Raw genomic sequence first — 56,894 nt, forward strand, 5'->3', positions numbered from 1 at the left:
GCAGCGATCTGGGTGTCAAACAACGGATCGGGCATGACACCCGCATCGTGGAAAAAGATCTCCAGATCCTGCCGCGCCGCGTGAAAGACCTTTACCGTCGGCTTGTGGCGGAACAGGTCGTAAAGCGGCTCAAGCGACAGCCCCTCGGCCAGCGGATCAATCAGCACTGCCACGCCACCCGGCGTCCTGGTGACCGAAGCCGGAGGCAGCGCAGCCTGAATCAGACACAGTTTGGAATAATAAGTCCGCTCGCGCAGGAACTCGGTGTCAAGCGTCACGTAGGGCTGGGCTTTGGCAAGTTTGCAGAACTCGGCCAGCTCGGCAGTCGTGGTGATGGTACGGATATTGTGTTTCTGATCGTTCTTGACGTTTGCGGGCATCGGGTTCTTTCAAGTGGCGGGGTGCCGCCTGCGATTCTTTCGGGATATCGCAGCATCACAAGATTTCAAGGCTCTACCCGACATATTATAACGGTTCGATATCGCCCTGTGCCCGCATTGCCTCGAATTCGGTCACGAACTCGGCCAATGTTCCCGCAGCAATGGCCTGACGCAGCCCCTCCATCAACTCCTGGAAGTAATGCAGGTTATGCCAGGTCAGCAACATGCCCGAGATCATCTCTCCGGCGCGGAAGACATGGTGCAGATAGGCGCGCGAATATCCGGTGCAGGCCGGGCAGGTACAGGCTTCGTCGAGCGGCCGGGGGTCGTCGGCATGGCGCGCGTTCTTGATATTGACCTGACCACGGCGGGTCCATGCCTGCCCCGTCCGCCCCGAGCGCGAGGGCAGAACGCAGTCCATCATATCGACGCCGCGCACGACAGCGCCGACGATATCGTCAGGCTTGCCCACGCCCATCAGATAGCGGGGTTTGTCGTCGGGCAGGCAGCCGGGGGCATAGTCGAGCACGCCGAACATCGCCTCCTGCCCTTCGCCTACGGCAAGACCGCCGATGGCATAGCCGTCAAAGCCGATGGATTTCAGCGCCTCGGCGCTTTCCTCGCGCAATTCACGGGTAACGCCGCCCTGCATGATCCCGAACAGCGCATGGCCCGGCCGATCGCCGAAAGCGTCGCGCGAGCGCTGCGCCCAACGCATCGACATGCGCATGGATTTCGCGACCTCTTCCTCGGAAGCAGGCAGGGCCGGGCATTCGTCAAAGGCCATGACGATATCCGAGCCAAGCTGGCGCTGGATCTCCATGCTCGTTTCAGGCGACAGAAAATGCTTCGAGCCATCGACATGGCTTGAAAAGGTCACCCCATCTTCGGTCAGCTTGCGCAGGCTCGACAGCGACATGACCTGAAAGCCCCCCGAATCGGTCAGGATCGGACGAGGCCAGTTCATAAAGCGATGCAACCCGCCCAGCCGGGCAATACGCCCGGCGCCGGGACGCAGCATCAGGTGGTAGGTATTGCCCAGAAGAATGTCCGCGCCGGTGGCGCGCACCGATTCGGGCATCATGGCCTTGACCGTGGCAGCAGTGCCCACCGGCATAAAGGCAGGCGTGCGGATATCGCCGCGCGGCGTGTTGATCACACCGGTACGGGCGCGGCCATCAGTGGCCAGCACGGAAAACTGGAATCTGTCGCTCATGCCCGCGCAGATAGGAGGTTTTCCCACCAGATGCAAAGGTGCCCTATGCCCCGGCCGCGCGTAAGAGTTTCGCCCGTGCGGGAGGAATGGCGCGGATTTCAAGCCCGGTGAACACATGCAAGGTGTCCAGCTGGCGATCCACCACCGCGTGATCGCTGACCCAGCCCCCCATCGCAAGATATGAGCGCAAGAGCGGCGGCATCGCCTCCATCGCCCGCCGGGGATCGGGTTTGCGCAGCCTCAGCGCGCGGGCGAAACGGAATACCTGCGGCGCTTTGACGCGCGGCAGCCAGCGTTTCGGGGCCAGATGCCGCTCACGCAGCATGGCAAAGGCATCCTCATAGCCATGAACATCAGTGCCGACAAAGCTGGAGCAGCCAAACAGCATCTCTATTTTCTGCTCATCGACATGCCGGGCAAGTGCACCCCAGGCCAGCCGCAGGATATCAGGATCGTGCCATTCAGGATGAATGCAAAAACGGCCGATCTCGACCATCCGGCCCTGAAAGCCGCTAAGCCGCGACAGATTGTAATGCCGGGCCGAATAGCTGCGCCCGATCTCGGCCCCTCCCGCAAGGGTCAGCATCCGAAAACAGCCAACCATAGAGCCGCTGGCACGTTCGCGAATCAGTACATGATCGCAGCCTTCGTCGTAATCATCGGCGTCCAGCGCGCCCTCGGTCGCGGGGCCATCATGCCCGCGGCGCAGGAAACACAGCCAACGCAGACGCTGTGCTGCGCGGATATCCTCGGCGCTTTCGGCGAATACGACCTCGAAACGACCTTTGCGCAATGCCATGTTCACATCTTTGTCCGATCCATGGACCGGCCCCGATCCGGCTTTTCTACCGCCCATCCTGCACCTATCTTGTAACAACAGCAAAGCAGGATTGAACAGGAAGATGGCAGACCGGATTTTTAAGACTGACGCCGAGTGGCGGGCCGAGCTGGACGCCGAGACCTATCGCGTCACCCGGCAGGCCGGGACCGAGCGGCCCTTTTCCCATCCGGGCTTTCCCAACGGCCCTGGACATTACGCATGCGTATGCTGCGGGGCGCGGCTTTTTGAGGGGGATGCCAAGTTCGAAAGCCATTGCGGCTGGCCCAGTTTTTCACGACCCGGCGGCAATATCGACGAACATCTGGACCTTAGCCACGACATGATCCGCACCGAGGTACGCTGCCATCGCTGCGACGCACATCTGGGCCATGTCTTTCCCGACGGGCCTCCGCCCACCGGGCTGCGCTATTGCATCAACGGCGTTGCGCTGCGCTTTGTGCCCGAAGGCGAGACCGGCGAAGGGGCGCCCTGACGGCGCCACCCCCTCGCACATCGGACCTTGCCTTGGGTCTAGTCGCGCAGGAAGTCGCTGGCCTGCACGCGACCAACGTTGCCCAGCAGCTGACGGATCAGGCCAAGGCTGCTCACACCCGCATCGGTGACGCGACGCGACAGCACCACGACCTGCCCGCGCTCAAGCCCAAACCGCTCGACGTTGCTGACAACGCCATTCTCGGCAAAGCTGACGGCCACGACCTGACGGTCAATCTCGCGCGGTTCACGCGGACCGTAGAACTGCCAGCGCGAGCCGACGTAATACCAGGCCGAGCCGGTCAACAGCCCCTGCGCCGAGGGCCGGCCCAGCAGCCCCTCGATATCGGCTTGCGTGGTCTGGCCAACAACGACCTGGGCCAGCTGCTCCTCGGGGGGAACATAACCATGGTTGCGATAAGTGGCCTGACAGGCGGAAAGGCCAAGAGGTGCGGCCAACGCAAAACCCATGAGTTGCCGCCTGGAAATCTTCATCTTCTCTCTGTCCCCTTACGCGCCTGTTGACGCCGCTCGACCGGCTTAGCAAACTCGTGCCTCACGCTCAAGAATATCCAGACCAAGGGCAGATTTGCCCGCGAAAGGCCACCGATGACCACTTCCCCAGCCCCGCAGAGCCGCTTCCGCGTGGCGCATCTGAACCCCCGGCAGCCGACCGAGTTCGCGTTGGCCCCAGATACCACCGCCCGCGATGCGCTGGCGGATGAGTTGGGAATCAATGCCCTGCCCCGGCTGCGCTTTTCCGGCAGCATTCGCGCCATCGCGAATGACAGTTGGGAGGTGACCGGGACGCTTTCGGCGCGCGTCGTACAACCCTGTGTGGTCACACTCGCTCCGGTGGCGACGAATCTGCAGGAAGAGGTCCACCGCCTGTTCTCGCCCCATGTCGATTCGCCCGAAGGCGAAGAGGTCGAGATGCCGGACGAGGATGTCGAACCCCTTGGCCAGTTCATCGACGTCGAGGCAATCATGGTCGAGGCGCTGACACTGGCTCTGCCTCTTTATCCCCGCGCCCGGGGGGCCGCTCTCGATGCCCCTGAACCCAAAGAAGAAAAAGAAGAGCCGCGCAAGCCCTTTGCCGGGCTTGCTGATTTGATTAAAGACTCGAAGAAGCGCCCGTAACCCATTCGGTACGTTGCTTTTCCTGCCAATCCGCCGGGATTTCCGGCCCAAGATTCAGCCGCGGCAACATTCCCTGCCCTAGGATATGATCGGCAGCCTTTTCGCCGGTCATGATCGAAGGGGCGTTGAGGTTGCCGTTGGTGATGCGCGGGAAAATCGAGCTGTCGGCAACCCGCAGCCCCTCGACGCCAATCACCCGCAATTCAGGATCAACGACCGCCATCGGGTCATCCGCCCGCCCCATCCGTGCCGTACCGCAAGGATGAAAAGCCGACTCTGCATGGTCGCGAATGAATGCATCGATCTGTTCGTCCGACACCACTGCCTCGCCGGGCTGGATCTCATAGCCCTTGTATTCGGCAAAGGCAGGCTGGGTGAAAATCTCGCGCGTCAGCCGAACGCAGGCACGGAATTCAGCCCAGTCGTCCGGGTGCGACATGTAGTTAAAGCGGATCTCGGGCGCCTCCTTGGGATCGGCCGATTTCAGCCGGATCGTGCCGCGCGATTTTGAACGCATCGGCCCGACATGGACCTGGAAACCATGCCCCTCGGCCGCTGCTTTCCCGTCATAACGCACGGCAAGCGGCAGGAAATGATACTGAATATCGGGATATTCGACCCCGGCGCGCGAACGGATAAAACCGCAGCTTTCAAACTGGTTCGAGGCGCCAAGCCCGGTCCCGGTCGCCATCCATTGCGCCCCGATCGAGCCCTTCCCCCAAAGGTTCCAGTGCTTGTAAAGCGTGACCGGCTTGGTCGCAGTATATTGCATGTAGATCTCAAGGTGATCCTGCAAGTTCGCACCAACGCCTGGGCGATCGGCAAGAACCTCAATTCCATGCTCGCGCAAATGCTCGGCCGGGCCGATACCCGACAGCATCAGCAACTTGGGCGTATTGATCGAGCTTGCTGAAAGTATCACTTCATGTTTTGCGCGGAATACATTGATACCGCGCGTATTTTTAACCTCAACACCAACCGCCCGGCCATCCTCGATAATAATCCGCTGAGCAAGGCCGCGCCGCAGGCGCAAAAGGCCGGTTTCCTGCGCCGGGCGCAGATAGGCATTGGCCGCCGACCAGCGCCGGCCCTCCCAGATCGTCGCCTCCATGGCGCCAAAGCCTTCCTGACGGGCGCCGTTGTAATCTTCGGTCATCGGATAGCCGGCTTCGCGTCCGGCACGGATGAATGCGTTAAACAGCGGGTTCTTGCGTGAACCACGCGTTACATGCAGCGGCCCCTCGGTGCCGCGATAATCGCTGACCGCCCCGTGCGAGGTTTCCATCCGTTTGAAATAGGGCAACACGTCGGCATAGGCCCAACCGTTCGCACCGCTTTCAGCCCAGAAATCATAATCCTTGGCATGGCCACGCACAAAAACCATGCCGTTGATCGAAGAGGACCCCCCGATCACCTTGCCGCGCGGGGTCACCAGCCGCCGCCCGCCCAGGTGCGGCTCAGGCTCGGTCGAAAAGCCCCAGTCATAGCGGCGCATGTTCATAGGATAGGACAGCGCCGCAGGCATCTGGATAAAGGGGCCGATGTCACTGCCGCCATATTCAATGATATCAACGCGCTTGCCCGCCATCACCAGGCGATAGGCCAGCGCGCAGCCGGCAGAACCTGCACCGACGATCACATAATCCGGGATCATGCCTGTCCCTCCTTGGCCAAACCTGCTGATTTCTTCCGTGTAAAAATATCCATGCCTGCGCGAGCACAGGCGCGACGCCGGTCAGTAAGGCGCATCAACCCCTCCCGTGCCGACATAGACGGACTTCAGTTGCGAATAATGCTCGATGGCCGCCGCCGAGTTCTCGCGCCCGATCCCGGACAGCTTGACCCCGCCAAAGGGCGCCTCTACCGGGGTCAGGTTATAGGCGTTGATCCAGGTCGTCCCTGCCTCAAGCGCCGCCGCAACCCGATGTCCGCGCGCCAGATCGCGGGTAAAGACCCCCGCTGCCAACCCGTAGGGTGAGGCATTGGCGCGCGCAACCGCCTCTTCCTCGGTCTCAAAAGACAGAACCGACATGACCGGCCCAAAGATTTCCTCGCGCACGATCCACATCTCGTCACTGGCATCGGCAAAGACTGTCGGCGGGATGAATGCCCCCTCGCCCGCGCCGCCGCAGACCAGCCGGGCGCCTTCCTCACGGCCGCGCTCGATTGCCGCGCGAATCTTGGCGGCCTGTGCCGGGCTGACGATAGGACCGTGCTGGGTTTCTTCATCCAAAGGATCGCCGATCCTGATCTTGCCCGCACGCTCGGCCAGCCGATCAAGGAATGCCGGCAGAATACCGCGCTGAACAAAGACACGCGTCCCGTTCGAACAGATCTGCCCCGAAGAGTAGAAGTTCGCCAGCATCGCCGCACCCACCGCATCATCAAGAGAGGCGTCGTCAAAAACGATCAGCGGCGACTTGCCGCCAAGCTCCATGGTGACATGGCGCATGCCCTCGGCTGCGGCGGCATAGACCTTTTGGCCCGTTGCGACCGATCCGGTCAGCGAAACCTTGGCCACACGCGGGTCCGTCACCAGTGCTGCACCCACAGCGCCGCGCCCTTGCACCACATTGAAAATGCCAGGGGGCAAGCCCGCCTCGGTCAAGATCTCGGCCAGTTTCAACGCGCCAAGCGGCGTTTCCTCGCTGGGTTTGAACACCATCGCATTGCCCATCGCCAACGCCGGCGCGGCTTTCCAACAGGCGATCTGGCTGGGATAATTCCACGCACCAATCCCGGCGCAGACCCCCAAGGCCTCGCGGATTGTATAAACGAAATCACCGCCAAGCGGGATCATCTGCCCGGTGACAGTGGGAGCAAGCCCGCCGAAATATTCCAGCGCATCCGCCCCCGAAGGCCAGTCAGCGACACGGGTTTCCTGAATGGGTTTGCCGGTATCCAGCGTCTCCAGCCGGGCCAGTTCTTCGGCACGCTCACGAATGATCGCAGCAGCGCGAATCAGCACCCGGCCACGCTCAACCGGGCGCAGGGCTGCCCATGCCGGCTGGGCTGCTGCTGCGGCGGCGGTGGCGCGGGCAACCTGATCGCGGCTCGCCTCGCGCAGGGTGGCAATCGTCTCGCCGGTATAGGGATAGTGAACGGGCAGCGCCTCGCCCTCACCCTCGACATAGGCGCCGTCGATATAGAGGCTCGCCTGCGGTTGCGCGTCATGGCTCATGGCAGCACCTTTTCCAGATAGTCCAATGTCATACGTTCAGCGACGGCGGCATTCGCGTCATTCGAAAGCGCCGCGCGCAGATAAAGCCCGTCGATCAGCGCCCCAAGAGTACGGGTAATGCGCCTGGCCCCCTCGCCCGCCAGAGGCCGCAGCGCCACCATCAGGTTCGAGTTGAGCCGCCGGTGATAGACGCGCAAAAGGCGCGCCGCTTCGGGTTCGACCAGCGCCAGCGCGTAAAAATTCAGCCAGGCGGCAATGGTGTCGCGTTCAAAGTTCACACTGTCGAAACTGGCCGCCACGATGGCGTTCAGACGCTCACGCGGGACTGTCGCCCCACGCAGCGCCGCGCGGGTCGCAAGGCCATATTGCGTCAGGATATGTCGCATTGCGGCGAGAAAGATCCGCTCTTTCGAACCGAAATAGTGATGGGCCAGCGCCGAGGACATCCCAGCCTCGCGCGCAATCTGCGCCACGGTCACATCAAGCGAGCCCGCTCGCCCCACTGTGACGATAGCGGCGTTGATTAATGCGGCCTTTCGGATAGGTTCTGCACCAACTTTGGGCATGCTCAGGATACCATTTCGCCGTTCGGCTTCAAAATTCGCGTGGAAGACCCGCATCTGGCAGATCTTTGATTGACTCGTCAATCAATAAAAGCCTTAATTGACGCACCAGTCAACAAACCAGGGAGAACAAGATGACATTTCGCCGCACCACCGCCGCCCTTGCTGCCGGGCTCGTAGCTTCGCTCGCCACGGCAGGAACGGCAGCGGCAGAAGAACCCGCCGAGTGCCGCAAGATCGTCTTTTCGGATGTCGGCTGGACCGATATCAGCGCCACCACGGCGCTGGCGTCAAACGTCCTGCAAGCACTGGGATATGAGACCGAGACCAAGATCCTGTCCCTGCCCGTCACCTATACGGCCATGGCCAAGGATGACGTGGACGTCTTTCTGGGCAACTGGATGCCCAGTCAGGAAAACGATATCAAACCTTATCGCGACGCCGGCACGGTCGAGGTGCTGCGCTCAAACCTGACCGGGGCGAAATATACGCTGGCGACCAACAAGGCCGGCGCCGAACTCGGCATCGACGATTTCAGCAAGATCGCCGCTCATAAGGACGCGCTGGACGGCAAGATCTATGGGATCGAGCCCGGCAATGACGGCAACCGCCTGCTGCTGGAAATGGTAGCCGAGAACAAATTTGACCTTGGCACTTTCGAAGTGGTCGAAAGCAGCGAACAAGGGATGCTGGCCCAGGTCGCCCGTGCCGACAGTTCGGGCAAACCGGTGGTCTTTCTGGGCTGGGAGCCGCATCCGATGAACACTCAGTTCCAGATGACCTATCTGGGCGGCGGAGATGATGTCTTTGGCCCCGATTTCGGCGGTGCCCGTGTCGATACCAATATCCGCGCCGGCTATGTCGAGAAATGTCCCAATGTGGGCAAATTCCTGCAAAACCTCGAATTCACCCTGCCGATGGAAAGCGAGGTCATGGGCCTGATCCTGAACGACGGTTCCGATCCCATGAAAGCGGCCAGCACATGGCTGAAGGCGAACCCCGATGCGGCCAAACCCTGGCTTGAGGGTGTGACCACCGTTGATGGCGGCGATGCCATTGCGGCGCTGGAAGCGGCCCTGTCCAAGTAAGGGACGGCAGGGCGGGCCCCGTCTCCCTGGCCGCCCTGCCCCGCCTTTACTACTATTCTTCATCCACCCTTGCCGGGAGTTCCCGCCCGAGCCACACTGTCGCAGCCTGATTTTTCAGGGCGGCGTCCGGGCGTCTGATCATCCCCGTTGGCAGAAAGAAAGGGACGCATGGACCAACTGACCGCATATCTGACCGACACAAAGATCCCGGTGGGCAAGACCGCCAAGGCGATCTTTGACTGGCTGAACGCCCATGCCGCGGTGGTCTTCAACTTCATCTCACGAGTGCTTGACGGGCTGATCAACGGCATTCTGCATGCGCTTGAATTCCCCCATCCGCTGATCTTTACGCTGCTGGCTGTAGCCCTGACCTGGGTCCTGCAACGCAGCTGGAAGACCTGCCTGCTGGTCGCTCTGGGCTTTCTCTTTATCCTGAACCAAGGGTATTGGGATCCGACGATGCAATCGCTGACGCTGGTGCTGTCGGCCTGCGTGGTTTGCATGGCAATCGGCGTACCCATGGGTATCGCTGCCGCACATCGGCCCCGGCTTTACGCATGGATGCGCCCGGTTCTGGACCTGATGCAGACGCTGCCGACCTTTGTCTATCTGATCCCCGCCATCGTCTTTTTCGGCATCGGCATGGTGCCCGGCCTGATCGCCACGGTGATCTTTGTACTGCCTGCGCCGATCCGGCTGACCCATCTGGGCATCAGCTCGACACCACAATCACTGGTCGAGGCAGGCACCGCCTTTGGCGCAACCCCCCGCCAGCTTCTGTGGAAAGTCGAACTGCCCTCGGCCCTGCCCCAGATCATGGCCGGCCTGAACCAGACCATCATGCTGTCGCTTTCCATGGTCGTCATCGCGGCGCTTGTCGGCGCCTCGGGTCTGGGCGTGCCGGTGGTACGGGCGCTTAACAGCGTGAACACCGCGCTGGGTTTTGAAAGCGGCTCCATCATCGTGGTGGTCGCCATCATGCTGGACCGCATGTTGCGGGTAAGGGAACGCGATGACTGAGGGGATGACGAAAGACATGCAAGCCGCCCGCAATGCCGTCGAATTCGACAATGTAAATATCGTCTTTGGGGACTCGCCCCAGGCTGCTCTGCCGCTGATGGATCAGGGGCTTGATCGCGGCCCGATCAAAACCGCAACCGGTCAGGTGCTTGGCGTGCACAACTGCTCGCTTACCGTGCGCGAGGGCGAAATCCTTGTGCTCATGGGCCTGTCCGGCTCGGGCAAATCCACGCTTTTGCGGGCAGTGAACGGGCTTAACGCGGTTTGCCGCGGCGAGGTGCGGATCTGGGACGGGGACCGCATGGCCTCGGTCACGAAAGCCTCGGGGGCCGAACTGCGGCGACTGCGGCGCGAACGTATCGCCATGGTGTTTCAACAGTTCGGCCTGTTGCCCTGGCGCACGGTGCGCGAAAATGTCGGGCTGGGGCTGGAACTGGCGGGCATCCCGGTCTCCGAACGCCGCAAGCGCGTCGATGCGCAGCTTGCGACCGTCGGCCTTACTGAATGGGCCGAACGCAAGGTCGGTGATCTGTCGGGTGGGATGCAACAGCGCGTCGGCCTTGCCCGCGCCTTTGCAACCGAAGCGCCGATCCTGCTGATGGACGAGCCTTTTTCGGCGCTTGATCCGCTGATCCGCAACCGGCTGCAAGATGAGCTGCTGGAACTGCAGGAACGTTTCCGCCGCACGATCATCTTTGTCAGCCATGACCTTGATGAAGCGTTCCGTATCGGCAACCGCATTGCGCTGATGGAGGGCGGCCGCATCGTTCAGGTCGGCACCGCGCGCGAAATCATCGCCAATCCGGTCGACGCCTATGTCGAGGACTTCGTAGCCCATATGAACCCTCTGGCAGTGCTGACAGCCGAGGACGTGGCCGAAGGCGGCGACGCCCCGGGTCAGCCCCTCGACCGCGAAACCCCGGTGCGCGAAATCATCCAGCACATGACCGAGACCGAGGCAGATGCCCTGCCCCTGCAGGGCGGCGGACGGGTGACGCGGCAAGGGATCATGTCGCGGCTGGTCGCCCAGCCCGGCAAAGGCGGCGGGGCTGTCGAGCATTAAGACCGCCCTTGGCGGCGCGATTGTGGGGGCATGTTCAGCTTTCCCGCGTCGCGCCCGCCAAAGGTGTGATCGCGCGCTGACGCAACCGCGCCTCGCGCCAGGTGATATAGCTGATCGCACCGATCATGATCGCGCCACCGAGCAGCACCCAGATCTCGACCGGCTCGCCAAAGGCCAGCGCCCCAAGCAGGCTGGCCCAGATCAGCTGCAAAAAGGTTATCGGCTGGGTGACTGTCAGCGGCGCAGCGACAAAGGCGCGGGTCATCGCATAATGCCCGGCCGTCGCAAAAACCGCCGTGCAGGCCAGCACAGCATATTGCACCAGCGTCGGCTGTATCCAGACCAGGGCCGCAATCGGTGCAAGACCGACGCAGACTGTCAGCGACATCATCGCTACGACTACGGTTGCCGGCACCAGCTCTGACAACCGCTTCGCCACCAGATAAGAAGAACCAAAGGTCAGCGCCGCACCAAGCTGGGCGAAATGCCCCGATTCAAGCGCGCGAAAGCCGGGGCGCAGCACAATCATCGCCCCCGCCAGCGCCACACCGATGGCCAGCCCCCGCCGCCAGGAAATCCGCTCTCCCATCAGCAGGGCCGCGCCCAGCGTCACCATGATCGGGTTTAAGAAACCAATGGCGGTGACCTCGGCCACCGGGATCCGAGCCATGGCATAGAACCACAGGATCACCGCCACAACATGCAGCGCCCCGCGCAGGGTGAACAGCGCCCAGACACGCGGCGCAAAACCCTGTCGCAGCGCCGGCCACAGTACCGGGATCAGGAACAACAGGCCAAAGGCAAAGCGGATAAAGGCGTTTTCAGCAGCGGGCAGGTCCTGCCCCAGCCAGCGCACCGTACCATTGACACCGACAAAGCACAGGCCAGCTGTCAGCATCCACAGGATACCCGACAACTCGCTGCGAGTGACTTGAGAAAGCCTGATCATCCGGCCAGCCTTGCCCTCTAAGACGGGGCAGCGCAAGGCTCAGCCGTTAAGGATCAGCCCCAGCGCAATTGACCACATGATGACCCCCACCAGCGCGTCAAGCACCCTCCACGCGACCGGGCGCGCAAACAGCGGGGACAACCAACGCGCGCCATAGCCAAGCGCGAAAAAGAACAGCACCGAGCCCGAGGCAGCCCCGAACGCAAAGCCCGCCTTGCTATCCCATGAAGCCGAGACCGAGCCCAGCAGCACCACAGTGTCCAGCCAGACATGAGGATTCAGCCAGGTCAGCCCTGCCAGCACCAGCAGCGTGGCCCCCAGCCCGGCCGCCCTTCCCGACCCGGCTTGCAAGGCCTCGCCACCCCGCCATGCGGCACGAAAGGCACGCGCGCCATAGATGATCAGAAAAGCCGCCCCACCCCAGCGCATGGCCTGCAAAAACCACGGCGCCCGGGCAGCAAGCGCCCCTGCCCCCATCACCCCTGCAACGATCAGGATGGCGTCCGAAAGCGCGCAGAATGCGCAGGTCGCCAGCACATGCCGGCGCATCAGCCCCTGTTTCAGCACAAAGGCATTCTGCGCCCCGATGGCAACAATCAGCGACAGCCCGGTTCCCAGACCGGCAAGATAGGCACTCATGGTTTTCTCCTTTGTGCCCGTTGTCTTGCTCCAAGGCTGTTGTTCAGGCAAACTCAAAATCCTTATGTAGATTCAGGTATTCTAATGATGGACTACGCGGCCCTGTCCGCCCTTGCCGAAATCATCCGCCGCGGCAGTTTCGAAGCGGCGGCAGCGGCACTGGGCGTAACGCCCTCAGCCGTGTCGCAGCGCATCAAAGGGCTGGAAGAGCGGCTGGGACAGGTGCTCATCCATCGCGGACCACCCGCGACAGGGACCGAAACAGGTTTGCGACTGATGCAGCATCTGGATCAGGTGCGACTGTTGGAAAGCACACTCGCGGCCAGTCTGCGCCCGGCTGGCGGGCCGGCGGTGCTGCGGCTTGCGGTGAACGCCGACAGTCTTGCGACCTGGTTTCTGCCCGTGCTGACGGCGCTGCCCTTGCTTTACGATCTGGTGGTCGATGATCAGGACCATGCCCGCGACTGGTTGCGGCAGGGCCAGGTCTCGGGCGCGATTTCATCCGAGCCGGTACCGGTACCGGGTTGTGACGCAATCGCCTTGGGAAATATGCGCTATCTCGCATTGGCAACACCCGATTTCATCGCCCGCTATTTCCCCGACGGCGTGACCGAGGCCAGCCTGCGCACCGCCCCGGCCATCATCTTTAATGCCAAGGATGCGCTGCAATCGCGCTGGGTACAGCTTGCCACCGGCCGCAGGCTGCATGTCCCGGGCCACCTGATCCCGGCATCCGAGCCCTTTGCCCGCGCGGTCGAGCTTGGCCTTGGCTGGGGCATGATTCCCGAAACCATGGCTGAGTTGGCGCTACGTGCAGGCCGCATGCAGCCTTTGCGCCCTGATCTGCCGCTGGACGTGCCGCTGTACTGGCATGTGCAGCGCGCCATGGCCCCGGCACTCGCCCCTCTGACCGCCGAGATAAGAAAAAGGGCCGCAGCAGACCTGCGACCCTGATCCGTTTTGACTTTCCGACGCAGGGAAAGGATCAAAGCTGGGCGGCGACATCCTCGGGAATGTCAAAATTCCCGGTGACGTTCTGGACGTCGTCGTCGTCTTCCAGCGCCTCGATCAGCTTCATCAGCTTCTGGGCGGTTTCCAGATCGACCTCGGTCGGGGCCTGCGGTTTCCAGATCAGCTTGGAGTGTTCAGATTCGCCAAGACTGGCCTCAAGCGCCTGCGAGACTTCGGCCAGATCGGTATCCGAGGTGTAGATCCAGTGGCCATCTTCATCGCTTTCGACGTCCTCGGCCCCGGCCTCTATCGCGGCCATCATCACCGTATCGGCGTCCCCTGCTTCGGGCTTGTAAAAGATCTCGCCCTTGCGATCGAACATGAAGCTGACCGAGCCGGTCTGACCCAGATCGCCGCCATGTTTGGTGAAATAGCTGCGCACATTCGATGCGGTGCGGTTGCGGTTGTCCGTCATCGCCTCGACGATGATGGCGATGCCGTTCGGGCCGTAACCTTCGTAACGGATTTCGTCATAGTTCTCGGCGTCGCCGCCTTGCGATTTCTTGATCGCGCGCTCGATCACGTCCTTGGGGACCGAGTTCGTCTTGGCCTCTTTGACCGCAAGCCGCAGACGCGGGTTCTTTTCCGGGTCGGGATCGCCCATCTTAGCGGCGACGGTGATCTCTTTGGCCAGCTTTGAGAACAGCTTCGAGCGGATCGCATCCTGCCGCCCCTTGCGGTGCTGGATGTTCGCCCATTTGGAATGGCCTGCCATGGTTCTGTCCAAATCCTGTGGATGTATTGCAGGCGCTTTTAGTCAGCACTCCCCAGTCCTGCAAGCTTTTGCCTTAGCGCGGCCAGCACATATAACCGCAGCGCGGTGGCAAGCCCCACTTCGGGCGGGCGCGCAGCGTCGATTTCAGCAATCAGCATGGCGGTAGTGCGCTGGCTCTCACGGGCCAGATCGCGCAGCTCGCGCCAGAACCCCTCTTCCAGACTGACCGAGGTGCGATGCCCGCCAATGGTGACCGAGCGTTTGACCGGGGCCGTCAGGACCGGCAGCAACAGCGGCGGCCGATCAGTCATTGGCGTCCTCTGGCCGGTCGCGGCGATGCTGGTCAAGATGACGGGCCATACGTTCGGCCGCCTGTTCTTCGGCCAGCCGGGCCGCCTTGCTGCGACCGAATTTCGCTGCGTTCTCTTCACCCTGACGACGCGCAGCCGCACGGGCGGCGGTTTTACGCGCCGCCCGCAGGTTGATGACCTTGCCGGAATCCGGGCTGGTCAATTTCAGTCTTCCGGGCCGATCATCTGCTCGGGGCGGACGATCCGGTCAAAGGTTTCGCCATCGACAAAGCCCAGGTTGATCGCCTCTTCGCGCAGAGTGGTGCCGTTCTTATGCGCGGTCTTGGCCACCTTGGTCGCATTGTCATAGCCGATGGTCGGAGCCAGCGCCGTCACCAGCATCAGCGATTCCTTCATCAGCTTGTCGATGCGGGCGATATTCGCCTGCGTGCCGACGACCATATTATCGGTAAAGGACGAGGCTGCATCGCCCAGCAGCTGCATGCTTTGCAGGACGTTGTAGCTCATCATCGGGTTATAGACGTTCAGTTCGAAATGGCCCTGGCTGCCGGCAAAACCGACGGCAGCATCATTGCCCATCACATGCGCGCAGACCATGGTCAGGGCCTCGGCCTGTGTGGGGTTCACCTTGCCCGGCATGATCGACGAGCCGGGCTCGTTCTCGGGCAGGATCAGTTCGCCCAGACCCGAGCGCGGCCCCGAACCCAGCAGGCGCATGTCGTTGGCGATCTTGAACAGTGATGCCGCCACCGTCTTGAGCGCGCCCGAGAACATGACCATCGCGTCATGGGCCGCCAAAGCCTCGAACTTGTTCGGGGCGGTGACAAAGGGCAGGCCCGAGATCTCGGCGATCTTGGCCGCGATGGACGTGTCCCAGCCCTTTTTCGTGTTCAGCCCGGTGCCGACCGCCGTACCGCCCTGCGCCAGTTCATAGATATCGCCAAGCGCGGCTTTCACACGCTCGATCCCTTTGGCGACCTGGTGGGCGTAGCCGCCGAATTCCTGACCCAGCGTCAGCGGCGTCGCATCCTGGGTGTGGGTGCGGCCGATCTTGATGATGTCCTTGAACTCCTCGGCCTTGGCGACCAGCGCCTTGTGCAGCTTTTCCAGACCGGGCAGCAGCACGTCACGTGCCTGAAGGGCGATGGCCACATGCATGGCCGTCGGGAAGGTGTCGTTCGACGACTGCCCCATGTTCACATGGTCATTCGGGTGAACAGGCTTTTTCGAACCCATCTCGCCGCCAAGGATTTCGATGGCGCGGTTGCTGATGACCTCGTTGGCGTTCATGTTCGACTGGGTGCCCGAACCGGTCTGCCAGACGACCAGCGGGAAGTTGTCGTCAAACTTGCCTGCAACCACTTCCGAGGCAGCTTGCACCATGGCCTTGCCGATCGCCGGGTCCAGCTTGCCCATGGCCATGTTCACCTCGGCCGCGGCCTGTTTGATGATGCCCAGCGCCCGGATGATCGGCACAGGCTGTTTTTCCCAGCCGATCGGAAAGTTCAGGATCGAACGCTGCGTCTGCGCCCCCCAGTACTTGTCGGCAGGAACCTCCAGCGGGCCGAAGCTGTCGGTTTCGGTGCGGGTCTTGGTCATGTCGGATACCCCTTGCGATTTTGCCGGCCTTGTAGCCCCGAAGCGCCAGATTCGCAAATAGTATGCGAAAGTATGCAGTTAGCGCTCACGCTCCCTGACGAAAGATATAGACGCGGGCTGGGGGCAAATTCGCCCAGATTCTAGGGCTTTTCACATGGGTCAGGTTAAAGCGCGCCCGCACCACCTCGGACAGCGGGGGCCGCGGACCATAGGTGATCTGCACGAAAGGCGCGCCCCGTTTCATCCTCGACAATGCCGCACCTACGATTGCCGCTTGCAATGCATCAGGCATCAGCAACGTCGGCACGCCCGAGATCACTGCATCCAGTTCCCGGTACCCGACGTTGACCATCTCTTGCGCAGGCAGGTTGTGGACAACGGTACGGGGAAAGCGTTGGCGCAGCCGGTCGCAGAACGCGGCGTTCAGCTCATAAAGCTCCAGCCGTTCAGGGGACAGGCCCGATGCAAGAATGGCGCGGGTGATCGTGCCGGTGCCTGCGCCGATTTCGGCCACGGCCTCCATCTGCCGGGTGACGGGCCGCGCCATCTCATTCGCGGCTGCGCGCCCGGTTGGAACGATGGCACGGATTTCAGAGGGACGGCGAAGGAATTGGCCAAGAAACAGCGACAGATCGGACAAGCGGAAACCTCCTGCTAGCAAGCCGGTCTCCGCCTTTATTACCTAGCCGTTACAGTGATGTGACGTTCAGGCTGGTGCGGAATCATTTGCGCCATTTGTCGAGGCTGACCACCTCGGCACCGCCCTTTGGAGTATCGTCATCGGGCTTTTCGGGGGTGGCCTCTTCGGCCTCTTCCTCTTCATCCTCGTCTTCTTCGTGGTTTTCAAACCGCAGGCCGAATTCGACCGAGGGGTCCACAAAGGTCCGCAGGGCGTCAAAGGGGATGTAAAGCGGCTCGGGCGAGTTGCCAAAGTTCAGCGTGACGCTGAACCCATCCGGCGTTACCGAGAGGTTGTCAAACCAGTGCTGCAACACAATGGTCATTTCCTCGGGGTAACGCTCGCGCAGCCAGTCAGCCATCTGCACGTCCGAATCGCGGGTGTCGAAAGTGATAAAGAAATGATGCTCACCGGGCAGCCCCTCACGCGCCACCGAGTCCAGCACATCCGCAATCAGCCGCTGCATGGCCCGATGCATCATTCCGCCGTAATCTATTCCGCGTGCCATGGCGTCCTCCGTCGTGCTTGGGGGCCAGCATAGGGAATTGGGACGGCTTGAAAAGCCCCTAGCGACAACCTCAGCGTGGCAAACGCTGTCGCCGTTCACGCCTGCAGGCGGCGGAAAACCTGTAGCAAGGCAGTACTTGCGCGGATCGAAAAAATTCTGGGATATCAGAGAGAAGATGGCGCGGTTGACGGGGCTCGAACCCGCGACCCCCGGCGTGACAGGCCGGTACTCTAACCAACTGAGCTACAACCGCGCATCGTTTCGGCGATATATGTGGTGGTGGCGCGGTTGACGGGGCTCGAACCCGCGACCCCCGGCGTGACAGGCCGGTACTCTAACCAACTGAGCTACAACCGCGCAGACCACTTTCCCCGGATCGCCGTCCGGGGTGCGAGGGGGTTTACGCATGGGGGCGCGTGGCGTCAAGGCCGATCTTGTGCAAAAAACAAATGGGCGCCCCGAAAGGCGCCCCGCTTTGTGTCAGAAAAGGTGTGCGGCCTTACTTTCGCACGGTCTTTATGTCGAAATCGGGCAGCGCCTCGAGCTCGGCTTTGGTGTAATTGGTGGCAAAGAACGTGTCATTGCCGATGGTCACCAGATGGATCGCATCCTTGCCAAGCAGCACTTTCTTGGCACCGATTCCCAAAAAGCCCCCGATATCGGCGATATAGCCGACGACCTGGCCCGAATCATCCAGCACGATATCGTTCACCTTGGCGATGTCCTGCCATTCGGCCGGACGCTCTTCGACCGCAGGATCAACCCATTCGGTGGTCGAGGGCTGGTTGGTGGTCCAGATGCGACGGCTGGTCAGCCAGCTCGACAACACGCCGGGATCAGCCTCGGAAATCGCGGGCGGATTGACGTCGGGCGGAGCGACCACAGCCTCGGCAGCCGCTTCTCCCGCGGCAGCAGCGTCGTCCGCAGCAGTGGCGGCGGCGTCAGCGGCGCTATCAGCCGCCGCAGCAGCATCCTCGGCCGCATCAGTGGCGGCATCCGCAGCCGCATCGCCCATCCCGGTCGCGGCATCCGCAGCGTCATTCGCAGCATCGGCGGCCGCGTCACCCGCCTCGGCCGCAGCGTCGGCGGCGGCATCCGCAGCCTGACCCGCGGCATCGCCTGCCTCGGCCGCCGCTTCAGCAGCAGCCCCGGCAGCATCGTCTGCCGCATCGGCTGCGGCAGCGCCAGCGTCTTCGGCGGCCTGCATGGCCTGATCAGCAGCATTCTCGGCTGCGGTAGCGGCGTCCTGAGCCTGCTCGGCCGGGGTCACGGGCGGCGTCGCCGGTTCGGTTTGCGCAAAGGCAGGACCGGCAAGGGCCAGCGTGGTGGCAGCAATGACAAGAGGTTTCATGGACGTTGTCCTTTCCGGTTGTCGTTGTCTCGAACGGCGCACGCGCCGTCATTACGTTCGTCCAACGCCCCTGTCAGAGGCATCGTTCCCCCCAGAGTGGTGCTGGAATGATCACAAGGCGGAAATCCGCCCGTGAGCGGTGGCGTCACCCGGTCCCGTTTTAGCGACGGCGCGGATGGCTGATGCGACCACCGCAAACCGGCCCGGGTGCACCCGTGGTGCCAGGACCCGAGGTCGGCAGCCCCCGCAACACCCGCACTGCGAGCCAGCCAAAGGCCTGCGCCTCAAGCATGTCCCCGTCGAGCCCCGCGACCTCGACCGGCGCGACATGGGCAGGCAGCCTTGCAGATAGCGCCGCCATCATCGCCGCATTGTGACGCCCGCCACCGCAGACAAGCACCCGTTCCACCGGGGTCAGCGCCGCCAGCCCCGCCGCCACCGCCGCCGCCGCCGCATGGGTCAGGGTCGCCGCCGCATCGGCATCCGAAAGCCCCGCGACCTCGGCCACAAGAGCGGGAAAGGCGTCGCGATCAAGCGATTTGGGCACCGGTCGGGCAAAATAGGGATCGCACAGGAAACGGGCGATAACCTCTTCGTCGGGCGTGCCTTGCAACGCAAGCTGACCGCCCTCATCCCTTGCCAGCCCGTGACGGGCGCGCATCAGGTCATTTATTGGCGCATTGGCGGGGCCGGTATCAAAGGCAATACAGGCCCCCGGTGCCTCGGGCGATGCAGCGGCTGGATCAACCAGTGTCAGGTTGCCGACGCCGCCAAGGTTCAGAAACGCAACCGGCGCGCGCGGCAAAAGCCCCTGCCCCATTGCCCATTCCGCGCAGGCCCAGTGGAAAAAGGGGGCAAGCGGCGCGCCTTCGCCGCCCTGTCGCACGTCCTCGGAACGGAAATCCCACACCACGGGCCGGTCAAGCAGTTGCGCGAGTGCCGCGCCGTCTCCGGCCTGATGTGTGCCACGACCGCCCGGATCATGGGCAAGCGTCTGGCCGTGATAGCCGACCAGCTCGGCCTCGGGAAAGGTTTCGGCCAAGGCCGCATGGGCCGCAACGGACAGCGCAGCGGCCTCGGCCACATCAGGCCCGCCCGGCCATTGCCCAAGCGCGGCGTGAAGCAACCCCGCCTCATTATCCGAATAACCGCGCCACGTGCTGCGACCAAAACCAGCGATACGCTGACCGTCCGTTTCGATCACCGCCGCATCCACCCCGTCAAGCGAGGTTCCCGACATCATCCCCAGCGCCCGGATCATCGCGCTTTCCCTTCGCTGTTTCCCCCGGTATATCCGCGCCAGTGGAAAGGAACAGCCCATGACATATCGTGCCAAATCCGATTTTCTTAACGTGATGATCGAGCGTGGCTATCTGGCAGACTGCACCGACCTGCAGGCGCTGGATGAGGCCCTGATCAACGGAGCGGTGACGGCATATATCGGCTATGACGCGACCGCGGCCAGCCTGCATGTCGGGCACCTGCTGAACATCATGATGCTGCGCTGGTTCCAGAAAACCGGCAACCGTCCGATCACCCTGATGGGCGGCGGCACCACCAAGATCGGCGACCCGAGCTTTCGCTCGGAAGAGCGTCCTTTGCTGACGCCCACTCAGATTGATGAGAACATCGCCGGTATGAAGCAGGTCTTTGCCCGCTACCTCGATTATGGCGAGGGGCGCGCGATGATGCTCAACAACGCCGAGTGGCTGGATAGTCTGAACTACCTCGATTTCCTGCGCGACATCGGCCGGCATTTCAGCGTGAACCGGATGCTGTCGTTCGAATCGGTCAAGTCCCGGCTTGACCGCGAACAGTCGCTAAGCTTCCTCGAATTCAACTACATGATCCTGCAGGCCTATGACTTTCTTGAACTGCACCGCCGCTATGGCTGCCGGCTGCAGATGGGCGGCTCGGATCAGTGGGGCAATATCGTCAACGGGATCGACCTGACCCGCAGGGTGCTCGACGCCGAGATCTGGGGCCTGACCTCGCCGCTGCTGACCACCTCGGACGGGCGCAAGATGGGCAAGTCGGCGGGCGGGGCTGTCTGGCTGAATGGCGCGATGCTGTCGCCCTATGAGTTCTGGCAGTTCTGGCGCAACACCACCGATGCCGATGTCGGCCGCTTCCTTAAGCTTTATACCGAGCTGCCGGTGGATGAGTGCAACCGTCTGGGCGCGCTGTCCGGGTCGGAAATCAACGCCGCCAAGATCATCCTTGCCAATGAGGTGACGACGCTGCTGCACGGGGCCGAGGCCGCCGCCAGCGCCGAAGCCACCGCACGTCAGGTCTTTGAACAGGGTGGCGCCGGCGGCGATCTTGAGGTGGTGACGGTCAGCCCCGACGCTCTGGCGGCCGGGCTGACGGTGGTGCAGCTGCTGACCCAGACCGGCATCACCACCTCGGGCAAAGAGGCCAAGCGCCTGATCGCCGAAGGCGGGCTGCGGCTGAACAACGAGGCTGTCTCGGACCCCTTGCTTGCGGTTGACGCGGCGCTGATCGGGGATGGGCTCAAGGTCTCGGTCGGCAAGAAAAAGCACCGTATGGTGCAAATGGGATAACCCAAAAGGCCGGCAGAAACGCCGGCCTTTTTCATCACCCCGCCCTTAGCCCGCCTGCCAGACCCGCACCGCCTCAAGCGGCCAGACCAGCATCAGCACATTCAGGATCAGCCCGTCGCGGATCAGCCAGGTAGTCAGCGCCTCGAACCCCAGAACCAGCAGGACCGAGACCCAGACCGGCAAGCGCGAGGCCAGCATAAAGCCCAGCACCATCGCCAGAATATCCGCGACCGAGTTCAGCACGCTGTCGCCATAATAATCGAGCGAGATGGTCACCGAGCGATAGCGTTCGATGATCGCATCCGAGTTCTCGACCAGCTCCCATGCCGCTTCGACCAGCGTGGCGATGGCCAGTCTCCAGCCAAAGCTGATCCGGCGCGCAACCAGCCATAGTCCCGCATAGAACAAGATGCCGTGGATGATATGAGAGGGCGTGTACCAATCCGCGATATGCTGCGAATTTTCAGAGGTCATGGTCTGGCCATACCACAGCTTGATATGGCCACATTTGCAGATCGGCTCGCGTCCGATCCACAGTAACCAGGCCGCAGCCAGAAGGATGATGAAAAAGGTGGCCCAGTAAGGGGCAAGGCGGCGTGTAAACATAAAGGAAACTCAAATCATTCTCGCGGGCCGCTGTCCATGGGGTGAATCGCGACGCCTCAGCCTGCGCGCAGCGCCGCCGCCATCACCCTGTCCAGCGCCTGCAAAAAGCGCGCCCGCTCGGGCTTGCCAAAACTTCCGCCCCGACCCTGATGAAAGGGATCGGCGGCGCGGATATCCTGCATCAGATCGCGCGTCGCCAGCCTGGGACCGATATTCGTCGCGGTCAGCACCTCGCCGTCGTGCAGCACCACCTGCGCCCCGGCCTTAATGCAGCGATCCGCCAAAGGCAGGTCAGAGGTCACCACCACATCGCCCCGCCCACAATGCGAGGCGATCCACCGGTCCGCTGCGTCCAGCCCTTCTGACACGATCACAAGCGAGACGAGCGGATTGGCCGGAGGCCGCAATCCGCCATTGCAGACCAGCACCATTGGCACGCGCAGCCGGGTTGCGACCCGTTCGGCCTCGGCCTTGACCGGGCAAGCGTCGGCATCAATGTAAAGCGTCGTCAACGGGCTCTCCGTTCAGAGGAAATGGGGTCTCTGCCCTGCGCCTCAGGCGGCGCGATGGCGGTTTCGGGCGATTGCCGTGATGCAGCCGAGGTTTCTCACGCCTTCTTTGCCTGCAAAAGATAGGTCATGGGGATCGGCGCCTCTCACCCCTCATAAATGTCATATCCGGGTTCCCGTATCGAGTGTCCGAATTCCTTTAGTGACGTGATAGCCAGTCCGGCCCCGGCACAGGCGTCACGATTTCGCCAAGCGTATGTCAAAACCAGTAACCAGTGGCACCAGCGCCATGATCTATGCCGTCATATGAGATCAGGCCGTCCTCTTTGATCGGGTCTTTATGGAAATAGCAGATAGCAGGCTCATGCAGCATGGCGCTGTCTGGGTCGAACATTTGCATGGCAGGGTGGGTTTCATAAATTACCAGATGGCCACCCGGAGAAAGAAGCTTGGCGACGATCTGAAAAAACCATCAAGGGCGGGAATCCAGTTCAGCACGCCAATTGCGATCAGAACCAGATCAAAGGTGCCGATATCCTTTGGCAGATCATATATATATCAGCCTTGATCAGGCGAGGTTTCAGGCCGACCGCAGCTGCAAGAAGCCTCGCCTGCCCAAGAAAAGCGCCTGACTGATCTATACCTGCCGACGGCTGAATGCCTGATGACGCCAGCGATAGCAGTTCACGGGCACTATTGCGTCCCGCCTGAACCGCCGGTTTCCATCAAGGCCAAGGGCCTGGATTGTCCCTGTCAGCACCTGATCCAACACGGAAAATCCTGGCTGGACGGCTTGCTCTAAAAGTCGCTTCCATCCCTCTCCCTGCCCGTGCAACGAGGCGGACGCATCCCATCCAGCCTTGTTTGCGGCTGTGAATGATGTGATCGGGTCCGTCATGACGAATGCTTCTCGGCAATGACAGCGTTACGAACCCGCCCGAGGGTTAACGGAATATGGGCGCAGAGCAGCGGCTGAAACGCCTCAGGCTGTCCGGGCAGATATCTCCCGACAAAAAAAGCCCCGCACAGGCGGGGCTTTCGGGTCTGTTGGCGGTTTTATTCCGCGACCGTCACCTTGACCATGTAATCAGGATCGACCACCGCGCCATTGGCGGCCGGATCGCCCTTTTTGACCGCGTTAAGCACATCCCAGCCGTCGATCAGCTGACCAACCACGGTATATTGCCCGTCAAGGAAGGTCGCCGGGGCCAGGTCGATAAAGAACTGGCTGTTGGCGCTGTCCGGGTCCTGCGAACGGGCCATGCCCACGGTGCCAGCCTGAAAGCTGACATCGTTGAACTCGGCTTTCAGGTCAGGCAGGTCCGAACCGCCCATGCCGGCGCGGGCGGTGTCGCCGCCGTGCTTGCCGAACTCGACATCGCCGGTCTGGGCCATAAAGCCGTCGATCACGCGGTGAAAGACCACCCCGTCATAGGCACCCGATTTCGCCAACGTCACCAGACGCTCGACATGTTTCGGGGCCTTGTCGTTATAAAGGTCCAGCACGATGCGGCCCTTGGGATTACCCTTGGAATCGGCAACCTCGATCACAAGGTTCGGCCCCGGACCGTCGGTCACCCCCGGCAGCCCCTCGGCCATGGCGGTATGGGCGGCCATGCCAGCCATCAGCGATGCGGAAAGCAGAACCTTACGCAACATCGGCCGCCACCTTTACCGAGATCATCCGGTCGGGGTTCGCCGGCGGCTCGCCGCGAGCGATGCGGTCCACGTGCTCCATCCCCTCGATGACGCGGCCGTAAACGGTGTATTGGCCGTTCAGAAAGTGGTTGTCCTTGAAGTTGATGAAGAACTGGCTGTTGGCCGAGTTCGGGTTCATCGACCGCGCCGCGCCCAGCGTGCCACGGTCATGTGGCAGGCGCGAGAACTCGGCCGGCAGGTCCGGCAAGTCCGAACCGCCGGTCCCCGCGCGCGAGGGGTTCCAGCCGTTTTCCATATTGGCATGTTCGACATCACCGGTCTGGGCCATGAAGCCCTCGATCACGCGGTGAAAGGCCACGTTGTCATATTTCCCGGCGCGGGCCAGCTCTTTCATGCGATCGACATGTTTCGGCGCAACATCGGGCAGCAGCTCGATCACCACCGGGCCGTCCTTCAGCTCGATGATGACCGTGTTCTCGGGATCCTTGATCTCGGCCATGGGGGTCTCCTTCTGATGGCTTGGGCAAAGGCATAAGCGTTTCGCCCCGCCCAGACAACGCCACCATTTGCCGAGGCGATCCCCCGCCGGCGCTGGTTGACGAAAATGTCATGATGCAGGAAAACAGCGCCGGGGCGGCGGAGCCCAGCATGAAAGGGACGAGAGCATGGCGGATTTCAACACGATCGACGACCTGGATCTTGACGGCAAGGTGGTGCTTGTCCGCGTGGACGTGAACGTCCCGGTCGAAAATGGTCAGGTCACCGACGCTACCCGGATCGAAAAGATCGTGCCGACCGTCAAGGATATTCAGGCCAGGGGCGGTATCCCGGTGCTGCTGGCCCATTTCGACCGTCCCAAAGGCAAACGCGTCGACAGCATGAGCCTGAAAGTCGTCGTTCCGACGCTGGAAAAGGCGCTTGGCCAGCCGGTGAAATTCTCGGAAGAGGCAATCGGCGGCCCGGCGAAACGTGCCGTCGCCGATCTGGCCAGGGGCGATGTGCTGCTGCTGGAAAACACCCGCTTCTATCCGGGCGAGGAAAGCAACGACCCGACCTTTGCCGCCTCTCTGGCCGCGCTGGGGCAGGCCTATGTTAACGACGCCTTCTCGGCCGCGCATCGCGCCCATGCCTCGACCGAAGGGATCGCGCGGCTGCTGCCCGCCGCCGCCGGCAGGCTGATGGAGGCCGAGCTGAAGGCGCTGGACGCCGCGCTTGGCAATCCGCAGCGCCCGGTCGTCGCGGTGGTCGGGGGCGCCAAGGTCTCGACCAAGCTCGACCTGCTCGGCAACCTCATCGAAAAGGTCGATCACCTCGTCATCGGCGGCGGTATGGCAAACACCTTCCTCGTCGCTCAGGGGATCGAGGTCGGCAAATCTCTGGCCGAACGCGACATGGCCGATACAGCGCGTGAGATTCTGGGCAAGGCGGAACAAGCCGGATGCACAATTCACCTGCCGGTGGACGTGGTTGTCGCGCGCGAGTTCAAGGCGGGTGCCGAGAATGAGACTGTGGCGGCGGATGCCTGCCCGGCCGATGCCATGATCCTGGACGCTGGTCCGGCAACGGTGGCCAGGATCACCGAAGTCTTTGACGCCAGCCGCACGCTGATCTGGAACGGCCCGCTTGGCGCCTTTGAGATTCAGCCCTTTGACGCAGCGACCAATGCCGCCGCGCAAGAGGCCGCCCGCCTGACGCAGGAAGGCAAGCTGATCTCGGTCGCCGGTGGCGGCGATACGGTGGCAGCCCTGAACAAGGCAGGCGTGGCAAGCAGCTTTACCTTTATCTCGACCGCCGGGGGCGCGTTCCTTGAGTGGATGGAGGGCAAGGAACTGCCCGGCGTCGCTGCCTTGCAGAAGCGCTGAAACCGCAAGGATGGGATCAGGGGCCGCAATGGCCCCTTTTTTCCTATCTGTCAGCCCCGCATCCCGGCACGCCCCCTTGCGAATCTCCTGGATGGTCACAGGCAGGGGAAAACCCGGCGCGACAGAAATCGTGGCCAAACCCCGACAAAAATGGCACGCACTGTGCCTTCTTTCCCGACAGGCAGGCGGGGTCCGGCCTGACAGATGCGCCGTTAGCGCAATCTGAATTGCCCTTGCCAACCGGTCTGCTAATCACCGCCTCAAGTCAGAAATGGAGTTCCCGATGCAGATGACCGATACCGTCCGCAAGATCCTCGCCAATTATGAAGGCGAAGCACCGGGCGTGAAGGCCCAACTGGCCCGCATGCTGATGACCGGCAAACTGGCCGGCACCGGCAAGATGATCATCCTGCCCGTGGACCAGGGGTTCGAACATGGGCCGGCGCGCAGCTTTGCCCCGAACCCTGCCGGCTACGACCCCCATTATCACTATCAGCTCGCCATCGACGCCGGGCTGAACGCCTATGCCGCGCCGCTGGGCATGATCGAGGCAGGTGCCGACACCTTTGCCGGCCAGATCCCGACCATCCTCAAGGTGAACTCGGCCAACTCGCTGATGTCGGACACCGCCGGCAAGAACCAGGCGATCACCGCTTCGGTCGATGATGCGCTGCGGCTGGGCTGTGCGGCCATCGGCTTTACCATCTACCCGGGCAGCGACATGGCGCTGGACATGATCGAAGAGATCGTCGAGATGCGCCGCGAAGCCGCCGCCAAGGGTGTTGCGACCGTGATCTGGTCCTATCCGCGCGGCGAAGCGATCTCGAAAGACGGCGAAACTGCGATCGACATCGCGGCCTATGCAGCCCAGATCGCGGCCCTGATCGGTGCGCATATCATCAAGATCAAACTCTCGACCGATCACCTTGAGCTGCCCGAGGCCAAAAAAGTCTATGAATCCAAGGGTATCGACATTTCAACCCAGGCCAAACGGGTCGAACACTGCATGCAGGCCGCCTTTAACGGCCGCCGTCTGGTGGTGTTCTCGGGCGGTGCTGCCAAGGGCGCGGATGCGGTTTACGACGACGCTCGCGCCATCCGTGACGGCGGCGGCAACGGCTCGATCATCGGCCGCAACAGCTTCCAGCGTTCGCGCGAAGATGCGCTGCAAATGCTGCAAAAGCTGGTCGATATCTATCTGGGCAAAGCCTGATCTCAGGCCCCCGGCGAGGAAGATATCCCCGCGGAATATCTGGTCGAAACAAGCGGCGTCCCTTGCGGGGCGCCCTTTTCCTTTGGGCCAAGATTGCCTAGTCTCTGGCCCGACAGACAGAAGGATGGGTGCATGTCGTTTTTCTCAAAGCTGCGCGACCGGTTGACGCGATCCTCGTCGAAGATCGGCGCGGGGCTGGAGGATATCGTCTCGGACGGAGCTGCACAGACCCAGCCACCGGCTTCCGAACCGGCCCCCGCCCCGGCAACCCCAGCCGCGCCCCCTGCCCCGGCACCGGACACCGCCCCGGCGGCTGAAGCCGAGACCCGGCCCGGCGTTCTGGGTCGTCTGTTTGGCCGCGCCACAGCCCCCGCCGAACCCCGGCGCGAGCTTGACGATGCGATGCTGGAAGAGCTGGAAGAGATGTTGATCCAGGCCGATATGGGCGTCGAGACCGCGCTGCGCGTCACCGCCAATATCGCTGAAGGCCGCATGGGCCGTCGCGTCTCGGCGACCGAGCTGAAAGAGCTGCTGGCCAATGAGATCACCCGCATCATGACGCCGGTGGCCAAGCCCCTGCCCATCTATCCCAAACGGCCGCAGGTGGTTCTGGTGGTGGGCGTTAACGGCTCGGGCAAGACGACGACGATCGGCAAGCTTGCCAGCCAGTTCAAAGCGGCGGGCAAGAATGTCGTGATCGCCGCAGGCGATACATTCCGCGCCGCTGCCGTCGAGCAATTACAGGTCTGGGGCCAGCGCGCCGGCGTGCCGGTGCTGACCGCGCCCGAAGGGTCCGACCCTGCAAGCCTTGCCTTTGACGCCATGACCAAGGCCGAGGCCGAGGGCGCGGATCTGTTGATGATCGACACGGCCGGACGACTGCAAAACCGTCAGGACCTGATGGAAGAGCTGGCAAAGATCGTCCGCGTCATCCGCAAAAAGGACCCGTCAGCCCCGCATAACACCCTGCTGGTGTTGGACGCGACCACGGGCCAGAACGCGCTGAGCCAGGTCGAGATCTTTCAAAAGCTGGCCGATGTGTCGGGTCTGGTGATGACCAAGCTGGACGGCACGGCGCGCGGCGGCGTGCTGGTGGCGCTGGCCGACCGCTTTGGCCTGCCGATCCATGCCATCGGCGTCGGCGAACAGATCGACGATCTGGACGCCTTTGACGCCAGCGATTTTGCCCGCGCCCTGGTCGGACTGGACAGCTAAAGCTTACGGCTTGACCAGATGCGCGTCGGTCCGGGTATCCTCGGCCGGGGCGACATTGCCGACCGGATCAGCCTCGGGCATCGTCACCTCTTGCGGCGGGGTAAAGGCCGCGGTCAGCTCGGCGGTCTTTTCCTGTTTGTCATAGATGCAGACATAGCGGTCGGCCGCCCCATCCTCAAAGGCGGTAATCAGCAAAGCCGCGCCATAGCTTTCCGAGCCAAAGGGGTTGACCTCAATCATGGTCTCGCCCTCTTGGGGGGCAAGCGCCGAACAGGCGGTCTCGACATCCTTGCGGAACTGTTCCCACTCGGCCTCGGAAGAGGCAAGCGCGGGGCCGACGGACAAGAGCAGCATCAGGACGGCGTGGCGCATCGGCTTTCTCCCTTTTCGTGCGACAAGCCTAACGCGCCAGAACGCCTTGGGTTTCTAAATCCCCAGCAGGGCCGCGAAATCCCTTACCTCACCCTCATCCCCGGCAGCAACGGAACGCAGCAGCGTCGCCTGCGACTGCAAGACAGGTTCGCCAATGACCTTGAGGTGGTTGGCACGCAGCGTCTCGCCCGAGGATGTGATATCGGCAATCGCCTCGGCCGTCAGGTTCGCAACCGTCCCTTCAGTCGCGCCCTGACTGTCAACCAGCTGATAATCTGCGACTTCTTCGGCTGACAACCAGGCACGCACCAGCCTGTGATATTTGGTGGCGATACGCAGGCGAAAGCCGTGTTCCGCCCGGAAATCGCGGGCAATGGCAGCGAAATCGTCCAACGTTTCGCAATCGCTCCAGCAGGCAGGAACGGCAAGGATCAGGTCGGCGTGGCCAAAGCCCATCGGGGCCAGTTCTTCGACATGGCTGCGCCAACCGGCCAGCTTTTCCCGAATCAGATCAATGCCGGTCACACCCAGATGGATGCGGCCCGCCTGCAATTCACGCGGGATCTCACCCGCCGACAGCAACACCAGCGTCACATTCGCAGCGCCCTCAACCCGGCCCGCATATTCACGCTCCGAGCCCGCGCGCGACAGGCGCACGCCACGGGCGGCGAACCAGTCAAAGGTCTGCTCCATCAGCCGCCCCTTGGACGGCACGCCCAGCCGGATCATGACAAGCCTCCCAGTTCATGGACAAGGCCCGGGCGGATGATGCCCCCGACAGCAGGAATCGAGCGACCCCGCGCCTGCCCCAGCACCGCCGCCAGCGCGTCATAACGCCCGCCCGAGGCGACCGGAGGCCAGTCCTCGCGTCCCAAAGCGGCAAAGCTGAAGGTCATGCCGTCGTAATATTCCATCGTATGCCGACCATGGCTTGCATCGAACCGGATCGCGCCAACGTCGATGCCTCGGGCCGACAGCGCAGTCAGGTTACGCTCAAGCCGGTCCACGGCCTCGGCGATATCGGGGATTTCGGCACTGAGGATGCGCAGTTGGCGCAGCGCCTCGGGCGCAGGTGCAGAAATGGCGAAAAGCCGTTCAAGCCGCGTAACCCATTGCGCGGACAAAGGCGCCTCGGCAACATCGCTGCGCAACCGGTCAATGCGGGCCTGCATTTCATCGGCCGAACGCAAGCCCGTCCAGGGCGCGGGGCTGTCGGGAAACTCGCGCGATTCGGCCGGCGCGGCAAAACGCGCAAGCAGCCGGGCAAAGCGCCGTGGCCGCCAGATATGATGCAGCAGCGCCGCGCGCCGCGCGCCCGACAGCGGCAGGGCGCGCACCGCATCCATCAGCAGGTCCATATCGCCCATGGTCGCCTGCAAACGCAGTGGCGCAAGGATGTCGTGAAAAAGCGCAAAGACCTCGGCATCAGCATCCGGGTCGCGGGCGAAAAGCTCAAACCCCGCCTGCAGATATTCATTGTCGCGCGGATGTTCGGGCCGGGTTTCGCCGTGGTCCTGTTTGCGGAAAACCTCGCCCAGATAGCAATAGCGGGCCGGCTCGGCACCGTTTGCCATATGCATCTGCACCACCGGCACGGTGAAATCGGGGCGCAACATCATCTCACCCCGGATCGGGTCCTGGGTGACATAGGCGCGGGCGCGAATGTCCTCGCCATAAAGGTCAAGAAGCGTCTCGGCCTCAAGCAGGATGTCGGGCGCGACCTCCTGCGCCCCCGCAGCGCGAAAGGCGGCAAGGATCTGCTGACCGATGGCCTGTTTCTCGCGCTTGCTCATCCGAGGATACGCCGCACTTCCGCGACAAGCTGGTCGCGGGGCACCTCGGTCTGGGCCGGCTGGGCCTTCCATTCCTCATGGCTGGCCTCGGCTGCGATCCTGGCCCCAAGGATCAGGTCCTTGACCTGCACGACGCCCCGCTGGGCCTCGTCCGTACCCTGGATGATGGCGACGGGCGCGTTGCGCTTGTCAGCATATTTCAACTGGTTGCCAAAGTTCTTGGGATTGCCAAGATAGACCTCGGCCCGGATGCCGGCGGCGCGCAATTCAGCGGCCATGGCCTGATATTCCGCCATACGGTCGCGGTCCATGACGGTAACGACTACCGGGCCCTGATCGGAGCCGCCCATCAGCCCCTTGGCGCGCAGCGCAGCAAGCAGCCGATCCACACCGATCGACACGCCAGTCGCCGGGACCTTCTGCCCGGTAAAACGCTCGACCAGCCCATCATAGCGCCCGCCGCCCGCGACCGAGCCGAATTGACGCTTGCGACCCTTTTCATCAAGGATCTCAAAGGTCAGCTCGGCCTCGAATACCGGGCCGGTGTAATAGCCAAGCCCGCGCACGATCGAAGGGTCGATGACGGCACAATCCTCACCAACCCCCATGGCGGCCAGCATCGCAGCGATCTGTTCCAGCTCATCAACGCCCTCGGCCCCAATGGCAGAGGTGCCGACAGCGGCGCGCAGATTAGCCAGCGTCTGGGTATTGTCCGCACCCTTCGAGGTCAGGAAGGCCAGTACCGGCGCAGCCTGTTCGGCTGTCAGCCCCACACCCTCGATAAACGCACCGCTGTCATCCTTGCGCCCCGTCGTCAAAAGCTGGCGGACGCCCTCTTCTCCAATCTTGTCGAACTTGTCGATGGTACGCAGGACAGCATCGGCAGCCTGTCCCTCGGTCACGCCCATAGCCTCAAGAATGCCGTTCAGCACCTTGCGGTTGTTGATGCGGATCAGGTAGTCGCCGCGCCGGATCCCGGCATGCTCCAGTGCCGCAGCCAGCATGGCGCAGATCTCGGCATCCGCCGCGACCGAGGCCGAACCGACCGTATCAGCGTCGCATTGATAGAACTGGCGAAAGCGGCCTGGACCGGGCTTTTCGTTGCGCCAGACCGGCCCCATCGCATAACGGCGATAAGGCGAAGGCAGATCGTTACGGAACTGTGCCGCGACCCGGGCCAAAGGCGCGGTCAGGTCATAGCGCAGCGCCAGCCAATCGCCCGGACCACCGCCCGGCACCTCGGCTTCTTGCCAGGCAAAGACGCCGGCATTGGGGCGGTCCACGTCGGGAAGGAACTTTCCCAGCGCCTCGACGGTTTCCACCGCACTGGTTTCAAGCGGCTCAAAGCCGTGGCGATGATAGATCTCGGCGATGCGGTCGAGCATCTGCTTGCGCTCGGTCACATCCGCACCGAAATAGTCACGGAACCCCTTGGGCGTCTCGGCCTTGGGGCGGGGCTGTTTCTTCAGATCTTTCGCCATGGTTTGCCTCGGGCTTTTCCATGGGCGGGTCTAACGGATGGAGGATGGATGGACAAGCAGACGCAGGACCGGATTGAACGGCTGGAAGAGGCCGTGGCCTATCTGACGCGTACCGTCGAAGATCTGTCGGCCATTGTCGCCCGGCAAGAGGGTGAGATCACCCGCCTTGGGCGCCATGTCGGCATGTTGATGGAGCGAGAGGCCGAACGAGAGGCCGAGGCGGGCACCGTTCCGCTGGCAGATCAGCGCCCACCGCATTGGTAGGCGCCCCGCCTCGCACGATATGTGACGATTAACGGCTGGCCGGGCCAAGACGCGGCCCGGTCGGGGCGGGCGCCTGGGGTGCGGTCAGCGGCGGTTCGGACACCCGGCTCCGGGCGTTCGGCGCAACCGGTGCGGTCAGAGGCGCGGTGGGTTTCGGCGCAGCGCGCATCGGCTGGCTGAACGGCCCACGCGGCTGGGCCGCAGCCTCATCCTCGGGCTGAGCCTGGGTTTGCGGCTGTGCTTCGGCAGGTTCCGCGACCGGTGCGGCAACCGGCGGCGCGACAGGCTCGGCCAGCGGCACCTCTTGTCGGGTCGAAACGGCCAGCGCTCTACGAAAAACCAGCAGGTTGTGATAGACGGTGGTCCGGCTTGTCAGACCCGAACGCTCTTCTGCCGGCAAGGTCTCGGCGCGGACATATTCCCAGCCATCACGGCCCATCTCGTTCAGCACATCGCTGAGCGTGGCGGCAAAGCGTTCGATCCCACTGCGGGCACCCCTGGCCTTTTCGCCGCGCGCGGGTGCAGGGATGACGGTGTATTCATAGCTGGTCATGCGTCTGCCTTTCCTTTGTCGCGCAGGTTAGGCGAGATGAAACGTCAAGGGAAGCGCCTCGCGCAGCAGCACCCCTAGCCCGCCCTGCACGAGCGCGTGAGGCCGATCATAGGCCCCGCATGAAAAAAACCGCCCCCGGCACGAGGGCGGCTGGGTGATCAGGGGAAAGCCGGGCTTCAGCTCAGCTTCCTGGCGACCAGTTCGTTCACAGCAGCCGGGTTGGCCTTGCCGCCGGTCGCTTTCAGCACCTGACCAACGAACCAGCCAGCCAGTTTGGGGTTGGCCTTGGCCTTTTCCACCTGCGCCGGGTTTGCGGCGATGATCTCATCAACCGCCTTTTCGATCGCGCCCAGATCGGTAACCTGCTTCATGCCGCGCTCTTCCACGATTGCGGCGGGGTCGCCTCCTTCGGTCCACAGGATCTCAAACAGGTCCTTGGCGATCTTGCCCGAGATGTCGCCCTTGGCGATCAGGTCGATCACCCCGCCAAGCTGCGCTGCCGAAACCGGAGAATTCTCGACCGTCAGCCCCTCTTTGTTCAGGCGGCCGAACAGCTCGTTGATGACCCAGTTTGCCGCCTGTTTGCCATCGCGGCCAGCAGCGACCTGCTCAAAGAAATTGGCGTTCTCGACCTCGGCAGTCAGCACGCCGGCGTCATATTCCGACAGGCCGAGTTCAGTGACGAAACGCACCTTTTTCTCATCCGGCAGTTCAGGCATCGAGGCCGCAATGCCATCCACCCACTCCTGCTCGATCTCAAGCGGCAGCAGGTCGGGATCGGGGAAATAGCGGTAGTCATGCGCCTCTTCTTTCGAGCGCATCGAACGGGTCTCGCCCCGGTCAGGGTCATAAAGCCGGGTCTCTTGCTCGATCTTGCCACCATCTTCGAGAATGGCGATCTGGCGGCGGGCCTCATATTCGATGGCCTGCTGGATAAAGCGCAGCGAGTTCATGTTCTTGATCTCGCAGCGGGTGCCAAGATGGCTGTGATCGCCCGTTTCCTGATAGCGCTCATAGGCACCGGGCTGGCAGACCGAGACGTTCACGTCGGCACGCAGGTTACCGTTCTGCATGTTGCCGTCACAGGTGCCAAGATAGCGCATGATCTGGCGCAGCTTGGCGACATAGGCGGCAGCTTCTTCAGGGCCGCGGATATCGGGGCGGCTGACGATCTCCATCAGCGCCACGCCGGTGCGGTTCAGATCCACGAAGGACATGTTGGGATCCATGTCGTGGATCGACTTGCCGGCATCCTGTTCAAGGTGGATCCGCTCGATCCGGACACGGCGGGCGACGCCCGGGGCCATGTCCACGATCACTTCGCCTTCGCCCACAATGGGGTGATAAAGCTGGCTGATCTGATAGCCCTGTGGCAGGTCAGGATAGAAATAGTTCTTGCGGTCAAAGGCCGAGACCAGATTGATCCGGGCCCTGAGCCCCAGCCCGGTCTTGACCGCTTGCGCAACGCAGAATTCGTTGATCACCGGCAGCATGCCGGGCATGGCGGCATCGACGAATGCGACATGGCTGTTCGGTTCGGCCCCAAAGCCGGTCGAGGCACCCGAGAACAGCTTGGCATTCGACGCGACCTGAGCGTGAACCTCAAGCCCGATGACCAGTTCCCAGTCCTGTTTCGCCCCCTGAATGACTTTGGGTTCCGGGGCGGTATAGGTCAGATGGTCAAGCATGGCATTTCCCTTGGCAAGGTTGCCCTGCCTTCTAGGCGCTTGGCGCGCGGCTCGCAAGAGTTGCGCGCGGATCGCAGCTGCCTAGCGCCCACCGGGGCGGCCCGGACGGGTCAGGCCATGTTCGGGCGCCTCATCCTGATCGGCAACGATGGGGGCCGCGCTGGGACCATGGGCAAACCGCTCCATCAGAGCGTTTTCAAGGTGGCGGTTCAGGTCGCGGCTCAGCGCTATATATTCCGGGTTCTCATCCACCGGAACGCCGGGCTTCCACACCTCGGCCAGTTCGCGCAGATGCGCACGGTCCATGCGATAAAAGATGCGCTCAAGCTCGGACGCCTCATAGGGGGACAGCCCCATATTTTCGAGCACATAGCGTCCCGCGCGCAGCGAGCTGTCAAAGGTTTCCCGCACGATATGATCGGCCTTGGCAGCATAGAGACGAAAAACGTCGATCCGGTCCCGCGCCCGGGCGATGATGACGATATCGGGGCGCTTTTCACGGGCATAGCGGATCAGACGCAGGTTCGCCTCGGGGTCGTCCAGCGCCGCGACCAGCACCCGCGCCTTGTCAAGACCGGCAGCCATCAGAATCTCGGGCCGGGTCGGATCGCCGAAATAGCCTTTAAAACCGAAACGCCGCATAAGCTGGATCACCTCAAGATCGTGATCAAGCACGGTCGTCTTGTACCCCGACATCGTCACCAAGCGGTTCAGCACCTGTCCAAAGCGCCCCACCCCGGCAATGATGATCGGCTGCTGCTCTGAAATCTCATCCGCGATATCGCTCGCCCTTTCCTCGGCGATACGGCGCGAGATGAAATCCGACAGGATGAACAGCAGCGGCGTCGCCAGCATCGACAACGCAATGACAAGCAGAAACCCCTGCGCCACCAGCCGGGGCAGAATGGCCAGCGACACGGCATAGGAAATCAGCACAAAGCCGAACTCGCCCGCCTGCGCAAGCGACAGGGTAAACAGCATCCGGTCACGCCCGCGAATACCTGTCAGCCGCGCGATCAGATGCAGGATCAGCGCCTTGATGGCGATGACCGTCACCGTGATCCCGATCACTGTCACCGGATATTCGGACAGCAGGCGAAAATTCATCCCTGCCCCGACGGTGATAAAGAACAGCCCAAGCAGCAGGCCCTTGAAGGGTGCGATCTGGCCCTCAAGCTCATGGCGGAACTCAGAGCCTGCCAGCATCACCCCGGCCAGAAAGGTGCCAAGCGCGGGCGAAAGGCCGACGAACTCCATCAACGAGGCGATTCCGACAACGATCAGCAGCGCCATCGCAGTGTCGAGCTCATTCAGGCGTGCGGTATAAACCCAGCGAAACAGGGGCCGGATCAGATACTGGCCGATCAGCACCACCGCCCCTACCGCGCCAAGCGTGACCAAGGCGGCCGCCCAGCCGGGCAGCGCATGCATGAAAGCCTCACCAATATGCTCTTCGGCCTGCGGCAGGGGGGCACGGGTCGCCAGCAGCGGCATCAGCGCCAGCATCGGAATGACGGCAATGTCCTGGGTCAGCAGCACCGCAAAGGCCCCGCGCCCGCCCGGTGTATGCATCAGCGATTTTTCCGACAGCGTCTGCAGGACGATGGCGGTCGAGCTTAGCGCCAGGATCATCCCCAGCGTGACCGAAACATGCCAGTCCTGCCCCAGCGCCATGCCAACCAGCGCCAATAGCACCACGGTGCCGACGATCTGCATGCTGGCAAGGCCCAGCAGGCGCTTGCGCATCTGCCACAGCGCCTGCGGCTCAAGCTCCAGCCCGATCAGGAACAGCATCATTACCACGCCAAATTCGGCGAAATGCTGCAAATCGGCCATCTCGCCCGGCGTCCCGGCAAGCCCGAGCACCGGACCAATGACAATCCCCGCAATCAGATAGCCCAGAACCGAGCCCAGCCCCAGTCGCGCAGACAGCGGCACAGCGATCACCATTGTCATCAGATAGACAGTGGCGATCAGCAGGAATGTCTCCATCAGCGCCCGTCCAGCATGCGCAATTCGTGAACCCGGCCCGCCTTGACATAGGTCAGCCTGCCGTCACCGATCGAGTTGATCGTGCCGCCGTCAATGCGGTCGCCGATACGGACCGTCACCACCTTGCCGTTGCGCAGCCGGATCAGCGCGCGGCTGGCCTTGCCCGCGCCAATGATGCCAATGATCGTCGTCCGGCCTACATTAAGGCCGCGCGGTTGCGTCGCGGCCTTGGCCACACTGGCCGAGGTCGGGCTTTTGGACAGGGCGGCGGCGGCAATCTCGGGCTCGTTATCGACCTCGGGTGGCTTGTATTCCTGACGGCGGGCGCGGGCTGCGCGTTCTTCGGCCTCGGCCTGCGCACGGGCGCGGGCTTCGGCCTGGGCGCGGGCCTCGGCCTCGGCCTGGGCGTCAGCGGCGGCACGGGCACGAATGCGCGCCTCGGCCTGCGCCTGAAGCTGCTCGTCAAGCTTGCGGCGCGCGGCAAGCTCTGCCTCGCTGGGTCCGGCAGCGGCGGGCGGCTCAGGCGCGGCAGCCGGGGCATCTGGCGCCGCTGCTGCGGCGGCGGCGACAGGAGCATCTCCGCGCCGGGGCGGCAGCGGCGATGACGCCAGCGCCGAAAGCTGCACCCCACCCGGAGTTGCGGGGGACGCGGCGACCGCAGCCGAGATCGCCTCTTCGACCGCCTGACTGGGAATGGCAGCTCGACCGGAACGTGCTGGCGGACGCGGTGAGCCACGCAAAAGCCCGCCCGAATCCCGGGCGGGCGCGGCAGCCGTGACGCGTTCGGGCCGGTCCGGTGGCGGCGTGGTCGCCGATCTGATTGCAGCATCAATGGCTGAAGGGCTGACCGCATCGCTGGCTGTGGCCGGAGACGCCCCACCCGGCTTATGCGGCGGGCGGACCTGCGCCAGCCGCGCATCAGGTGACGGATCGGGCAGACCCGTGACCAGCGCACTGCGGCCCAGATCCTGAATCAGCAGGCGCAGATGCAGTTGCTCAGCCGGGGTCAGCTCATCATTGGCCTGGACGGCACCCAGAACCTCGGGCGTCGAGCCTTCGGGGCGCGAGGGCGGGCGGGCCGAACCGCGCAGCGTCGCCGCCCGGCTATTGTCAGTGGCCGCCGGTGGCGGCTGGACCGCCGCACCCGAGGCCGCAGGCGCAGCGCGGCGCGCACGTTCAGGCGGACGGGCACCCGAGATCGGCTGAGTCTTACGCTGGCTCGCCTCATAAGGCAGCGGATCAGAGGGCACACGAGGAGCAGAATCGGCGCGCGGCGTGGTGGTCTGCGGCGCGGCGCGGCGCGGGGCAAGCTGCGGACGGGCCGAACTGGTCAGCTGCGTTGTCGCCGGGGCGGGCTTTTGCTGCGTCACCACGGCACGGGAAGGCCGCTGCGCCGGAGCAGGTGCCCGAGCAGTGGTCTGAGCCGGGGCTTGCGCCCGAGGCTGCGTCGGTACCGGAGCCTCGGCAGCGCGGTTTTCAGCGGGTCGGGTCTCGGCAGGTTGTGTCTCGGCAGGCTGCGGATCAACCGTGGCGGTCAGCGCAGGCTCGGCAGTAACCGGCTCTTCGACCGGCGCGGACGGGGTGGCAGGCGTGACCGAAGGCGGCACCACCGCAGCGGCAACCGCCGCAGCAGCGACGATGACACGACGCTTTTCCTCTTCGGTCAGCGCCGAAACCGGGGGCGCGGCAGGCTCACTGACTGCCACTTGCCCGGCCGAGGTCTCCGGCTGGGCCGCGGCAGGCTGCTCCCCGGTCGGGGCGATTCCCGGTTCGGCGGGGGTTTGCGGCGCGGTTTGCTGCTCCGGGACGGTCCCAGCGATCTGCGACGCATCCTTTTCGGGCACGAGGAAGGCCCAGATCAGGATCAGACCGACCACCAGCGCCCCTAGCATACCAAGCAGGCTGACAAGGCCGCCACGCTCACCCGGGCGGCGCGGCTGAGCAGGCGCGACGCCCAGGCTCCGCGCCTGACGGGCACCGGCAGCACGCTCATGCACCGCGCGGGCACGCGGATTCAGCCCGGCATTCGCAGGCGCGGCAGGGTGGTCCTCTGCTGCGACATGCGGCGTCGCAGGTTCATCGGACGCAACGGGGGCATCATCCGCTTCAGTGGCGGGAACTTCGGCAGCGGTCTCAACAGGTGCGGCCTCGGACGCTGCATCGCCTTGTGCTTCGGCAGCATCAGAAGCAGGTTCCGCGTCTGCTGCAGAGACGGTCTCTTCAGCCTCAGCGGCAGCATCGTCCGCCTGCGGCTCAACGGGTGCCTCAGCAGCAACCGGATCGGCATCCTCGGCGGGTTCCTCTTTGTCCTCCACAGCCTCAGCGGACGCAGGATCTTCTACCGCGCCATCATCGACTGAGGTCGCAGCCTCACCCTCTGTCGCAGCCTCGCTCGCGGGGTCATCTTTGGGGCTTGCCTCGGAGATCTTGGCCTGTTCATCAGCAGCAGCCGGAACCTCGTCAGGGCCGCTTTCCACAGCCGGCTCATCCGGGCTGCCTTGCAGGTCCAGAGCAGCCTGCGCTGTGGTTTCCTTCTGCGCCTCATCGTCGATAAGCAGCGCGCCTGCTGTCACGCCTGCTTGCGTCAGGCCGATCCTGGGGCGGGGGCGCCGCACGGGGTCCAGCACAAAGACCGGCTCTCCGGGGTAAAGATCGGCAGGAGGGGTGGCGCAAAACCCCTGCCCCTCAAACCCGTATTGCTCGGCGAATTCGCGGGCTTCACGCAAGGTCTGGCGAGCCACGGCGGCCACGCGCACGCTGTCGCCGTCACCTTCCCAGTCAAAGGCCAGATCCTGGATCTTATACGGGGTCAGCCCGTCCAGCGCCCGACCCACCGCCAGTTCACGATCTGCGCCGGGCGCGACAGTCAGGGTGGTATAAAGGATCTGGTCGTCGGGAATGATCAGGGTAACCGGCAGTACCTCGTCCGAACCGGTCGCCATGTTGCGCAGGCGCACGAAATCATCGCGAAAGTCAGGTGCCGAGAAATCGACCGAGCCAAGATGCCGCCAGCCCGCAGGCGCCGCGCCATCCCCATGTTCCAAAACCCGGTCGCGCCGTTGCAGATGCACGGCGTCCTCGCTGAAAGAGAGGGCGTATTCAGGAGCGGAATCAAGCGACATCTATAGGCTTTGCCTTGCGGTTCCGGGCGCCGGGGCGCGTATTCATGATTGATAGTTCCGGACTAACGCAGAACGCCACCCGTGAAAAGCCAAACACCTGATTGTGAGGCATCCATCGGCGTGTTTCCGGTGTTATAGCGGCTCATGACAGCAATCGCGTGGAAGGGTCCGCCCAGCCCGCGTCAAGGAGAGATGACCATGTCCCAATTCCGCCCCCTCATCGCTGCAACTGCGCTGATGGTTCTGGCCGCAGGCCCGCTGGCTGCGCAAACCGCGCAACCCGACGTGCCTGCGCCCCCTGCGCCCATGGGACATCACAGCATGAAAGCCATGAAACACACCCCTTTTGCCAAGCTGACCGTGACCGGCACCGGTCATGCCACCGCCCAGCCTGATATGGCCACGGTCTCGGTCGGGGTCAGCACCCGCGCCGCCACCGCCGCCGAAGCCATGTCACAAAATGCCGAACAGCAGAAAAAAGTGATCGAGACGCTGAAGGCCGAGGGGATCGAGGCGCGCGATATCCAGACCGCTGGTCTGAACCTGTCGCCGACCATGGATTATTCCGATCAGGGCAAACCGCCGAAGCTGACCGGCTATACCGCGCAAAACACCGTTTCGGTGCGGGTGCGCGACGTGGCGGGTCTGGGACCGGTGCTCGACAAGCTGGTCACCTCGGGCGCAAATGAGATCGGCGGTATCGTCTTTTCGCGTGAGGACATGACCGAGGCCGAGGACAAGGCCCGCACCGAGGCCGTCGCCGATGCACGCCGTCGTGCCGAAGTGATGGCCGAGGCGGCAGGCATGCGGCTGGGCGGCCTGCTGTCGCTTTCGGATGCCGCAGTCAGCAGCGGGCCGCGCCCGATGATGGCGATGCGTGTCCAGGAAAGCGCCGCGGCCGACACCCCGATCGAGGCCGGAGAGTTGGGGATCAGCACGAATGTCACCGCAGTCTTTGCCATGCTGCCGGCTGATGCGCCGGAAGTCGACGAGCCGGGCGACGCCCCCGCAACCGAGGCGGGGACCGAAGACGCCCCGGCGAACTGATCACAATCATAAGGGCGGCGCGGCAAGGCACCGCCCTTTTTCCTTGTCTCAGGCCGTGGCTGCCGCCAGCGCCTGATCCAGATCGGCGATAATATCCGCCGCGTCCTCGATCCCGATCGAAAGCCGCACCACATCGGGGCCCGCGCCCGCCGCGATCTTTTGCTCATCCGTCAGTTGGCTATGCGTGGTCGATGCTGAATGGATGACCAGCGAACGCGAATCCCCAAGGTTCGCCACATGGCTGAACAGCTTGAGGTTATCGACCAGTTTCACCGCCGCGTCATAGCCGCCCTTGATCGAGAAGGTAAAAAGCGCCCCTGCCCCTTTGGGATAGACGCGCCGCGCCGTCTCGTTCCACGGCGATGAGGCAAGGCCCGCATAGGTGACCGAGGTCACGCGCGGGTCGTTTTCAAGCCACTCCGCGACTTTCTGGGCGTTCTCGACATGGCGGGCCATGCGCAGGCCAAGGGTCTCGATCCCCATCAGCGTGTAATGGGCAGCCTGCGGGTTCATGGTCATGCCCAGATCGCGCAGCCCGATGGCGATTCCGTGGAATGTGTAGGCAAGGGCACCAAAGGTTTCGTGGAATTTCAGCCCGTGATAGGCAGGCTCGGGTTCGGACAGGCTTGGGAATTTACCCGAGGCGGACCAGTCGAACCTGCCGGAATCAACGATCACGCCACCGGTTACCGTACCATTGCCGGTGATATATTTGGTCAGGCTGTGAACGACCAAAGTCGCGCCCAGTTCGATAGGCTTGCACAGCCATGGCGTCGCCAGCGTGTTGTCCACGATCAGCGGCAGGCCGACCTCATCCGCGATCCGCGCCACAGCAGGAATATCAGTGACATAACCGCCCGGGTTGCTGATCGATTCACAAAAGATCGCGCGCGTATCGTCATCGACCGCCGCCCGCACCGCCTGGGGATCGTCCAGATCGACAAACTTTACCCCCCAGCCAAAGCGTTTGATGGTCTGGCTGAACTGAGTGATCGTCCCACCGTAAAGCCGGGTCGAAGCAACGATATTGCGACCCGGTCCCATCAGCGGAAACAGCGCCATGATCTGGGCCGCATGGCCTGACGAACAGCAGACGGCGCCCGCGCCGCCTTCAAGCTCGGCCACGCGGGCCTGCAGCGCGGCGACCGTCGGATTGGTCAGGCGGGAATAGATGTAGCCAACCTCTTGCAGACCAAAAAGCCGCGCAGCATGGGCCGCATCCTTAAAGACATAGGCCGTGGTCTGATAAATCGGCACCTGCCGCGCGCCCGTTGCGGGATCAGGCGCAGTACCCGCATGAATAGCGGCCGTGTCGAAGCCCCAGTTGTCGGACATGAATTCTCTCCCCTTCTTCGCGGGAAAAGACTAGGGTCAGGACCAGGGTTTCGCCATAAAAAACCTGTCGCAGGACACAGGAAAGAACGGCGTTTCTGTTCAGCCCAAAGGGGTAAAACAGGTTATCTGCCGGATGCTGCGGAGAAAGGAAAAATCGTGCTTTCGAAAGGGCTGGAACGCAGATCCTGCATTTCGGCGCAACGTCCGCCTCGTCCCGGGTCAGAGCCGGTGACACAGACGAAAAAGCGGCAGGGCAAGGCCCCGCCGCTTTGGCAGATCTGATGCGCAGCCTTAGTTGACCAGGGCCTTGCCGTTACTGATATGACGCACCGCCAGCTTGCGCCCCGCGCGGCCCGAAGGCATCAGGCGCACGGGCTGAACCGCGTCCTGCCCCTCCAGCACCCCACGCAGTTGGGGCAGGATTTGCAGGATCTCATCCACCGCCGCAGCGCCCAGCCCTTTAAGAGCCTCCGCGCCCAGATAAAGCGACTCGGTCGGTGCGCCGTTCGAGAAAACGATCTCATGCTGGTCAAACATCATGTGAAAATATTCGACCCGCTCTGTCCCGGTCTCGATGTCGATCCCCTCGACCTGCAACAGCTGCTTGGCCGCCACCAGAACCTCGGTGGTGCTGAACATCCGCTGAGCAATACGCGAGCGTACCAGGATGCGGTGCTGCGGCGAGACAAGAAGATCCGTCTCGGGCGTATTCGCGCCAAGCGCCCCGGCCCTGATGCGGATAGGCCGCAGATTGGCCGGGATGGGCTTGTCATGACCTCCGACAACTGCGCTGCCGATCCATTTTACCGGGCGGAAACCGCTGTCCATCGTCCGGACCAGCGTCCCGGGCCGGATGTCCTCAATGGCGACCGGTCCGTCGATGGTTTCGATCATCGTGCCACGCACGAAACAGACCTTGGTAAAGTTCAGCGTGACGGTGAAGGTGTCCGATTCGTTGAAGGTGCCGAATGCGTTACGTTCACGTGCGCTGACGACAAAGGTGACCGTCAGAGTCTCGCCATAAGCCAAGTCCTGCCATGCCGCCGCCGTCGGATCGAAGGCGTAATGAACCGTATCATGATCGTAGTCGTCTTGGACGAGTTCGATCGGATTGGTGCTGGGAAGATCGATACCGTCCCCGTCTACCATGGACGCAGAGCCCACGGAAGGTGCAGTCCCTATTGTGTATTCGTCCCATTCATTGTTCAGGGGATTTGGCGCCCAAGAGGTCCAGTCATCAGGGATGATGGGCAGGTCAGCGGTACGATGAAGCTGCACAATATCCTGAGAAAATACAGAGGAACTGACTACCGTACCATCCGCCGTCGCAAGATACCCTTCAGGGGTCAAATAGTAGTTACCGGTGAACGAGGTGCCGCCAAGAAAGCCGGCGATGCCGCCATAAGCGATCTGTGCCATTAGTTTTCTCCATACCTAAAACCATTCATGCCCCTCAGACATGAATGGGTTTGATAGATCCGCCGCCCTTGCCGTCATGGGCAAAGACAACAGGCTGAGGTCTTCCATTCGGTTCGATCGGGGCGAGGCAGCGAAACCTTTCCTTACCCTCTTCGACAGGCAGGTTCTTTGCGGCCCAACCAAGGGCCGCAACCAGATGTTCGGCTCCGCCAGGTGCTGACAGGGCGATCAGCCAAAGATTCCCTTCAGTCCCGATATCCGATGGCCTGAGACCGGAAATACCCATGGCGGCATAACGCTTTTCAGCATCCTGAGTCAGCCAGGACCACATCAGAAGTACGTCTGCGGGTCCCTGACTTTCGCCCAATCGCAACAGCTCAACCTGATGAAGATCGTGACATTTCGCCGCGACAGCCTTGAACAGCCCTATAGGGACCATGTCCCAAGCACTGTCGTTGAACGCAAACGCCAAAATATCCGTCGGTTTCATATGGGCCTTGAACGAACTGAGTAATTGTCACCTCGGCAGCCGATTTGGACACCGATTACATTAACCATCACACCATCTTTTCAATAAGCGCCAGTGTCTTTTTAGACAGTTACCCATATGCATCAGTCAGCGCCAACATCGACCTCGCCGCGCAAAGTCATGTATTATTATGAAGTAATATCAATTAATTATCATATGAATCGGCACCATGACCGGCCATCAGAAGGCCCGGAACATAACCATGATATCTGCCTGTGGATCACAAAAAAAGATGCAGCACCAACAAGATCCCCTGCCCTTCTCAGTATTATGATACCACCTTCAGCCCGAAAGTGACGCCGCGTAATTCCTGGGAAACTGCGCGCGACCCCCATAAAAACACGCAATGATTGAATTGCAGGGCAGCAAGTATCCAATTAGCCGGTTTTGATTCTGCACCTTTCGGTTTTGCCGATCATGTATTAGCAACTTTTGGTTGCATTATTCTTTCTGAACACAAAGACGACGATCAATCGACCGACCTTTCCCTCGGCCAAGAAAAGCACAGGTAGCAACGCCCCATGGCTGACATGATCAGCATGTATTGGAAATGAGTTTGCAGAAATCGAAGCATCCAGCCAGAGGGATTGGCCTTATAGTCAAAGAGATTGATTTAGACATAAACGTTCGACATCTTACCACGCCATTCGCTCTGACATGCAGGACGCTTCAACCGCACCACACATCACTGGTCAGTCCGATGATGCAGCCTTCACAGACGTCGTCCCGATGCAAAACCCGCCCGGAAAAACGCAGGGCGGGCTAGCAATCAGATGTGTTCAAGACAGTCAATCGCGCGGCAAATTTTATGAGCTGCGCTATTTTTTCGACGCTTTCCCGCCCTCGTTCACCGCCATCACGGCCAATGCGGTAAGCTTGGAGTTCGCGGCCTTCTCTTCGTCAAGAATCGAGGTCAGCAACGTATGCGCCTCTTCATGACCCAGCACCTTGGCCCATTCGCGCAGGGTGCCATAGCGGGCGATCTCATAATGCTCGACCGCCTGCGCGGCACCGATCAGCGCCACGTCCAGCGCATGACCCGAGGCCTCTTCGATCAGCCCGTCCGCCTCTTTCAGAAGACCGTCCATGGCATCGCATTTCTCGCCCTCGGCCTTTTTTCCGATAGACTTGAACACCGCCTCAAGGGTCTTGATATGGCCTTTGGTCTCCGTCAGATGGTCCTCAATGGCGACCTTCAGTTCCGCATTGTTGGCCGATTTTGCTACCTTGGGCAGAGCTTTCGACAAGGCATTCTCGGCCCAATAGATATCTTGCAACGTGTGTTCGAAAGCGTCCTGCAGCGTTTTCATAAGACAACTCCTCCACTGACATCGCCGCCTGGCGCGGCATTCAGGAGCAACGCGCAGGGGCTGGCGGGGTTCCGGGGACATCAGCGCGCGATTCGCAGCTTGTCCACAAGAAAAGCAGTGCAGGCTAGGCCATGAGGCGATCTTTAAGGCAGTTCAGGACCTCAAACCATCGCCTGCCCGGTTACATGTCCAATCGCAAGGGCTTGGATGCCCATTTCCAGCGGGCTATTCGTAACCACAAGCCATTAATAGGCAGGCATGAAAGTAACATGGCGGAAAGATGTGAGGGTGCTAGACCACCACCCTAGTGATCCCAAGGCCAGCAATTCTCAGAATATCTCTGAAAAGTGATGGTGCGGTCGAGAAGACTCGAACTTCCACTCCGGTTAAGGAACAGCGACCTCAACGCTGCGCGTCTACCAATTCCGCCACGACCGCATCCGTAGCAAGGCGGCTTCTAGACGCTTGCGCGGCGGATGAAAAGAGGCATTTTTCACCCGCCGCAGCTTTATTTCATTCTGCGGCCACTGCCGCCTGCGGGACATAGTTCAGGATCGGCGCCAACCAACGCTCGGCCTCGGAAACCGACATGCCCTTGCGTGCTGCATAGTCCAGAACCTGATCGTGCTCGACCTTGGCAACACCAAAATAATAGGCCTCGGGATGGCCGATATAAAGACCCGAGACCGACGCGCCGGGCCACATCGCCATTGATTCGGTCAGTTCGACCCCCGTTGCAGTCGTCGCATCCAACAGATTGAACAGCGTTACCTTTTCGGTGTGATCGGGCTGGGCCGGATAGCCGGGCGCGGGGCGGATGCCCTTGTACGGTTCGGCAATCAGCTCTTCGGGGGTAAAATTCTCGTCGGCATAGCCCCAGTACTGACGGCGCACCCGTTCATGCATCATCTCGGCCAGAGCCTCGGCAAAGCGGTCGGCCAGGGCCTGCACGATAATCGCCGAGAAATCGTCATGCTCGGCTTTGAAGCGGTCGGCGATCACCTGCTCTTCGCCCCCGGCGGTCACCACGAAACCACCGACATAATCCCGGTGGCCCTCGGGGGCGACGAAATCGGCCAGCGCGACATTCGGGCGGCCGTCACGCTTGGTGACCTGCTGACGCAGCGTGTGCAGCGTCGCCAAAGCCTCACCACGATCCTCGCCCGTATAAAGCCGGATATCATCTCCGACCCGGTTCGCCGGCCAGAAGCCGATGACCGCGCGCGGGTGGAACCATTTCTCGTCGATGATCCGCTTAAGCATCGCCTGAGCATCGCTGAACAGCTGCCGCGCGACCTCACCCTGCTTTTCATCCTCAAGGATGCGCGGGTAGACGCCCTTCAGTTCCCAGGTCTGGAAGAACGGAGTCCAGTCGATATAGCGCGCGATTTCGGCCAGATCGAAATCGTCGATCACCCGGGCGCCCAGGAATTCAGGGGTCCTGGCCTCATAGCCCGTCCAGTCGATCTGCAACGCATTATCGCGCGCGGTCGCCAGCGGCAGACGTTTCTTGTCAGCCTCAGCCCGGGCGTGCTTGTTTGCGACCTCGACATATTCGGCGCGAATGGTTTCGACATAGGCATTCTTCTGACCCGAAAGCAGATTGCCCACGACGCCCACTGCCCGGCTTGCGTCAGTGACATAGACCGCCTGCCCGCGCGCGTATTTCGGATGGATCTTGACCGCCGTATGCACGCGGCTGGTCGTCGCCCCGCCAATCAGCAGCGGAATGTCAAAGCCCTCACGCTCCATTTCAGAGGCGACATGGACCATCTCGTCCAAGGACGGGGTGATCAGACCCGACAGGCCGATGATATCGACCTTTTCAGCCTTGGCGATCTCAAGGATCTTGGTCGCCGGGACCATCACGCCAAGGTCGATGATCTCATAGTTGTTGCAGGCAAGGACGACACCGACAATGTTCTTGCCGATGTCGTGGACGTCACCCTTGACCGTCGCCATCAGCACCTTGCCCGCGCTGCCTGCCCCACCATTGCCGGCCTTTTCGGCCTCCATATAAGGCAGAAGATGCGCCACGGCCTGTTTCATCACCCGCGCCGATTTCACCACCTGCGGCAGGAACATCTTGCCCGAACCGAAAAGATCCCCGACCACGTTCATCCCGGCCATCAGCGGACCTTCGATGACATGCAGGGGACGCTCGGCCTTCTGGCGCGCTTCCTCGGTATCCTCGTCGATATATTCGGTGATGCCGTTGACCAGAGCATGTTCAAGGCGTTTTTCGACCGGCCAGCTGCGCCAGGTCAGATCCTTTTCACGCGCCCTGGCCCCGCCTTCACCGCGGAAGCGTCCGGCGATCTCAAGCATGTTTTCGGTCGCCGTCCCGCCCCTGGCAGGCTTGCGGTTCAGCACCACATCTTCGCAGGCCTCGCGCAGTTCGGCGTCGATCTGATCATAGACCGCAAGCTGACCGGCATTGACGATGCCCATATCCATCCCCGCCTGAATGGCGTGATATAGGAAGACAGCGTGCATCGCCTCGCGCACGGGTTCATTCCCGCGAAAGCTGAACGACAGGTTTGAGACCCCGCCTGACACGTGAACATGCGGCAACTGCTGGGTAATGCGCCGTGCGGCCCCGATAAAATCCAGGCCATAGTTGTCATGCTCTTCGATGCCGGTGGCGACAGCAAAGACGTTGGGGTCAAAAATAATGTCTTCGGGCGGGAAGCCGATCTTGTTGACCAGCAGGTCATAGGCGCGGGAACAGATCTCGACCTTGCGATTCTCGGTATCGGCCTGTCCGGTCTCGTCAAAGGCCATGACCACCACCGCCGCACCATAGCGACGGCATAGCCGGGCATGCTCAAGGAAGCTCTCTTCGCCTTCCTTGAGGCTGATCGAGTTGACGATTGCCTTACCCTGAACGCATTTCAGCCCGGCCTCGATCACCTCCCATTTCGAGCTGTCGATCATCACCGGCACGCGGGCGATATCGGGTTCGGCCGCGATCAGGTTCAGGTAGTCGATCATCGCCTGTTTCGAATCGATCAGGCCCTCGTCCATGTTGACGTCGATGATCTGGGCACCGTTCTCGACCTGATCGCGGGCCACGTCCAGCGCTGCCGCGTAATCGCCATTGGTGATCAGCTTGCGGAAACGTGCCGAGCCGGTGACGTTCGTACGTTCGCCCACGTTGACGAAGGGGATATCGTCCGTCTTGACGAAAGGCTCCAGCCCCGACAGGCGCAGGCGCGGTTCAATCTCGGGGATCGCGCGGGGCGGCAGGTTTTCAACGGCGCGGGCGATGGCCGAGATATGATCGGGGGTCGAGCCGCAGCAGCCGCCAACCACGTTGATCAGCCCCTCGCGCGCAAATTCCGCCACTTGCGCCGCCATATCCTCGGGCGATTCGTCATACTGCCCCATCTCATTCGGCAGACCGGCATTGGGATAGGCACAGATCAGCGTATCGGCGACAGCGGAAAGCTCGGCCAGATGCGGACGCATGGCGGCGGCGCCAAGTGCGCAGTTCAGCCCGATGGTGATCGGCGTGGCGTGGCGGGTCGAATACCAGAAAGCAGTCGGCGTCTGACCCGACAGCGTACGACCGGAAAGGTCGGTGATCGTACCAGAGATCATTACGGGCAGGCGCAGGCCCTTTTCGACAAACACCTCTTCGCAGGCAAAGATTGCGGCCTTGGCGTTCAGCGTGTCAAAAATGGTCTCGATCAGCAAAAGATCGGCGCCTCCCTCGATCAGGCCCCGGACCTGCTGCGCATAAGCGACGCGCAAATCATCAAAGGTCACAGCGCGATAGCCGGGGTTGTTCACGTCCGGGCTGATCGAAGCGGTGCGGTTGGTCGGCCCCAATGCCCCGGCGACCCAACGCCTGCGGCCATCCTCGGCCGTGGCGCGATCCAGCGCCTGCCGGACAAGGCGGGCACCGTGGAGGTTCAGATCATAGACTGCGGCCTCCATCCCATAGTCGGCCTGGGCGATGGTAGTCGAGGAAAAGGTATTGGTCTCGACAATATCCGCGCCTGCCTTGGCATAGCGATAATGGATATCTTCGATCGCCTTGGGCTGGGTCAGGTTCAGAAGGTCGTTATTGCCTTTTTGCGGGTGATCCCCCGGTGCGGGGGGATGGCAGCCACAGCCGCAGCCCGCGCCATGGCCGGCAAAGTCATCCTCGCTAAGGCCAAGCTGCTGAATCTGCGTCCCCATCGCACCGTCGAGGATCAGGATGCGTTGGCGCGCCGCAGCGCGCAGTTCCTCAAAAACCGGAGAAAGGGGCAAGGTCATGGTCCAGGTCCGCGCGTTTCATGGAAATGGCTGTATAGCCGTTGATGAAGAGATAGTGAAATTCAACATCCGCACAATGATCTTGCATGGAATTCATGACCCGCCGCGGAAACTACCGGCGCGACTGCCCTCTTGCGGCAAAGAGCGGCGGGGATTATCTCGCCCCGCATGACCGAATGGATGACCGCCCCCGGCCTGACCGATTATCTTGAAGCCGTGGCCTTCATGGAGGTGCGCGCCGCCGCCATTGCGGCTGGCACGGCGGGGGAACTTGTCTGGCTGGTCGAGCATCCGCCCCTTTACACTGCCGGGACATCGGCTCGGGCGGCCGATCTGCTGAACGCGCGCTTTCCCGTCCATGAAACCGGACGTGGCGGACAATATACTTATCATGGCCCGGGACAGCGCGTCGTGTATGTGATGCTGGATCTCAACCGACGGGGCCGCGACGTGCGCGCCTTTGTCAAGGCGCTGGAATCATGGGTCATAGATGCGCTGGCCGAGTTCAACCTCAGGGGCGAGATCCGCGACGGACGCGTCGGCGTCTGGATCGCCAGGCCTGACAAGACACCCCTGCCCGACGGTTCAATGCGCGAGGACAAGATCGCCGCCATCGGTGTCAAACTGCGCAAATGGGTCAGCTTTCACGGCATCTCGATCAATGTCGAACCGGATCTTGACCATTATTCCGGAATCGTGCCCTGCGGCATCTCGGGTCATGGCGTGACCAGTCTGGTGGACATGGGCCTGCCGGTGGGGATGGAGGACCTAGACCTCGCCCTGCGCGCAACCTTCACGCGCCATTTTCCGCCGTTCGAAGGCTGATTTTCGCTCTGCGGCAAATTCACCCTTGCCGGAACTGCGACCTTTTTCCTGTATTCGCTCGCCGTGACGCATGGTAGCCCTGTCATCGGGAGGCGGAGAGGTCCGTTCCCCGATAATAATGATACCCAAGAGGATTGACCGATGAAGATCAGCATCTGTGCCACTCTTGCCGCCATGACCCTTGCCCTGCCCGCCATGGCACAAGACGCGGGTGATCCCGTCAAAGGCCAGAAGGAATTCAACAAGTGCAAGGCCTGCCACATGGTTCAGGCGCCTGATGGCACCAATATCGTCAAAGGCGGCAAAACGGGGCCGAACCTTTATGGCGTGGTCGGGCGCAAAGCTGGCACCGAAGAAGGGTTCAAATACTCGGACGCGCTGATCAAGCTTGGCGAGGCCGGAGAGGTCTGGACCACCGAGGATCTGGCCGCCTATATCACCGACCCCAACAAATATGTTGCGGAAAAAGTCGGCGATGCTGCGCTCAAGACCAAGATGACTTTCAAGTTGGCCAAGAATCAGGCCGATGTGATAGCCTTCCTTGCCGAGAACTCGCCCGAGGCGGGAGCAGAGGGCGAAGCCGGGGCCGCTGCTCCGGCCGAGGCGCAGTAAGCAGATCACACCGCGCCCCTGTTTGCGACAAAACCGCGCAGGGGTGCGACTTTTAGTCCTTTCTCCGCATTGCGAGGGGTGGGATTGTGGTCTAAGAAACAGCCGAGTCCGCTGGCCCTTGGGCCGGCCAGCCGCATGTCTAGGGAGTCTACGCATGGCAGACGCAGCCGTTCACGGCCACGGTGACCATCATGACACCCGCGGGTTTTTCACCCGCTGGTTCATGTCAACAAACCACAAGGATATCGGGATCCTGTACCTGTTCACGGCCGGCATCGTCGGCCTGATCTCGGTCTGCTTCACCGTCTACATGCGGATGGAGCTGCAGCACCCCGGCGTCCAGTACATGTGCCTTGAGGGCGCGCGCTTCATTGCCGACGCCTCGGCCGAATGCACGCCTAACGGGCATCTGTGGAACGTCATGATCACCTATCACGGTGTGCTCATGATGTTCTTCGTGGTCATCCCGGCACTGTTTGGCGGCTTTGGCAACTATTTCATGCCGCTGCATATCGGCGCCCCGGACATGGCCTTCCCGCGGCTGAACAACCTGTCCTACTGGATGTATGTCTGCGGTGTGGCGCTTGGCATTGCCTCGCTGCTGGCGCCAGGCGGTTCGGACCAGCTGGGTTCGGGTGTGGGCTGGGTGCTTTACCCACCGCTGTCGACCACCGAGGCCGGCTATTCGATGGATCTGGCAATCTTTGCCGTCCACGTCTCGGGTGCCTCGTCGATCCTCGGCGCGATCAACATCATCACCACCTTCCTGAACATGCGCGCGCCCGGCATGACGCTGTTCAAGGTGCCGCTGTTTGCCTGGTCGGTCTTTATCACTGCCTGGCTGATCCTGCTGTCGCTGCCGGTTCTGGCGGGCGCGATCACCATGCTGCTTATGGATCGCAACTTTGGCACGCATTTCTTTGATCCGGCCGGTGGCGGCGACCCGGTGCTGTATCAGCACATCCTGTGGTTCTTTGGCCACCCCGAGGTCTATATCATCATCCTGCCGGGCTTTGGCATCATCAGCCACGTTATCTCGACCTTCGCGCGCAAGCCGATCTTTGGCTACCTGCCGATGGTGCTGGCCATGGCCGCGATTGGTATCCTGGGCTTCGTCGTCTGGGCGCACCACATGTACACGGCTGGTATGTCGCTGACCCAGCAGGCCTACTTCATGCTGGCGACCATGACGATCGCCGTGCCGACCGGCATCAAGGTCTTTTCGTGGATCGCCACGATGTGGGGCGGCTCGATCGAGTTCAAAACGCCGATGCTCTGGGCCTTTGGCTTCCTGTTCCTGTTCACCGTCGGCGGCGTGACCGGCGTGGTACTGAGCCAGGCTCCTCTGGACCGGGTCTATCACGACACCTACTATGTCGTTGCCCACTTCCACTACGTGATGTCGCTGGGCGCGGTTTACGCAATCTTTGCCGGCATCTACTACTGGATCGGCAAGATGTCGGGCCGTCAGTACCCTGAATGGGCGGGCAAGCTGCACTTCTGGACGATGTTCATCGGTTCGAACCTGATCTTCTTCCCGCAGCACTTTCTGGGCCGTCAGGGCATGCCGCGGCGCTACATCGACTATCCGGTCGAGTTCGCCTACTGGAACAACATCTCGTCGATCGGCGCCTATATCGCCTTCGCCTCGTTCCTGTTCTTCATCGGCGTGGTGTTCTACACCCTCTTCGCCGGCAAGCGCGTGAACGTGCCGAACTACTGGAACGAGTATGCCGATACGCTGGAATGGACCCTGCCCTCGCCGCCTCCGGAGCACACCTTCGAGACGCTGCCCAAGCGCGAGGATTGGGACCACTCCCACGCGCATTAATCGCGCAAGCCAAAGCTATGCCCTATTCATGGCATGAAACGGCCCCGGAGAAATCCGGGGCCGTCTGCTTTCAGCTTGATATCTGGCCGCATCGCTCGCTGCCGCGTCGGGGCTTTGTCTGGGTAATCGGGGTGACCGCAGCCGGTCTGGCCTTTCCCCTGCTTGCAACTGTCGGCTCGGCAGTGCTGTGGGGGCTTTTGCCCTTTGCGGTGCTGGCGCTTTGGGCGCTGTGGCATGCAATCACCCGCAGCTACAGCGCCGCGCATGAGCGGATGATTCTGGACCGCGACCGCCTGATCCTGACCCGCAGAGATCCGGGCCGCAAAGAGCGGGTCTGGCGCACCAACCCCTATTGGGTGCGCACCTCGCTGCGCCATAACGGCCCGGTCGATGATTATCTGGTCCTGACCGATGGCCGGCGCGAGGTCGAGCTGGGCGCGTTCCTGTCCCCCGAAGAACGGGTGGCACTGCGGGACGATCTGGACCGCCACCTTGCCAAGCTGCGCTGAAACGGGAAAGGCCCGGACCTGATGGTCCGGGCCTTCCCAGTGTCCTGGCTGCGGGAGGAGAAATCAGCCGTCGACACGGATACGGGCGTTCTCGGGGTCATAGGGGCTGTCCACCGTGACCTCGGCATCCCACAGTTCGCGCTGCATGCGAACCTTAAGCTTGGTGCCCGGCTCGGCCAGATCGGGACGGACATAGCCCATGCCGATTGACTTGCCGAAAGCGGCCGACCAGCCACCCGAAGTCAGGCGTCCAATCCGCGTGCCGTCCTGCGCATAAAGCGCCTCGCGGCCCCAAGGATCAGCATCGGCAGGTCCATCAATCAGCAGGGTGACGCATTTCGCGCGGATACCTTTGTCCAGCATCGCCTGTTTGCCGTTGAAGTCTTTCTCCAGATCGACAAAGCGATCCAGACCAGCCTCAAGCGGGGTCGCATCGCGGCCCAGTTCGGTACCGAAGGCGCGGTAGGATTTCTCCTGACGCAGCCAGTTCTGGGCGCGGGCACCGACCAGTTTCAGCCCATGCTTTTCGCCCGCTGCGACCAGCTGATCCCAGAGATAGCGGCCAAATTCGACCGGGTGATGCAGCTCCCATCCCAGTTCGCCGGTATAGGCGACGCGGATGGCACGCACCGGGCACATGCCCAGCTCGATATTGCGCATCGACAGCCAGGGGAACCGCTTGTTGCCCAGGACTGTTTCGGGGTCAGCATCGCGCACCAGTTCCTTGAGAATGGCGCGGCTGTTCGGGCCGGCAAGGGCAAAGACACCCCATTGCGTGGTGATATCCTGCACGATCACCGGACCAAACTGACCTTCCATATCCTCGGCCAGCTTGCGCAGGTTGTCGCCGTCGTAATCTGCCCAGGCCCCGGCCGAAATCAGGTAGTAGTCATCTTCGGCCAGCCGCACGATGGTATATTCGGTGCGGGTAGTCCCGGTTTCAGTCAACGCATAGGTCAGGTTGATGCGACCGACCTTGGGCAGTTTGTTGGTCGTGAACCAGTCAAGGAACGCCGTCGCCCCCTTGCCGTAAACCCGGTGCTTGGCAAAGGCAGATGCGTCGATCAGACCGGCAGTGTTGCGGATCGCCTCGGCCTCTTCCTTGGCATATTGCCACCAGCCGCCACGACGGAAGCTGCGCGCAGCATGGTCATCGAAACCGGCCGGAGCGTAATAGTTCGGGCGCTCCCAGCCATTGACCTGACCGAATTGCGCCCCCGCCTCTTTCTGCCGGTCATAGGCCGGGGCGGTGCGCAGCGGGCGGCAGGCATCGCGCTCTTCGTCCGGGTGGTGCAGGATAAAGACGTGCTCGTAAGCCTCTTCGTTCTTGCGCGCCGCATATTCGGTGGTCATCCACTGGCCAAAGCGGCGGGGATCAAGGCTAGCCATGTCGATCTCGGCCTCGCCCTCGGTCATCATCTGCGCCAGATAATGGCCGGTGCCACCCGCAGCGGTGATGCCAAAGCTGAAACCTTCGGCCAGCCACATGTTGCGCAGACCCGGCGCCGGACCGACCAGCGGGTTGCCGTCGGGCGTATAGCAGATCGGGCCGTTGAAATCGTCCTTGAGACCCACGGTTTCCGAGGTCGGAAGCCGGTGGATCATCGACATGTACTCTTCCTCGATCCGCTCAAGATCCAGCGGGAAAAGGTCGGCGCGGAAGCTTTCCGGCACGTCGTAAAGGAAACGCGCAGGGGCATTACGCTCATAGGGGCCAAGGATCCAGCCGCCGCGTTCCTCGCGCACGTACCATTTGGCATCGGCATCGCGCAGAACCGGATGTTCGGGGTTGCCCTCGGCACGCCATTTCACCAGCGCCGGGTCCGGCTCGGTGACGATATACTGGTGCTCGACCGGGATGGCGGGGATCTTGATCCCAAGCAGGCGGGCGGTGCGCTGCGCGTGGTTGCCCGTCGCAGTCACAACATGCTCGGCGCGGATCTCAAACTGCTCACCCGAGGGGACAAGGTTGCCGCCCTTTTCGATCATCTTTTCGCAGGTCACGATCCATTCATCGCCGGTCCAGCGATAGGCATTGACCTGGATCTTGCGTTCGATGGTGGCGCCGGCCATGCGGGCTGCGCGCGCCATCGCCTGGGTCACGTCAGCGGGGTTGATATAGCCATCGGTCGGATGGAACAGCGCGCCTTTGAGGTCATCGGTCCGAACCAGCGGCCAGCGTTCCTTGATCTGCTGGGGCGTCAGGAACTCATGCTCGATCCCCACCGTCTCGGCAGTGGCGGAATAGAGCATATACTCATCCATCCGCTCTTGCGTCTGCGCCATGCGCAGGTTGCCGCAGCGGGTAAAGCCGGCGTTCAGCCCCGTCTCGGCCTCAAGCCCGGCATAAAGCTTGACCGAATAGTCGTGGATATGGGTTGTCGCGTAACCCATGTTGAACAGCGGCAAAAGCCCCGCAGCATGCCAGGTCGAACCGGCGGTCAGCTCATCACGCTCGACAAGCATCGTCTCCCACCCCGCACGGGCAAGATGCAGCGCGATGCCGCAGCCAACGGCGCCGCCTCCGACCACCAGGGCCTTCACATGGGTTTTCATGGCAAGCGACTCCTCAGTTTCGCGCATGATATTCTCTGAAGATGATTAGAGCCGGAACCGCGCGGCAAGCCGATCTTCTGCGCGACATGTTCTTGCGCAAAAGCGACATGACGAAACAGCACCCCGCCAGACGCAGACGCCCCGGCTAACCGGGGCGCTCTGGTCACAGCATCGAAGGCACCACAAGGTCCGGCGGGCGATGCCCGTCAGCGAATGTCTTGATATTGATCAGGACTTTCTCACCCATTTCGACCCGCCCTTCGACCGTGGCCGAGCCCATATGCGGCAAAAGAACGACATTCGGCAGCTCGCGCAGCCTCGGGTTGATCTCATGCCCATGTTCGAAAACGTCGAGACCCGCACCAGAGATCTCACCCGCGCGCAGCATGCGGGTCAAAGCGTTCTCGTCGATCACCTCACCGCGCGAAGTGTTGATGACCACCGCCGTCGGCTTAAGCAGCTTCAATCGCCGCGCATTCAGCAGGTGGAAGGTCGAAGGCGTATGCGGTGCGTTCACGCTGACGATGTCCATACGCGCCAGCATCTGGTCCAGGCTTTCCCACCAGGTCGCCTGCAGCTCTGCCTCGACCTCGGGACGCAGGCGGCGGCGGTTGTGGTAATGAACCTGCATGCCAAAGACATTGGCCCGCCGCGCTACGGCCTGACCAATACGTCCCATACCCAGGATACCAAGCCGGCGTCCGCCCAGTCGCCCGCCCAGATGCGCGGTCGGGGACCAGCCCTGCCAGCGCCCGGCCTGCATCTCAGCCAGCCCCTCGGGAATACGGCGGGTCACCGCAAGGATCAGCGCCATGGCCATATCAGCGGTATCCTCGGTCACAACGCCGGGGGTATTGCTGACAAGGATGCCACGCTGACGGGCAGAGTGGACGTCGATATGATCCACGCCTGCGCCAAAGTTGGCGATCAGTTTCAGCCGGTCCCCGGCCTGCGCCAGCATCGCGGCATCGACATGGTCGGTGATCGTCGGCACCAGCACGTCCGAGACCCGCATCGCCGCGACCAGTTCGTCGCGG

At 62.3% G+C, this 56,894-nt stretch carries 53 protein-coding genes and 3 tRNA genes (2 of these 56 running past the window's edge); 16 read left to right on the top strand and 40 right to left on the bottom strand.

All coding sequences use genetic code 11. From position 1 onward, the window contains the following. From rnd to M511_RS00825, 3 genes are all read right to left on the bottom strand, one after another. On the bottom strand, positions 1–344 hold the 5' end (the start) of the coding sequence (gene rnd / locus M511_RS00815; RefSeq protein ID WP_029371322.1) for a ribonuclease D. 835 nt of this gene lie to the left of the window's left edge; the window shows 344 of its 1,179 coding nt (coding positions 1–344); it begins with the start codon at positions 342–344; its stop codon lies beyond the left edge, outside the window. 121 nt (positions 345–465) lie between these two features. Continuing rightward, positions 466–1,596: a tRNA guanosine(34) transglycosylase Tgt gene (gene tgt, locus M511_RS00820; protein WP_010392542.1), complete on the bottom strand. Its 1,131-nt coding sequence runs from the start codon at positions 1,594–1,596 to the stop codon at positions 466–468. 43 nt (positions 1,597–1,639) lie between these two features. Beyond that, positions 1,640–2,395, bottom strand: coding sequence for a GNAT family N-acetyltransferase (locus M511_RS00825; protein WP_040601627.1), 756 nt, complete (start codon positions 2,393–2,395; stop codon positions 1,640–1,642). 103 nt (positions 2,396–2,498) lie between these two features. Here M511_RS00825 and msrB point away from each other — a divergent pair, with 103 nt between their 5' ends. After that, positions 2,499–2,909 (top strand): peptide-methionine (R)-S-oxide reductase MsrB, encoded by a 411-nt coding sequence (gene msrB / locus M511_RS00830; protein ID WP_010392546.1) that lies wholly within the window; start codon positions 2,499–2,501, stop codon positions 2,907–2,909. 38 nt (positions 2,910–2,947) lie between these two features. Here msrB and M511_RS00835 read toward each other — a convergent pair whose 3' ends face one another. Further along, complete coding sequence (locus tag M511_RS00835) at positions 2,948–3,403, bottom strand: outer membrane protein assembly factor BamE (protein WP_029371326.1); 456 nt, start codon at positions 3,401–3,403, stop codon at positions 2,948–2,950. Positions 3,404–3,517: 114 nt separating this feature from the next. Between M511_RS00835 and M511_RS00840 the strand changes: the two genes are divergently transcribed. After that, complete coding sequence (locus M511_RS00840) at positions 3,518–4,048, top strand: YceD family protein (protein WP_010392549.1); 531 nt, start codon at positions 3,518–3,520, stop codon at positions 4,046–4,048. On the opposite strand, the gene betA is transcribed toward M511_RS00840, so the two are convergent. The 3 genes from betA to betI form a co-directional block, all read right to left on the bottom strand. Next, positions 4,023–5,702 carry a choline dehydrogenase gene (gene betA, locus M511_RS00845; RefSeq protein WP_010392550.1) on the bottom strand — a complete coding sequence of 560 codons (1,680 nt, stop codon included), beginning with the start codon at positions 5,700–5,702 and terminating at the stop codon, positions 4,023–4,025. The genes M511_RS00840 and betA overlap by 26 nt on opposite strands. Before the next feature lie 81 nt (positions 5,703–5,783). Continuing rightward, the gene (betB, locus tag M511_RS00850) at positions 5,784–7,229 is read right to left on the bottom strand and encodes a betaine-aldehyde dehydrogenase (RefSeq protein WP_010392553.1); all 1,446 of its coding nucleotides are present in this window, start codon (positions 7,227–7,229) and stop codon (positions 5,784–5,786) included. Next, entirely contained in the window at positions 7,226–7,795 is a 570-nt protein-coding gene (gene betI, locus M511_RS00855; protein WP_029371329.1) for a transcriptional regulator BetI, read from the bottom strand. Before betI ends, betB begins: the two co-directional genes overlap by 4 nt. A gap of 131 nt (positions 7,796–7,926) precedes the next feature. On the opposite strand from betI, the gene M511_RS00860 reads away from it, so the two are divergent. From M511_RS00860 to choV, 3 genes are all read left to right on the top strand, one after another. Continuing rightward, positions 7,927–8,880 carry a choline ABC transporter substrate-binding protein gene (locus tag M511_RS00860; RefSeq protein WP_010392557.1) on the top strand — a complete coding sequence of 318 codons (954 nt, stop codon included), beginning with the start codon at positions 7,927–7,929 and terminating at the stop codon, positions 8,878–8,880. A gap of 168 nt (positions 8,881–9,048) precedes the next feature. Beyond that, positions 9,049–9,900, top strand: a complete 852-nt coding sequence (gene choW, locus M511_RS00865) for a choline ABC transporter permease subunit (RefSeq protein WP_010392559.1) — start codon at positions 9,049–9,051, stop codon at positions 9,898–9,900. Then, the gene (gene choV / locus M511_RS00870) at positions 9,893–10,963 is read left to right on the top strand and encodes a choline ABC transporter ATP-binding protein (RefSeq protein ID WP_240547493.1); all 1,071 of its coding nucleotides are present in this window, start codon (positions 9,893–9,895) and stop codon (positions 10,961–10,963) included. The genes choW and choV overlap by 8 nt, the downstream gene beginning before the upstream one ends. Positions 10,964–10,997: 34 nt before the next feature. On the opposite strand, the gene M511_RS00875 is transcribed toward choV, so the two are convergent. Further along, entirely contained in the window at positions 10,998–11,912 is a 915-nt protein-coding gene (locus tag M511_RS00875; RefSeq protein ID WP_029371332.1) for a DMT family transporter, read from the bottom strand. Positions 11,913–11,951: 39 nt separating this feature from the next. Further along, complete coding sequence (locus M511_RS00880; RefSeq protein ID WP_085501114.1) at positions 11,952–12,551, bottom strand: LysE/ArgO family amino acid transporter; 600 nt, start codon at positions 12,549–12,551, stop codon at positions 11,952–11,954. 84 nt (positions 12,552–12,635) lie between these two features. Here M511_RS00880 and M511_RS00885 point away from each other — a divergent pair, with 84 nt between their 5' ends. Further along, positions 12,636–13,505, top strand: a complete 870-nt coding sequence (locus M511_RS00885; RefSeq protein WP_085501115.1) for a LysR family transcriptional regulator ArgP — start codon at positions 12,636–12,638, stop codon at positions 13,503–13,505. Between the two features lie 31 nt (positions 13,506–13,536). Here M511_RS00885 and M511_RS00890 read toward each other — a convergent pair whose 3' ends face one another. The 10 genes from M511_RS00890 to M511_RS00935 form a co-directional block, all read right to left on the bottom strand. Then, positions 13,537–14,277 carry a YebC/PmpR family DNA-binding transcriptional regulator gene (locus M511_RS00890; RefSeq protein ID WP_010392569.1) on the bottom strand — a complete coding sequence of 247 codons (741 nt, stop codon included), beginning with the start codon at positions 14,275–14,277 and terminating at the stop codon, positions 13,537–13,539. A 38-nt stretch (positions 14,278–14,315) separates the two neighbouring features. Then, positions 14,316–14,588, bottom strand: a complete 273-nt coding sequence (locus M511_RS00895; protein WP_010392570.1) for a ribbon-helix-helix domain-containing protein — start codon at positions 14,586–14,588, stop codon at positions 14,316–14,318. Then, positions 14,581–14,790: a DUF4169 family protein gene (locus M511_RS00900; RefSeq protein WP_010392572.1), complete on the bottom strand. Its 210-nt coding sequence runs from the start codon at positions 14,788–14,790 to the stop codon at positions 14,581–14,583. The genes M511_RS00895 and M511_RS00900 overlap by 8 nt, the downstream gene beginning before the upstream one ends. Before the next feature lie 2 nt (positions 14,791–14,792). Beyond that, positions 14,793–16,187, bottom strand: a complete 1,395-nt coding sequence (gene fumC / locus M511_RS00905; RefSeq protein WP_010392574.1) for a class II fumarate hydratase — start codon at positions 16,185–16,187, stop codon at positions 14,793–14,795. An 85-nt stretch (positions 16,188–16,272) separates the two neighbouring features. Further along, positions 16,273–16,827 carry a class I SAM-dependent methyltransferase gene (locus tag M511_RS00910; RefSeq protein WP_085501116.1) on the bottom strand — a complete coding sequence of 185 codons (555 nt, stop codon included), beginning with the start codon at positions 16,825–16,827 and terminating at the stop codon, positions 16,273–16,275. Between the two features lie 82 nt (positions 16,828–16,909). After that, entirely contained in the window at positions 16,910–17,374 is a 465-nt protein-coding gene (locus M511_RS00915; protein WP_029371339.1) for an SspB family protein, read from the bottom strand. Between the two features lie 176 nt (positions 17,375–17,550). Then, positions 17,551–17,627 (bottom strand) — tRNA-Asp (locus tag M511_RS00920). A gap of 27 nt (positions 17,628–17,654) precedes the next feature. Beyond that, positions 17,655–17,731, bottom strand: a tRNA-Asp gene (locus M511_RS00925). Between the two features lie 142 nt (positions 17,732–17,873). Beyond that, entirely contained in the window at positions 17,874–18,725 is an 852-nt protein-coding gene (locus M511_RS00930; RefSeq protein WP_085501117.1) for a PRC-barrel domain-containing protein, read from the bottom strand. A gap of 160 nt (positions 18,726–18,885) precedes the next feature. Then, positions 18,886–19,986, bottom strand: a complete 1,101-nt coding sequence (locus M511_RS00935) for an anhydro-N-acetylmuramic acid kinase (protein ID WP_085501118.1) — start codon at positions 19,984–19,986, stop codon at positions 18,886–18,888. A gap of 58 nt (positions 19,987–20,044) precedes the next feature. Here M511_RS00935 and tyrS point away from each other — a divergent pair, with 58 nt between their 5' ends. Next, positions 20,045–21,289 carry a tyrosine--tRNA ligase gene (gene tyrS / locus M511_RS00940; protein WP_010392584.1) on the top strand — a complete coding sequence of 415 codons (1,245 nt, stop codon included), beginning with the start codon at positions 20,045–20,047 and terminating at the stop codon, positions 21,287–21,289. Between the two features lie 45 nt (positions 21,290–21,334). Here tyrS and M511_RS00945 read toward each other — a convergent pair whose 3' ends face one another. The 5 genes from M511_RS00945 to M511_RS00965 form a co-directional block, all read right to left on the bottom strand. Beyond that, positions 21,335–21,895, bottom strand: a complete 561-nt coding sequence (locus M511_RS00945; RefSeq protein ID WP_085501119.1) for a DUF2585 domain-containing protein — start codon at positions 21,893–21,895, stop codon at positions 21,335–21,337. Between the two features lie 56 nt (positions 21,896–21,951). Then, on the bottom strand, positions 21,952–22,407 hold the full coding sequence (locus tag M511_RS00950; protein ID WP_085501120.1) for a YaiI/YqxD family protein: 456 nt from the start codon (positions 22,405–22,407) through the stop codon (positions 21,952–21,954). Between the two features lie 256 nt (positions 22,408–22,663). Beyond that, entirely contained in the window at positions 22,664–22,804 is a 141-nt protein-coding gene (locus M511_RS19105) for a hypothetical protein (RefSeq protein ID WP_240547494.1), read from the bottom strand. A 656-nt stretch (positions 22,805–23,460) separates the two neighbouring features. After that, on the bottom strand, positions 23,461–24,030 hold the full coding sequence (locus tag M511_RS00960; RefSeq protein WP_369750402.1) for a peptidylprolyl isomerase: 570 nt from the start codon (positions 24,028–24,030) through the stop codon (positions 23,461–23,463). Between the two features lie 22 nt (positions 24,031–24,052). Continuing rightward, positions 24,053–24,562 (bottom strand): peptidylprolyl isomerase, encoded by a 510-nt coding sequence (locus tag M511_RS00965; protein ID WP_010392591.1) that lies wholly within the window; start codon positions 24,560–24,562, stop codon positions 24,053–24,055. Positions 24,563–24,728: 166 nt separating this feature from the next. On the opposite strand from M511_RS00965, the gene M511_RS00970 reads away from it, so the two are divergent. From M511_RS00970 to ftsY, 3 genes are all read left to right on the top strand, one after another. Then, entirely contained in the window at positions 24,729–25,925 is a 1,197-nt protein-coding gene (locus tag M511_RS00970) for a phosphoglycerate kinase (protein WP_085501121.1), read from the top strand. Between the two features lie 283 nt (positions 25,926–26,208). Further along, complete coding sequence (locus tag M511_RS00975; protein ID WP_085501122.1) at positions 26,209–27,138, top strand: class I fructose-bisphosphate aldolase; 930 nt, start codon at positions 26,209–26,211, stop codon at positions 27,136–27,138. Between the two features lie 132 nt (positions 27,139–27,270). Beyond that, entirely contained in the window at positions 27,271–28,353 is a 1,083-nt protein-coding gene (gene ftsY / locus M511_RS00980) for a signal recognition particle-docking protein FtsY (RefSeq protein ID WP_010392595.1), read from the top strand. Between the two features lie 3 nt (positions 28,354–28,356). On the opposite strand, the gene M511_RS00985 is transcribed toward ftsY, so the two are convergent. From M511_RS00985 to hisS, 4 genes are read right to left on the bottom strand one after another with little or no spacing between them, the layout of a single operon-like run. Further along, on the bottom strand, positions 28,357–28,725 hold the full coding sequence (locus M511_RS00985) for a hypothetical protein (RefSeq protein WP_085501123.1): 369 nt from the start codon (positions 28,723–28,725) through the stop codon (positions 28,357–28,359). 54 nt (positions 28,726–28,779) lie between these two features. Then, on the bottom strand, positions 28,780–29,454 hold the full coding sequence (hisG, locus tag M511_RS00990; protein WP_010392599.1) for an ATP phosphoribosyltransferase: 675 nt from the start codon (positions 29,452–29,454) through the stop codon (positions 28,780–28,782). Further along, positions 29,451–30,518 (bottom strand): ATP phosphoribosyltransferase regulatory subunit, encoded by a 1,068-nt coding sequence (locus tag M511_RS00995; RefSeq protein WP_085501124.1) that lies wholly within the window; start codon positions 30,516–30,518, stop codon positions 29,451–29,453. The genes hisG and M511_RS00995 overlap by 4 nt, the downstream gene beginning before the upstream one ends. After that, positions 30,515–31,999, bottom strand: coding sequence for a histidine--tRNA ligase (hisS, locus tag M511_RS01000; RefSeq protein WP_085501125.1), 1,485 nt, complete (start codon positions 31,997–31,999; stop codon positions 30,515–30,517). Before hisS ends, M511_RS00995 begins: the two co-directional genes overlap by 4 nt. Before the next feature lie 48 nt (positions 32,000–32,047). On the opposite strand from hisS, the gene M511_RS01005 reads away from it, so the two are divergent. Continuing rightward, the gene (locus M511_RS01005) at positions 32,048–32,263 is read left to right on the top strand and encodes a SlyX family protein (RefSeq protein WP_010392606.1); all 216 of its coding nucleotides are present in this window, start codon (positions 32,048–32,050) and stop codon (positions 32,261–32,263) included. A 28-nt stretch (positions 32,264–32,291) separates the two neighbouring features. Here M511_RS01005 and M511_RS01010 read toward each other — a convergent pair whose 3' ends face one another. From M511_RS01010 to M511_RS01025, 4 genes are all read right to left on the bottom strand, one after another. Continuing rightward, positions 32,292–32,816 (bottom strand): DUF4177 domain-containing protein, encoded by a 525-nt coding sequence (locus M511_RS01010; RefSeq protein WP_085501126.1) that lies wholly within the window; start codon positions 32,814–32,816, stop codon positions 32,292–32,294. A gap of 176 nt (positions 32,817–32,992) precedes the next feature. After that, positions 32,993–34,504, bottom strand: coding sequence for an Asp-tRNA(Asn)/Glu-tRNA(Gln) amidotransferase subunit GatB (gatB, locus tag M511_RS01015; RefSeq protein ID WP_085501127.1), 1,512 nt, complete (start codon positions 34,502–34,504; stop codon positions 32,993–32,995). Between the two features lie 81 nt (positions 34,505–34,585). Next, positions 34,586–36,496: a monovalent cation:proton antiporter-2 (CPA2) family protein gene (locus M511_RS01020; RefSeq protein WP_085501128.1), complete on the bottom strand. Its 1,911-nt coding sequence runs from the start codon at positions 36,494–36,496 to the stop codon at positions 34,586–34,588. Beyond that, entirely contained in the window at positions 36,496–39,618 is a 3,123-nt protein-coding gene (locus tag M511_RS01025; RefSeq protein ID WP_085501129.1) for a hypothetical protein, read from the bottom strand. Before M511_RS01025 ends, M511_RS01020 begins: the two co-directional genes overlap by 1 nt. A gap of 198 nt (positions 39,619–39,816) precedes the next feature. Between M511_RS01025 and M511_RS01030 the strand changes: the two genes are divergently transcribed. Then, entirely contained in the window at positions 39,817–40,665 is an 849-nt protein-coding gene (locus M511_RS01030) for an SIMPL domain-containing protein (RefSeq protein WP_240547495.1), read from the top strand. Between the two features lie 48 nt (positions 40,666–40,713). Here M511_RS01030 and M511_RS01035 read toward each other — a convergent pair whose 3' ends face one another. The 6 genes from M511_RS01035 to metH all read right to left on the bottom strand — a co-directional run bounded on the left by M511_RS01035 (position 40,714) and on the right by metH (position 49,524). Beyond that, positions 40,714–42,000, bottom strand: a complete 1,287-nt coding sequence (locus M511_RS01035; RefSeq protein ID WP_010392616.1) for an O-acetylhomoserine aminocarboxypropyltransferase/cysteine synthase family protein — start codon at positions 41,998–42,000, stop codon at positions 40,714–40,716. A 291-nt stretch (positions 42,001–42,291) separates the two neighbouring features. Then, complete coding sequence (locus tag M511_RS01040) at positions 42,292–43,419, bottom strand: Hint domain-containing protein (protein ID WP_240547496.1); 1,128 nt, start codon at positions 43,417–43,419, stop codon at positions 42,292–42,294. Positions 43,420–43,453: 34 nt separating this feature from the next. After that, positions 43,454–43,909, bottom strand: a complete 456-nt coding sequence (locus M511_RS01045) for a hypothetical protein (protein WP_010392621.1) — start codon at positions 43,907–43,909, stop codon at positions 43,454–43,456. 857 nt (positions 43,910–44,766) lie between these two features. Beyond that, entirely contained in the window at positions 44,767–45,258 is a 492-nt protein-coding gene (locus M511_RS01050) for a YciE/YciF ferroxidase family protein (RefSeq protein ID WP_010392623.1), read from the bottom strand. 351 nt (positions 45,259–45,609) lie between these two features. Then, positions 45,610–45,696: transfer RNA gene (locus M511_RS01055), tRNA-Leu, on the bottom strand. 75 nt (positions 45,697–45,771) lie between these two features. After that, positions 45,772–49,524, bottom strand: a complete 3,753-nt coding sequence (gene metH / locus M511_RS01060; RefSeq protein WP_010395722.1) for a methionine synthase — start codon at positions 49,522–49,524, stop codon at positions 45,772–45,774. 168 nt (positions 49,525–49,692) lie between these two features. Between metH and lipB the strand changes: the two genes are divergently transcribed. The 4 genes from lipB (at position 49,693) to M511_RS01080 (ending at position 53,301) form a co-directional block, all read left to right on the top strand. Next, on the top strand, positions 49,693–50,349 hold the full coding sequence (gene lipB, locus M511_RS01065; protein WP_085501131.1) for a lipoyl(octanoyl) transferase LipB: 657 nt from the start codon (positions 49,693–49,695) through the stop codon (positions 50,347–50,349). 141 nt (positions 50,350–50,490) lie between these two features. Next, entirely contained in the window at positions 50,491–50,961 is a 471-nt protein-coding gene (locus tag M511_RS01070) for a c-type cytochrome (protein WP_010395727.1), read from the top strand. Positions 50,962–51,115: 154 nt separating this feature from the next. Further along, complete coding sequence (gene ctaD, locus M511_RS01075) at positions 51,116–52,792, top strand: cytochrome c oxidase subunit I (protein ID WP_010395729.1); 1,677 nt, start codon at positions 51,116–51,118, stop codon at positions 52,790–52,792. A 17-nt stretch (positions 52,793–52,809) separates the two neighbouring features. After that, positions 52,810–53,301 (top strand): DUF2244 domain-containing protein, encoded by a 492-nt coding sequence (locus M511_RS01080; protein ID WP_010395731.1) that lies wholly within the window; start codon positions 52,810–52,812, stop codon positions 53,299–53,301. A 63-nt stretch (positions 53,302–53,364) separates the two neighbouring features. Here M511_RS01080 and M511_RS01085 read toward each other — a convergent pair whose 3' ends face one another. Continuing rightward, on the bottom strand, positions 53,365–55,857 hold the full coding sequence (locus M511_RS01085; RefSeq protein WP_010395734.1) for a GcvT family protein: 2,493 nt from the start codon (positions 55,855–55,857) through the stop codon (positions 53,365–53,367). A gap of 163 nt (positions 55,858–56,020) precedes the next feature. After that, a protein-coding gene (locus tag M511_RS01090) for a 2-hydroxyacid dehydrogenase (RefSeq protein WP_010395736.1) crosses the window boundary here: on the bottom strand, positions 56,021–56,894 show its 3' portion. 137 nt of this gene lie beyond the right edge of the window; the window shows 874 of its 1,011 coding nt (coding positions 138–1,011); its start codon lies beyond the right edge, outside the window; the stop codon is at positions 56,021–56,023.

The organism is Paracoccus sp. J56, from assembly GCF_019633685.1.
In the GTDB taxonomy this organism is placed as follows: domain Bacteria; phylum Pseudomonadota; class Alphaproteobacteria; order Rhodobacterales; family Rhodobacteraceae; genus Paracoccus; species Paracoccus kondratievae.

Excerpts from the sequence above, each read along its gene's own strand:
- tgt (WP_010392542.1), bottom strand. The coding sequence starts at position 1,596 with ATGAGCGACAGATTCCAGTTTTCCGTGCTGGCCACTGATGGCCGCGCC.
- M511_RS00825 (WP_040601627.1), bottom strand. The coding sequence starts at position 2,395 with ATGGCATTGCGCAAAGGTCGTTTCGAGGTCGTATTCGCCGAAAGCGCC.
- msrB (WP_010392546.1), top strand. The coding sequence starts at position 2,499 with ATGGCAGACCGGATTTTTAAGACTGACGCCGAGTGGCGGGCCGAGCTG.
- M511_RS00835 (WP_029371326.1), bottom strand. The coding sequence starts at position 3,403 with ATGAAGATTTCCAGGCGGCAACTCATGGGTTTTGCGTTGGCCGCACCT.
- M511_RS00840 (WP_010392549.1), top strand. The coding sequence starts at position 3,518 with ATGACCACTTCCCCAGCCCCGCAGAGCCGCTTCCGCGTGGCGCATCTG.
- betA (WP_010392550.1), bottom strand. The coding sequence starts at position 5,702 with ATGATCCCGGATTATGTGATCGTCGGTGCAGGTTCTGCCGGCTGCGCG.
- betB (WP_010392553.1), bottom strand. The coding sequence starts at position 7,229 with ATGAGCCATGACGCGCAACCGCAGGCGAGCCTCTATATCGACGGCGCC.
- betI (WP_029371329.1), bottom strand. The coding sequence starts at position 7,795 with ATGCCCAAAGTTGGTGCAGAACCTATCCGAAAGGCCGCATTAATCAAC.
- M511_RS00860 (WP_010392557.1), top strand. The coding sequence starts at position 7,927 with ATGACATTTCGCCGCACCACCGCCGCCCTTGCTGCCGGGCTCGTAGCT.
- choW (WP_010392559.1), top strand. The coding sequence starts at position 9,049 with ATGGACCAACTGACCGCATATCTGACCGACACAAAGATCCCGGTGGGC.
- choV (WP_240547493.1), top strand. The coding sequence starts at position 9,893 with ATGACTGAGGGGATGACGAAAGACATGCAAGCCGCCCGCAATGCCGTC.
- M511_RS00875 (WP_029371332.1), bottom strand. The coding sequence starts at position 11,912 with ATGATCAGGCTTTCTCAAGTCACTCGCAGCGAGTTGTCGGGTATCCTG.
- M511_RS00880 (WP_085501114.1), bottom strand. The coding sequence starts at position 12,551 with ATGAGTGCCTATCTTGCCGGTCTGGGAACCGGGCTGTCGCTGATTGTT.
- M511_RS00885 (WP_085501115.1), top strand. The coding sequence starts at position 12,636 with ATGATGGACTACGCGGCCCTGTCCGCCCTTGCCGAAATCATCCGCCGC.
- M511_RS00890 (WP_010392569.1), bottom strand. The coding sequence starts at position 14,277 with ATGGCAGGCCATTCCAAATGGGCGAACATCCAGCACCGCAAGGGGCGG.
- M511_RS00895 (WP_010392570.1), bottom strand. The coding sequence starts at position 14,588 with ATGACTGATCGGCCGCCGCTGTTGCTGCCGGTCCTGACGGCCCCGGTC.
- fumC (WP_010392574.1), bottom strand. The coding sequence starts at position 16,187 with ATGACCAAGACCCGCACCGAAACCGACAGCTTCGGCCCGCTGGAGGTT.
- M511_RS00915 (WP_029371339.1), bottom strand. The coding sequence starts at position 17,374 with ATGGCACGCGGAATAGATTACGGCGGAATGATGCATCGGGCCATGCAG.
- M511_RS00930 (WP_085501117.1), bottom strand. The coding sequence starts at position 18,725 with ATGAAACCTCTTGTCATTGCTGCCACCACGCTGGCCCTTGCCGGTCCT.
- M511_RS00935 (WP_085501118.1), bottom strand. The coding sequence starts at position 19,986 with ATGATCCGGGCGCTGGGGATGATGTCGGGAACCTCGCTTGACGGGGTG.
- tyrS (WP_010392584.1), top strand. The coding sequence starts at position 20,045 with ATGACATATCGTGCCAAATCCGATTTTCTTAACGTGATGATCGAGCGT.
- M511_RS00945 (WP_085501119.1), bottom strand. The coding sequence starts at position 21,895 with ATGTTTACACGCCGCCTTGCCCCTTACTGGGCCACCTTTTTCATCATC.
- M511_RS19105 (WP_240547494.1), bottom strand. The coding sequence starts at position 22,804 with ATGCAAATGTTCGACCCAGACAGCGCCATGCTGCATGAGCCTGCTATC.
- M511_RS00960 (WP_369750402.1), bottom strand. The coding sequence starts at position 24,030 with ATGGCTGGCATGGCCGCCCATACCGCCATGGCCGAGGGGCTGCCGGGG.
- M511_RS00965 (WP_010392591.1), bottom strand. The coding sequence starts at position 24,562 with ATGGCCGAGATCAAGGATCCCGAGAACACGGTCATCATCGAGCTGAAG.
- M511_RS00970 (WP_085501121.1), top strand. The coding sequence starts at position 24,729 with ATGGCGGATTTCAACACGATCGACGACCTGGATCTTGACGGCAAGGTG.
- M511_RS00975 (WP_085501122.1), top strand. The coding sequence starts at position 26,209 with ATGCAGATGACCGATACCGTCCGCAAGATCCTCGCCAATTATGAAGGC.
- ftsY (WP_010392595.1), top strand. The coding sequence starts at position 27,271 with ATGTCGTTTTTCTCAAAGCTGCGCGACCGGTTGACGCGATCCTCGTCG.
- M511_RS00985 (WP_085501123.1), bottom strand. The coding sequence starts at position 28,725 with ATGCGCCACGCCGTCCTGATGCTGCTCTTGTCCGTCGGCCCCGCGCTT.
- hisG (WP_010392599.1), bottom strand. The coding sequence starts at position 29,454 with ATGATCCGGCTGGGCGTGCCGTCCAAGGGGCGGCTGATGGAGCAGACC.
- M511_RS00995 (WP_085501124.1), bottom strand. The coding sequence starts at position 30,518 with ATGAGCAAGCGCGAGAAACAGGCCATCGGTCAGCAGATCCTTGCCGCC.
- hisS (WP_085501125.1), bottom strand. The coding sequence starts at position 31,999 with ATGGCGAAAGATCTGAAGAAACAGCCCCGCCCCAAGGCCGAGACGCCC.
- M511_RS01005 (WP_010392606.1), top strand. The coding sequence starts at position 32,048 with ATGGACAAGCAGACGCAGGACCGGATTGAACGGCTGGAAGAGGCCGTG.
- M511_RS01010 (WP_085501126.1), bottom strand. The coding sequence starts at position 32,816 with ATGACCAGCTATGAATACACCGTCATCCCTGCACCCGCGCGCGGCGAA.
- gatB (WP_085501127.1), bottom strand. The coding sequence starts at position 34,504 with ATGCTTGACCATCTGACCTATACCGCCCCGGAACCCAAAGTCATTCAG.
- M511_RS01020 (WP_085501128.1), bottom strand. The coding sequence starts at position 36,496 with ATGGAGACATTCCTGCTGATCGCCACTGTCTATCTGATGACAATGGTG.
- M511_RS01025 (WP_085501129.1), bottom strand. The coding sequence starts at position 39,618 with ATGTCGCTTGATTCCGCTCCTGAATACGCCCTCTCTTTCAGCGAGGAC.
- M511_RS01030 (WP_240547495.1), top strand. The coding sequence starts at position 39,817 with ATGTCCCAATTCCGCCCCCTCATCGCTGCAACTGCGCTGATGGTTCTG.
- M511_RS01035 (WP_010392616.1), bottom strand. The coding sequence starts at position 42,000 with ATGTCCGACAACTGGGGCTTCGACACGGCCGCTATTCATGCGGGTACT.
- M511_RS01040 (WP_240547496.1), bottom strand. The coding sequence starts at position 43,419 with ATGGCACAGATCGCTTATGGCGGCATCGCCGGCTTTCTTGGCGGCACC.
- M511_RS01045 (WP_010392621.1), bottom strand. The coding sequence starts at position 43,909 with ATGAAACCGACGGATATTTTGGCGTTTGCGTTCAACGACAGTGCTTGG.
- M511_RS01050 (WP_010392623.1), bottom strand. The coding sequence starts at position 45,258 with ATGAAAACGCTGCAGGACGCTTTCGAACACACGTTGCAAGATATCTAT.
- metH (WP_010395722.1), bottom strand. The coding sequence starts at position 49,524 with ATGACCTTGCCCCTTTCTCCGGTTTTTGAGGAACTGCGCGCTGCGGCG.
- lipB (WP_085501131.1), top strand. The coding sequence starts at position 49,693 with ATGACCGAATGGATGACCGCCCCCGGCCTGACCGATTATCTTGAAGCC.
- M511_RS01070 (WP_010395727.1), top strand. The coding sequence starts at position 50,491 with ATGAAGATCAGCATCTGTGCCACTCTTGCCGCCATGACCCTTGCCCTG.
- ctaD (WP_010395729.1), top strand. The coding sequence starts at position 51,116 with ATGGCAGACGCAGCCGTTCACGGCCACGGTGACCATCATGACACCCGC.
- M511_RS01080 (WP_010395731.1), top strand. The coding sequence starts at position 52,810 with ATGCCCTATTCATGGCATGAAACGGCCCCGGAGAAATCCGGGGCCGTC.
- M511_RS01085 (WP_010395734.1), bottom strand. The coding sequence starts at position 55,857 with ATGAAAACCCATGTGAAGGCCCTGGTGGTCGGAGGCGGCGCCGTTGGC.